We start from the raw sequence: 57,671 nt of genomic DNA, 5'->3' as shown, positions 1-57,671 counted from the left end.
TGAACCTGGTGACCGGAACGAGCAACGCCGCCAACAGCCCTGCCCCTGCGAAGGCGACCAGCAGCACCGCCGCGGCGACCAGCGCCTGGCTTGACGAAGCCGGTTCGTGCACAACGTGTTTGACGACCCCGGCGCAGGTCGCGGCCGCCGCGCCGGACACCAGCGCAACGGCCTGGCGTTTGTCGGCGAAGGCCCGCCCCCGGCTGATGAAGATCACGACGAAGAGCCCGGCGAGCACCGCGGCCGCCGCTGCCCGGTCACGGCCCGGCATCAGTGCTGACCACACCGCGGCGGGCAAGGCAGCCGCGGCGCCGACGCAGATTCCGGTCAGCACATGGTTGGCACGTATCGCCGCGGCGGCGATCTGTGGGCCGCGCGGGGTGGTGTCGGGATTCGCGTCCTCGTCGGTGCCGTCGGTGCCATCGCTGACCGGCGCGACCGCATCGGTCGGAAGCCCGGCGCTCCGTCGGAACAAGTCGCGTCCGGTGATCGAGCCGAAGTAGGGCGGCCGGATCCGGGCAACCCAGAGCGCGATCGTCGGGGCCGCTGTCAGGACGAACAGCAGGGCGACCAGGGTGCACATCCCCAGCCACTGGGTGGGCACCGGCCACCACATGCGCACCGCTGCCACGGTTCCGCCCACCACGCACAGCGTCACCACCGTCGCTGCCACACTGAGGTGGCGTCCCGTTGTCCCGCTGATCCCCCAGGCCAGCACCGCCGCCGTCACCGCGCCGATGAAGACGTGAGCCGATCCCAGGTGTCCCGGTGCGGAGGCGGCCAGTCCCACCGCGAACAGCGGCACAGCCAGCCATCCCAGGACGTCGATCATGTCGGTACGGTGCGGCCACCAACGCCATACCGCGACGGCGCCTCCGGCAGACAGCAACCCGAGGCTACTCGTGAGGATGCCGGGTGCCAGCGTCTCCGATGAGATGCGTTGTCGCACCGTAAGTCCCAGTATCGTCACGGCTACGGCCGCAGTGATCGCCAGGGCGGTGTGGGCCGCGGTCCGCAAGGTGACCGGTTCGAAAAGTTGCTTGCCTGCCCGGGCCAGTCCGGTGGACAGCGACTCGTACTGCGGCTCGAACGACTCGCCGTCGACCGCCGGAACCAGCGCCAGCGTGGCGCCGTCCTCGACGCCGAGCTCGTCGAGGGTCTTGGTCACATCCAGGCGCACCCCGTTGGCTTTGTGCAGTTCGTAACCGGCGCCGGCGTCCAGGCCGCCCAGGCCGCGGCGCTTGAGCTCCTCGTTGAGCAGTTCGACGGCGTTGTCGAGGAATACCTCGATGGGCACGGACGCCGGGTAGACCTGGGAAAGAAGGTGTTCACCCCACACGACGGCGACCGCACACCGGGCGGGAAAGGAGACCTTCGCCATTAACGTGGCCTGTCGGCGTCCGGAATGTACTTGTCGGCCAGCGCGGCGGTGATCTCGAAGAGCCGGAGCCGGGATTGCTTTCTCAGTTCGTGGCGGGTGTCGATGATGCCGCCCTTGGCCAGATACGGGTCATAGGGCATGAATTCGACAGTCGCGCCGGATTGCCGGAAGCGTTCGGTGAGGTATTTGAGCGCATCAGGGTCGTACTTGTTGCGGCTGTCGTTGAGGATGACGGTGCTGCGGGACACCAACTCGTGGAAGCCCATTGAGCGAAGCAGGTCGATCGCGCGGGTGACCGGCAGCGAGGTGTCCGCGGTCAGACCTGAGACGAAGACCAGGGCATCGCAGGCATCGAGCACTGCCTTCATGACCGGGTGCTCCAGGTCGTCGGAAGTGTCCACCACGATCACGGTGTGGGTGCGGCGCAGCCGCGCGAGCACTCCGGTGAACATGGACGGCACCAGGGGCCGCGGCTGGTCGGACGCGCGGTTGCCGGCCAGCACATCGAGCCCGATGCTGTTCTGTCCCAGATGTTCTCGGATGTCGGCGTAGCCCTGGACGTCCGTGTCGTTCAGGACTGCCGAATAGTCGCCGGGTGGGGACTCATCGATGCGGCCGGCCAGCGTACCGAACCCCGGGGCGGCATCAATGGCGACGACGTTGTCCGGACGGCATTCCCGGAACACACCGCCGATGCAGGCGGTCATCGTGGTCTTGCCGACGCCACCTTTCCCCGAGATCACCCCGATCACGTACTGCTTGCGGATATGGCGCCGGATCCGCGACTGCAATTCCCGATAGTGCCGTTCGGCCGGCGACTCTCCGAGATTGATGGTCTGAAAAGAGATCGCGTACACGAATTTGCGCCAGCCCGACCCGGGTGGCACTTTGCGGGGCGCCACCATGTCGGAAATGCGTAAGGTGCCGGAAACGGATTCCTGGTGCTGGTAACGCCCGGATTGTTCGGCGGCGTTCGGGCCGGCGTTCCATGTATTCGTCACAGCGGGATTGCTAACACTTGGGTGATACCTCTCGACTACACGACTTTGCGGTACGAATGCCAGTCCTGATGAGCGGGCAGGCGCCGCATCATGCGATTGATCGCCGCGGCGATATTGCTGCCGGTCCCAGGGGCGATGATCATCCACGTCTTGCCCCCGGATTCGACATCCTCGGCAACCAGCCGTCCCTCGAGGGTGTCGATGATCGTCACCGCACCCGGTGCGATATGGGTGCGTTGGAATCGTCCCGTGTCGACCCCGGACTGCGCGGCGACGATCGACGCCTGCGCCGATCGGCGCGGGTCTGCGGCCACCGTCAGCAGTCGCACCTGATCGGCGTCGAGGCGCTGGCCGGCCAGAAATGTCTGCGGCGCCTCCCGCCCGGCCGCAGCGATCCGCATCGCGCCGGCATCGAGGGTGACGGGCCGCAGCGGCGCGGGGTGGTTTCGGCCGCACAGCCGCTCGATCTGCTCGTTGAGCACGGTGTTCGCCGTTTCCTCGCCGGTGGACGTGCCCGCACCACTGATCCGAATCAGATCCGCGGAGCGCTCCAGGGCGACCCACCACTGCGCGAACCTGGCGAGCAGCACGCGTGCCGGTTCGCTGTCGCCGGGCATGCGGACATCGACGACCAAACTGAGGTCCCGGCGCGACAGGACCGTCAGCCATTCCACCACCGTGGGATCCACGCCGTCGAGCCCGTCGACTACACCGGCATCACGCAATTCACCGGTCACCGGGTGTTGGAGCGCCAACCATTTGGGCTCCACGCTGGGCAGATGCGGGCGTAGACCCAGCTCGGGAGCGACGGTCTCGATTCCCGTGAGTACTTGCAGGGCCCATAGCCCGTCAACGGTGGTGGTTAACACGGTGTCCCTCAATGCGGGCCAGGGGCGCACGCTGTGCATGCGCCCCGTCGGCCCACTCGAAGTGGCTAGCTGAACAAGGTGCCCATCTGGGCGTCGGTCGCCTGCGCCATCTCGTCCACGTTGTGGACGGTGTGGGCATGACGGCTGACGGTCTGAATGAGGTCCTCGAGGCCGTGCAACATCTGCTGCTGGGCGTCGAAGAACGCCGTGGCGCCGTGGCCCTGGAAGAAGTCCCCGAGGGCCTGGGTCATGTGCAGGACGTCGGCGTGGATTTCCATCAGTTGCGCGGCCTGGCTGCCGACCTCGCCGGCGAAGCCGATGACGGCGCCGTGGTTGTAGACGATCTGATCTGTCATGACGATGTGATTCCTTAGGTGTGTGGTCCGGGGATTTTCAGGGTGGACAAAGCTCTAAACCGCTTCGCCTCCCCCGCCGAACACACCGTTCAGGTCGTGCGCGGCATCTGCCTCGTGGTTTTCCATCAATGCCGCGGCCCGGCCCAGGCCGTGCGCCAGCCGCTGACCGCCCGTCATGATCTGCTGCAGATCGTGGTGGATGTGGCCTGCGGTGTTCAGAGATGTGGACCCCGCGTCACCCGCCCACCCGGTCGCGCTGATGATGTTTTCGTGACCGCTGAGGTACTGGTTGGCGATGGCCACCGCCTCCTGCAATCGTGTTTCAATTCGCTGCTGAGTACTGCGCAGCAGTTCCGGAGTGACAACGGTGGCATTTGCCATTATTTACGTCTCCCTCAATTAATTGCGCTCCCCGAGCGTGGGTCTGCGTAAAACTAGACGAGCTTCAGCAGGCTGTCACTTCACCCGATGTCGTTGCTACACAGGCATTAAGCAGGTTGTTTAGTGGACACGACAAACGGCCGCGTGTCAAACGGTATGACACTCGAGTAATGGCAGATACCTATTAGCTGGCGTTATTCCGGAATGAATTCATATTTCAGCGGCACCGTCTGCCAGGCCGTCACTATCGGCATCCATCAGCCGAAGGTTCCACAGCCCGTCGCCGTCGGTGTCGATATATCCAGTGACGCCGTCGGGGCCGGCGCAGAGAACCCTGTCGGCGATCCCGTCAGCGTCGGTGTCGAACAATCGGTCGTCAAGTTGGCCCTGGCCATCGAAATCGACCAACGGGCCTCCGGCATGTTCCGCGCCGTCCAGGCCGAACCACCGCAGCTGCCCGTCGCGGTCGACCGCGACCGCCCACGTCCCGGACCCGTCGTCGACGAAATAGCTTTCCGGGGTGCCGTCGTTGTCGACGTCCAGCACAGCGTGGTCGGCCATCCCATCGCCGTCGAGGTCGGCCAGCGCGTCGTCCCGCAGACCGTCACCGTCCAGATCCAGACCGATCGCGTCGAACCTGCCGTCGCCGTCGAGGTCCAGGTCGGGTGGGCGGGTCCAGATCGATGCCGCGCCGTCGTCTCCCAAGCAGTAATCCATGGAAGTTTCGACGGGAACCTGCGGCCTGGGGTTCCCTGTTCATGCCGTGATAGTCGGCGTCACTAGTCCGATTGGTCAGACTTCCGTTGCGCCCACCACGCCAGCAACTCCGCCGTGGCCTCCTCGTTGGACAGCGGCCCGCGGTCGAGGCGCAGCTCCTTGAGGAACCGCCACGCCTCCCCCACCTGCGGGCCGGCCGGAATGTCGAGCAGCCGCATGATCTCGTTGCCGTCCAGATCCGGACGGACCCGGTTCAGGTCCTCCTGGGCGGCGAGCTCGGCAATGCGTTCCTCGAGGCGGTCATAAGACGCGCGCAGCCGGGCGGCCCGGCGCTTGTTGCGGGTGGTGCAGTCCGCGCGCACCAGCTTGTGCAACTGCGGCAGCAGCGGGCCCGCGTCGGTGACATAGCGGCGCACCGCCGAGTCGGTCCACTTGCCCTCGCCGTAGCCGTGGAACCGCAGGTGCAGGTAGACCAGCTGGGACACGTCGTCGACCATGTGCTTGGAGTACTTCAGCGCCCGCATCCGCTTGCGCACCATCTTGGCGCCGACCACCTCGTGGTGGTGGAAGCTCACCCCGCCGTTGGGTTCGTGGCGCCGGGTGGCGGGCTTGCCGATGTCATGCAGCAGCGCCGCCCAGCGCAGCACCAGATCCGGGCCCTCATCCTCTAGTTCTATGGCCTGGCGCAGCACGGTCAGCGAATGCTGGTAGACGTCCTTGTGCTGGTGATGTTCGTCGATGGCCATCTGCATGCCACCGATCTCGGGCAGCACCACCTCACCCATCCCGGTCTGCACCAGCAGGTCGATGCCGGCCACCGGGTGGGCACCGCACAGCAGCTTGTCCAGCTCGACGGCCACCCGTTCCACGCTGATCCGGCCCAGCTCCGGAGCCATCTGCTCGATCGCCGCCAGCACCCGCGGCGCCACGGTGAACCCGAGCTGGGAGACGAACCGCGCCGCCCGCAGCATCCGCAGCGGGTCGTCGCCGAAGGACACCTCCGGCGGCATCGGGGTGTCCAGCACCTTGGCGCGCAGCGCGACCAGGCCGCCGAGGGGATCAAGGAACTCGCCCAGCCCGTCGGCGGTGATGCGCACCGCCATCGCGTTGACAGTGAAGTCGCGGCGCACCAGGTCGTCTTCCAGCCGATCGCCGAATTGCACTTCGGGATGGCGCGTCACCTGGTCATAGGTATCGGCGCGGAACGTGGTGATCTCCAGTCGGTGCCCGTCTTTGCCGACCCCGACGGTGCCGAACTCGATACCGGTGTCCCACAGCGCGTCGGCGAACGGCCGCACGACCTGCTGAATCTGCTCGGGCCGCGCGCTGGTGGTGAAGTCCAGATCCGGGCTCAGCCGGCCCAGCACGGCGTCGCGCACCGACCCGCCGACCAGGTACAGCTCATGGCCGGCAGCGGCGAATGCCGCGCCCAGTTCGCGCAACTGCGGCGCGTACTGGTGCAGTGCGACCGCGGCGGCGGTCAGCAGTTCGGCATCCGGGACGGGTTCGGCCACGTTCGGTGAGCCTAATAGGGATGCCGTGGTGACTCAGCGCACGTCCTGGCAGTTCGAGTGTGCGTCCACTGCTTTCGGTGTGCGCCTACTGCGCCCGGGAAGCGAAAATCCCGCCGCAGCGGCACACTCGATGGGTGTCGCGCAGAGGCGGGCAAACACCTGAACGCCCGCGCCAGGTACTGCTGTGACGCATGCGCCGCAAGCGACTCGCGTGACCAAAGGTGCCCGCCGACGGCGAGTGCATCAAGAACACCGGCCCTTGCCAGCTAATATCGCTTGGGTGTCGGAGGGCGAACAAGCCAAACCTCGTCGACGCCGCGGTCGGCGTCGTGGTCGTGGCGGCGCCCGTCCGGCTGAGAACAATACGGAAAGCCAGCCGGTCGCCGACACGGTACCCACCCCGGCCGCCGCAGCCAAGCGCCGCCCGAGGCCGCGCCGCGACCCCGACCGGATGCGCACCGTGCACGAAACCTCGGCCGGCGGCCTGGTCATCGACGGCATCGACGGTCCCCGCGAAACACAGGTGGCCGCCCTGATCGGACGCATCGACCGGCGTGGCAGGATGCTGTGGTCGCTGCCCAAGGGCCACATCGAGATGGGTGAGACTGCCGAGCAGACCGCCATCCGTGAGGTCGCCGAGGAGACGGGGATCCGCGGCGGCGTGCTTGCCGCGCTGGGGCGCATCGACTACTGGTTCGTCACCGACGGACGACGGGTGCACAAGACCGTGCACCACTATCTGATGCGGTTCTTGGGTGGGGAGCTGTGCGACGAAGACCTGGAGGTTGCCGAGGTGGCGTGGGTGCCGATCCGGGAACTGCCCTCCCGGCTGGCCTACGCCGACGAACGCCGCCTGGCCGAACGAGCCCACGAGCTGATCGACACGCTGCAGAACGACGGCGAGCACGCGTTACCGCCGCTGCCGCCGAGCGCGCCGCGGCGACGGCCGCAGACCCACTCCCGCACCCGGCACGCCAACGACCCGGAGCCGGGCAAGAAGAACGGTCACGGGCAGGGGCCGTGACGGCGCCGCACTCCCGCTGGGCAAGGTTGGCGCGTCTCGCCGCAGTGATCGGCATCGTGGCCGGTTTCGGGGTCCTGCTCACCGCCCCGCACGCTATCCCGCTGGCCAGAGCGGGCGAGCCCACCGCGACGCCCTTCGTCCAGGTCCGCATCGACCAGGTGTCCCCGGACGTCGTCACCACCACCAGCGACCCCGTCGTCACCGTCAGCGGCATGGTCACCAACATCGGCGACCGCCCGGTCCGCGACGTGATGGTCCGCCTCGAACACGCATCGGCCGTCTCGGCCTCCCCCGGCCTGCGCACCTCACTGGACGGCAGCACCGACGAGTACGAGGCCGCCGCGGACTTCCTCACCGTCTCCCCGGAACTACAGCGCGGCCAGCAGGCCGGTTTCACCCTGTCAGCGCCGCTGCGCTCGCTCACCAAACCGTCGCTGGCCGTCGACAAGCCCGGCATCTTCCCCGTCCTGGTCAACGTCAACGGCACCCCCGACTACGGCGCGCCCGCGCGCCTGGACAACGCGCGCTTCCTGCTGCCCGTGGTGGGCGTCCCCCCGGACAAAGCCGCAGGCGCTGAGGCCGCCCCCGCCGTCGCACCCGAAACCAACAAGCCCGTGTGGATCACCATGCTGTGGCCGCTGGCCGACCGGCCCCGGCTGGCGCCGGGCGTCCCCGGCGGCACCATCCCGGTCCGCCTGGTCGACGACGACCTGGCCAACTCGCTGGCCAACGGCGGTCGCCTGGACACGCTGCTGTCGGCCGCCGAACTCGCCACCAGCCGTGACGTCGACCCCGACGGCGCCGTCGGGCGTGCGCTCTGCCTGGCCGTCGACCCGGACCTGATCGTCACCGTCAACGCGATGACCGCCGGCTACGTCGTCTCCAACTCACCCGACGGGCCCGCCCAGCTCCCCGGCACGCCCACGCACCCGGGCACCGGCCAGGCTGCCGCCGGCACCTGGCTCAACCGGCTGCGCGCGCTGGCCCACCGCACCTGCGTGGCGCCGCTGCCCTACGCCCAGGCCGACCTGGACGCCCTGCAGCGCGTCAACGACCCCGGCCTGAGCTCCACCGCCACCCTCAGCAACGGCGAGATCATCGATCGCATCCTCGACGTGACCTCGGTCCGCGGCACCGCCCTGCTCCCGGACGGCCCACTGACCAGCCGCGCGGTCAGCCTGCTCAACGCCGGTGACAACACGGTCGCCGTCGCCGCGGCCGACCTGTCCGCCCAGGACGCCGCCGACGCCGGCAGCGCCAACGTCACACCGCACCGGCTGTCGCCCCAGGTGGTGACGGCGCCGTTCGACCCCGCCGTGGGGGCGGCGCTGGCCGGAGCGGGTTCCAACCCGACCGTCCCCACCTATCTCGACCCGTCGCTGTCCATCCGGGTCAACCACGACTCGGCCACCGCCCGGCGCCAGGACGCGCTGGGCGCCATGCTGTGGCGCAGCCTCACCCCCGAGGCCGCCCCGCGCACCCAGATCCTGGTGCCCCCGGCGGTGTGGTCGCTGCAAGGCGACGACGCCCAGTTCATCCTGACCGCCCTGGCCACCTCCATCCATTCGGGGCTGGCCGTGCCTCGCCCGCTGCCCGCACTCGTCGCCGACGCGGCCGCCCGCATCGAACCGCCGGTGCCGCCCGGCGCCTACCCCTCCGAGCGGGGCCGGTTCAGCGACGAGATCACCGGCGAGATCACCGGCCAGGTTGGCCGGCTGTTCAAGCTGACCTCGGCGCTGATGACCGACGAGCGCACCGGCCTGACCGGGCCCCAGTACACCGCGCCGCTGCGCGAGGACATGCTGCGCGCGCTGAGCCAGTCGGTGCCGCCGGACACCCGCAACGGCCTCGCCCAACAGCGCCTGACGGTGGTGGGCACCACGATCAACGACTTCTTCGGCTCGGTGACCATCGTCAACCCGGGCGGCTCCTACACCCTGGCCACCGAGCACAGCCCGCTGCCGCTGGCCCTGCACAACGGCCTGGCCGTGCCGATCCGGGTGCGCCTGCAGGTCAAGGCGCCGCCGGGCATGACGGTGACCGACATGGGCGAGATCGAGTTGCCGCCGGGATACCTGCCGCTGCGGGTCCCCATCGAGGTCAACTTCACCCAGCGCGTCGCCATCGACGTCGGGCTGCGCACCCCGGACGGGACCGTCCTGGGCGAACCCGTGCGCCTGTTGGTGCATTCCAACGCCTACGGCAAAGTGCTGTTCGCGATCACGCTCACCGCCGCGGCGGTGCTGGTCATCCTGGCAGGCCGACGACTGTGGCACCGCTTCCGCGGCCAGCCCGACCCCGCCGACCTCGACCGTCCCGACCCGCCCGCGATCGGACACCTGCGGCCCCCGAGTGAGCGGGCCATCGAGCAGCGGGTCCACGAAGAGCACCGCGTATGAACCCCGCACCCCGCGGGGTGCAGCCGGCGCCGCAGCAAGCGACGCCACAACCGCCCCGTCATCAGCTCTCCCAGCCGCGCAGCACCGTTCCGCCGCCCGGCCTGCCGCCGCGCCCCGGCTGGACGCCGCAGCAAAAGCAGCTCGAGGAGCCCAAGCGGCCCCGCCCCGAGCAACTGTCCGACGCCGCGGTGGTGTCGCGGTCCTGGGGCATGGCATTCGCCACCCTGATCAGCAGACTCACCGGGTTCGCCCGGATCGTGCTGCTGGCCGCGATCCTGGGGGCGGCGCTGTCCAGCTCGTTCTCGGTGGCCAACCAGCTGCCGAATCTGGTCGCGGCGCTGGTCCTGGAGGCGACGTTCACCGCGATCTTCGTGCCGGTGCTGGCCCGCGCCGAGCAGGACGACCCCGACGGCGGCGCGGCGTTCGTGCGGCGGCTGGTCACGCTGGCCACCACCCTGCTCATCGTGGCCACCGTGTTGTCCGTGGCCGCGGCGCCGCTGCTGGTGCGGCTGATGCTGGGCCGCAACCCCGAGGTCAACGAGTCGCTGACCACGGCGTTCGCCTACCTGCTGCTGCCGCAGGTGCTGGTCTACGGCCTGTCCTCGGTGTTCATGGCGATCCTGAACACCCGCAACGTGTTCGGGCCGCCGGCCTGGGCGCCCGTCGTCAACAACGTCGTCGCCATCGCCACGCTCGGCGTCTACCTTGCCGTCCCCGGCGAGCTGTCGGTCGACCCCGTCGAGATGGGCAACGCCAAGCTGCTGGTGCTCGGTATCGGCACCACCCTGGGGGTGTTCGCGCAGACCGCGGTGTTGCTGGTGGCCATCGGGCGCCAGCACATCAGCCTGCGCCCACTGTGGGGACTCGACGACCGGCTCAAGCGCTTCGGCACCATGGCCGCGGCCATGGTGCTCTACGTGCTGATCAGCCAGCTCGGCCTGGTGGTCGGCAACCAGATCGCCGCTTCGGCCGCCGCATCGGGACCGGCGATCTACAACTACACCTGGCTGGTGCTGATGCTGCCGTTCGGCATGATCGGCGTCACGATCCTGACGGTGGTGATGCCGCGGCTGAGCCGCAACGCCGCCGCCGACGACATTCCGGCGGTGCTCGCCGATCTGTCGCTGGCCACCCGCCTGACCATGATCACGCTGATCCCGGCGGTCGCGTTCATGACGGTCGGCGGGCCGGCGATGGGCAGTGCGCTGTTCGCCTACGGGCACTTCGGGCAGGTGGACGCCGGGTACCTGGGTGCGGCGATCGCGCTGTCGGCGTTCACCCTGATCCCCTACGCGCTGGTCCTGCTGCAGCTGCGCGTCTTCTACGCCCGCGAACAGCCGTGGACACCGATCGTGATCATCCTGGTGATCACCTCGGTGAAAATCGCCGGCTCGCTGCTGACCCCGCACGTCACCAGCAACAAAGATCTGATCGCCGGCTACCTCGGGACGGCCAACGGCCTGGGCTTCCTGGCGGGTGCCGTCGTCGGCCATATCCTGCTCCGCCGCAGCCTGCGTCCCATGGGCGGAACGCTGATCGACCTCGCGACGGTACGCACGATCCTGGTCGCGATCGCGGCGTCGCTGCTGGCCGGGCTCGTCGCCCACGTCGCCGACCGCCTGCTCGGCCTGCACCGGTTGACCGAGCATGGCGGCATGGGCTCGCTGCTGCGCCTGTTCCTGCTCGGGGTGATCATGGTGCCGATCCTGGCGGGGGTGATGCTCGCCGCAGGCGTCCCCGAAGCCCGGGCGGCCGCCGCGGCCATCGGGCGCCGCGCCCGACGCGGGCAGCCGGCCCCGGCCCGCACAACGGTGTCGTCCGCGGGTCGCCACGTCACGTACCCTGAGCAAAGAAATTCGTCCCTGCCGGGGGGACATGCGGTACGGGAGCCGATCCGGCGCAGACCTCCGGTGGCCAGGGCCGGGCTAGCGAAAGGACCGGAGGTGACCGACCGCACTTCGGATAACGCCGCACCGAGTTCGATGGCCGGCGACGACTTCCAGCCCGACATTCCCAGCCGAGGAGCAGCCCCACGGGATCGGCTTGCCGGCGACGTCGACCCCCGCGGACCGATCCCGTTCGACGCACCCCGCGAACGCGACGCCGAGCCGCCCCCGGACGAACTCAACCTGGTGCCCGGGGCCCGGATCGCCAACGGCCGCTACCGGCTGCTGCTCTCCCACGGCGGCACACCGCCGCTGCACTTCTGGCAGGCGCTGGACACCGCACTCGACCGCCAGGTCGCCCTCACCTTCGTCGACCCCGAAGGATCGCTGCCCGACGACGTGCTGCAGGAGATCCTGTCGCGCACCCTGCGGCTCAGCCGGATCGACAAGCCCGGCATCGCACGGATCCTCGACGTCGTGCACACCGGGTCCGGCGGCCTGGTGGTCTCGGAGTGGATCCGCGGCGGCTCACTGCAGGAGGTGGCCGACACCTCGCCGTCGCCGGTGGGGGCCATCCGCGCGATGCAGTCGCTGGCCGCCGCGGCCGACGCCGCCCACCGCGCCGGTGTCGCGCTGTCCCTCGACCATCCCGGCCGGGTGCGCGTCAGCATCGACGGCGACGTCGTGCTGGCCTACCCGGCGACGATGCCCGACGCCAACCCACAGGACGACATCCGCGGCATCGGCGCCGCGCTGTATGCGCTGCTGGTCAACCGCTGGCCGCTGTCCGAGACCGGGGTGCGCAGCGGCCTGGCTCCGGCCGACCGCGACGCCAACGGTCAGCCCGTCGAGCCGACCGTCGTCGACCGCGACATCCCGTTCCAGATCTCCGCGGTCGCAGTCCGCTCCGTTCAGGAGGACGGCGGAATACGCAGCGCCTCAACGCTTTTGAACCTGCTGCAACAGGCCACCGCGGTGGCCGACCGCACCGAGGTGATCAGTCCGATCGCCGAACCGCCCTCACCGGCCTCGCCCCGACGTGCGGCCGAGCGCGGCGGGGAGGTCTACTCCCGCCGTCGCCGTAACCTGCTGATCGGCCTCGGCGCGGGCGCGGCCGTCCTGCTGGTGGCGCTGCTGGTGCTGGCCTCGGTGGTCAGCAAGATCTTCGGCGACGTCGGCAGCGGCCTCAAGGGCGACCAGCTCGGCCTCAACAACCCCACCTCGTCGGCGGCCACCGAGTCCCCGGGCAGTTCGGCGCCGTCGGGCAGCTTCGTCAAGCCCACCAAAGCCACCGTCTTCTCCCCCGGCGGCGACGCCGACAACCCCGGCGACGCGGGTAACGCGATCGACGGGACCCCGGGCACCGTGTGGCAGACCGACACCTACTCCGACGCGGTGCCGTTCCCCGGCTTCAAGAACGGGGTGGGACTGATGTTGCAGCTGCCCAAGCCGACGGTTGTCGGCGTGGTCGGCATCGACGTCTCGAGCACCGGGACCAAGGTGGAGATCCGGTCGTCGTCCTCGCCGAACCCGTCGAAGCTGGACGACACGACGGTGTTGACCCCGGCCACCGCGCTTAAGCCGGGCCACAACACCATCCAGGTCAAGGCGTCCTCGCCGACCTCGAACCTGCTGGTGTGGATCTCGACCCTGGGCACCACCGACGGCAAGAGCCGCGCCGACGTCTCCGAGATCACCATCCAAGCCGCTTCCTGATCGCAGGTGAAGTGCCCGGTGCCGGCCGATTGGTTACCGTCCGGCGGTGGGCTTGTGGGGAGCGGGACGGCAACGCACTGACACCGAATTGCTCGCAGCACACGTGTCCGGCGACCGCCACGCCTTCGCCGAACTGTTCCGCCGCCATCACCGCCGGCTCTACCGGCTGGCGCGGCTGTCCAGCCCGAGCCGCGAAGACGCCGACGACGCGTTCCAGGACGCGATGCTCAAAGCGCACCGCAGCGCCGCCACATTTCGGGAGGACGCGGCGGTCGGCACCTGGTTGCACCGGATCGTGCTCAATGCCTGCCTGGACCGGCTTCGCCACGCTCAAGCCCGCCCGACCGTCCCGTTTCAGGACGTGCACCCGGTCAGCGACCGCACGTCGCAGGTGGAGACCGCGCTCGTGGTGCAGCGAGCGTTGCTGCGGCTCCCGATCCAGCAACGCGCCGCGGTCATCGCCGTCGACATGCAGGGGTACTCCATCGCCGAGACCGCGCGGCGGCTGGGCGTGCCCGAGGGCACCGTTAAGAGCCGCTGCGCCCGCGGCCGGGCCCGCCTCGCCCACCTGCTGGGATATCTCGACGCCGGCGCCGACGCCCTCGGGGCGAATTAGAGGCTGAGCCGCCGATGGCGGACACTGGGGCGGATGACTGCCGCCGACGACGATCCACCGCTGACGGTCGAGGTCCTCGCCGACCTCCAAGCGGGTCTGCTCGATGACGAGACCGCCACCCGCGTGCGCCGGCGCGTCCGCACCGATCCTCAGGCGGCGGCGACGCTACAGGCGCTGCAGCAGGTGCGCGGCGATGTCGCCGCCGCCGGCGCGGCCCTGGCGCCCGACGCACCGCCGGAGGTCCTCGCGCGCGTCGCCGAGTCGCTGAAGGGTTCGCGCGCCGCGCACGCCGCCCGCCCGCCCCTGCGCCCGGCACGTGTCATCGCCGGCATCGCCGGGGTGTGCGCGGTGCTGGCCGCGGTCGGCATCGGAACCATGTCCCTGCTCAACGAACCGGACTCGATACCCGGCGCGCAGGTCACCGCCGATCACATCACCGTGTCGACGCCGGTTCCGGTGATACCGCTGTCGGACGCCGAGATCCGCGAGCTGACGCATCGACCGCCCGATTTCGGCGCCCTCGCCAACGCTTCGCAGCGGGCGTCCTGCCTCGGCGGCCTGGGCTACCCCGCGACCGAGGAGGTGCTCGGCGCCCAGCCCGTCGAAGTCAACGCCCGCCCAGGGGTGCTGCTGGTGATGACCGGCGACACCTCGGACACCCTGGTGGCCTACGCCGTCGCGCTGAACTGCAGCGCCGCCGACACCGGCTTACTGGCCACGACCGCGATCCCGCGCGCATAACCGCCGCGCCAGTGTCGTGCGTCGCAGGCGGGAACACCCACGCCTACGCTGGCGTTCGTAGGATTGCAGATCACGCTCACTGATCAGCCTTCGTTCCGAAAGGTACGCATGACCGCTTCCTCAGACACCATCCACGACGTCATCGTCATCGGCTCCGGTCCCGCCGGATACACCGCGGCCCTCTACGCTGCCCGCGCCCAGCTCAAGCCGCTGGTCTTCGAGGGCATCTCCTTCGGCGGCGCGCTGATGACGACGACCGAGGTGGAAAACTACCCCGGGTTCCGCGACGGCATCACCGGCCCGGAACTGATGGACCAGATGCGCGAGCAGGCGCTGCGGTTCGGCGCCGACCTGCGCATGGAAGACGTCGAGTCCGTGTCGCTGGACGGGCCGGTCAAGTCCGTGGTGACCGCCGAGGGCGAGACGTTCCGGGCCCGCGCCGTCATCCTGGCCATGGGTGCGGCCGCCCGCTACCTGCAGGTGCCCGGCGAGCAGGAGTTGCTCGGCCGCGGCGTCAGCTCCTGTGCCACCTGTGACGGCTTCTTCTTCCGCGACCAGGACATCGCCGTCATCGGCGGTGGCGACTCCGCCATGGAGGAGGCCACCTTCCTCACCCGGTTCGCCCGCAGCGTCACCCTGGTGCACCGCCGCGAGGAGTTCCGCGCCTCCAAGATCATGCTCGAGCGGGCGCAGTCCAACGAGAAGATCACCATCCTGACCAACAAAGCGGTCCTGGGCGTGGACGGCGATACCTCGGTCACCGGGCTACGCCTGCGCGACACGGTCACCGGCGAGGAATCCACGCTGCCGGTCACCGGCGTGTTCGTCGCGATCGGTCACGAACCGCGCTCCGCTCTGGTCCGCGACGCCATCGAGGTGGACCCGGACGGCTACGTCCTGGTCCAGGGACGCACCACCAGCACATCGCTGGACGGTGTCTTCGCCGCCGGCGACCTGGTCGACCGCACCTACCGGCAGGCCATCACCGCGGCCGGCAGCGGCTGCGCGGCGGCCATCGACGCCGAACGGTGGCTGGCCGACCACGAAGCGACCGGGCCCGCCGACAGTACCGAATTGATTGGAGCACAACGATGAGCGATTCCGGCAAGTCCACGATCGAAGTTTCCGACGCCTCCTTCGGCACCGACGTGTTGGCCAGTAATAAGCCTGTGCTGGTTGACTTTTGGGCTACCTGGTGCGGGCCGTGCAAGATGGTGGCCCCGGTGCTGGAAGAGATCGCCGCCGAACGGTCGGAGGAGCTCACCGTCGCCAAGATCGACGTGGACGCCAACCCCGAGACGGCACGCGATTTTCAGGTCGTGTCGATCCCCACGCTGATCCTGTTCAAGGACGGCGAACCGGTGAAGCGAATCGTCGGCGCCAAGGGTAAGGCGGCGTTGCTGCGCGAGCTGGCCGACGCGGTTCCCAACCTGTCCTGACGGCCCCTGTCGAGCGTTTTTCCTTGCAGAAACAAGCCCGTGACTGGCCTGGGGTTTTCTCGATATCGGCGAGGATCTGCGACAATAGCGATTAACTGCGCCGCTTGTGGCGGCGATGTCAATTAGTCCCGGAGGGCCCTTGGTATGCCGAGTTCGCGCCGCGAAGACGGCGACGCGCTGCGCTGTGGCGACCGTGGTGCCGCTGTCACCGAGATCCGGGCGGCGCTGGCCGCGCTGGGGATGCTGGAAGGCTCCGACGACGAACTGACCACCGGCAGGCACGTCGCGGCCGACGTGTTCGACGGTGAGCTCGACCATGCGGTGCGGGCGTTCCAGCAGCATCGTGGACTGCTGGTGGACGGCATCGTCGGCGAGGCCACCTACCGGGCATTGAAGGAGGCGTCCTATCGCCTCGGCGCGCGCACGCTGTATCACCAGTTCGGCGCACCGCTCTACGGTGACGACGTTGCCACGCTGCAGGCCCGGTTGCAGGACCTCGGTTTCTACACGGGTTTGGTGGACGGGCATTTCGGCTTGCAGACGCACAACGCGCTGATGTCCTATCAACGCGAGTACGGCCTGTCCGCGGACGGCATCTGCGGCCCGGAAACGTTGCGGTCGTTGTACTTTCTGAGCTCCCGGGTCAGCGGTGGTTCGCCGCATGCGATCCGCGAGGAAGAGCTGGTGCGCAGCTCCGGCCCGAAGCTGTCGGGGAAGCGAATCATCATCGATCCGGGCCGCGGCGGAAGCGACCACGGTCTGATCACCCAAGGTTCGGCCGGCCCGATCAGCGAAGCAGACGTGTTGTGGGACTTGGCAAGTCGGCTCGAAGGCCGGATGACCGCGATCGGCATGGAGACCTTCCTGTCCCGGCCCACCAACCGCAGTCCGTCGGACGCCGAGCGCGCCGCCACGGCCAATTCCGTTGGTGCAGACCTGATGATCAGCCTGCGGTGTGAAACTCAGACCAGCCCGTCGGCCAACGGCGTTGCTTCATTTCACTTCGGCAATTCACACGGCTCGGTGTCCACCATCGGCCGCAATCTCGCCGACTTCATCCAGCGGGAAGTAGTGGCCCGCACCGGATTACGTGACTGCCGGGTGCACGGCCGGACGTGGGATCTGCTGCGGTTGACCCGGATGCCGACCGTCCAGGTCGATGTCGGCTACATCACCAACCCGGGTGACCGCGAGATGCTGATCTCGACGCAGAGCCGTGACGCCATCGCCGAAGGTATTCTCGCCGCCGTCAAGCGGTTGTACCTGTTGGGCAAGAACGACCGTCCCACTGGGACATTCACCTTTGCCGAACTGCTGGCCCACGAGTTGTCCGTGGAGCGCGAGCGGGCCAGCCGGCTCAGCGGTTCCTAGTCTCGCAATCGTCGACCTGACGGGCCGCCGGAGTAGTCTCGCCGGCCGTCATCTCGCTGCCGACTGAAGCGGCAGACGCCGCCCCCACCGGTTGTTGCAACTGCGCGGCCTCCAGCAGCCGCTCGAGGGCCGCCTCGACTTCGGCCTTCCACCCCAGCCCCTTGTCCAGCTCGAGGCGCAGTCGCGGGAAGTACGGGTGGGGGGCGACCACCACGAAGCCGGCGTCGATCAGGAAGTCGGCGTCGATGATGCAGTGTTCGACCGAGCAGTCGCCGAGCGCGTCGAACACCGGCCGCACGTCGTCGTCCACCGGCTCCTGCAACTCCGTCGCCGCTGCGGTGCGCCCGAAAGCCTCCAGCGCGCGGACGCCCCGGCGCACCAGCTCCTCGATGACACGCGTGATCAAGTGGTGCGGGAGATCCTCGTCCGCCTGCCCCCGCTCGATACCCATCGACGTCAGAAGCACCGCATCGGCAGAGACCGGCGCGGTGGGAAACCGGGCCGCGCGTGGGACCGCCCGCGGTGGGGCATACAGGACGTAGCCCAGGCAGGGTGGTTCCGCCTGGCTGCGTTCGTCAGGAATCGCAGTCGCAACCTGGCCGCAGGAGCCCCACTCCAGCATGACCATCGACAGCCATGCCTCTTTTTCGAATTCCGGATCGGCGAGGTGCTCGTCCTTGCCGAGCGTCCCCGGGTCGACTTCCCAGAAGACGCAGCGACGCGCATGCTTGGGGAGCTGCTCGAAGGCTTCGAGCCGCAGCGCTGTAATCCGAGCTGACACTAGTCTCCTAGCCTCCGTGCGGTACCCGAGCCCATGGCCTCATTCCTGCGCGGGCGCCGGTCCGCAGTGCGATCCACCCGACTTGTGGCGGATGCGTACCGGCAACCCTTCCAGGATAGGAGAGTCAATCGCCGTCCGGCCAGTGTCGGCGTTCGTCCGCGGCTTCCGCGACCCTGCCGCGGCCCGATCGAGGCTCGAAATCGGTTGATGCACACCATATCTCCGTTGAATGGCGGTGCCCACTGCCGGACGGAAAACGGTTCCGAATCGGCACAGTGTCACAGTGACGTAATTACAGAATATGTCGGGTCATGCCGTTTCACGGCGTCTTCGCGGTCATCAGGTCGATGATTCGCTGGAGGTCGTCCACCGAACCGAACTCGACCACAATTTTGCCTTTTCGTTTGCCGAGGGCCACCGTCACCCGCGTGTCGAAGGCGTTCGACAGCCGCTCAGCAACGTCCTGCAGTCCGGGCATCTGGATCGGCTTGCGTCGCGGTGGGGTGGGCGCCGCTCCGTCCCCCGGTTGGCCAGGGTCACCGCCTCCTCAGTGGCCCGCACCGAAAGACCCTCCGCGATGATGCGGCTCGCCAACTCCTCCTGGGCCTCCGCGCCGGCTTCCAACGACAGCAGGGCCCGGGCGTGGCCGGCCGACAGCACCCCGGCCGCCACCCGGCGCTGCACCGGTATGGGCAGCTTGAGCAACCGGATCATGTTGGTGATGAGCGGACGCGAGCGGCCGATCCGGGCCGCCAGCTCATCGTGGGTAACCCCGAACTCATCGAGCAACTGTTGGTAGGCCGCTGCCTCTTCCAACGGGTTCAGCTGTACCCGGTGGATGTTCTCCAGCAGGGCATCGCGCAGGAGGTTGTCGTCCCCGGTCTCGCGGACAATCGCCGGGATGGTCGACAGGCCGGCCTCCTGGGCGGCCCGCCAACGCCGCTCCCCCATCACGATCTGGTAGTGCGCACCGCTCGTCGATCCCGGCACGGCGCGCACCACGATGGGCTGCAACAGGCCGAACTCACGGATCGAGTGCACCAACTCCGACAGTGCTTCGTCGTCGAACACCTGGCGGGGCTGGCGGGGGTTGGGCTCGATGTCGGAGGGCGCTATCTCCCGGTACACCGCACCCATCGCGGCGGCGTCCGGAAGCGGCCCGCCGATCACGACGTCGGCGGCCGCCGACCCCATCCGCGGCCCGAACGTCGAAGCGTCGCCCTCAACCGGTCCGGTGGGAATCAGCGACGCCAGGCCGCGGCCGAGACCGCCCTTCCTGCGTGACGGATTGCTCATTGCCTTCCTCTCCCGGCAGACGGCCGACCGCGTTGAGCGAGTTCGCGACTGGCGTCGAGATAGCTCATCGCTCCACGCGAGCCGGGATCGTAATCGATGATCGTCATGCTGTAGCCCGGCGCCTCCGATACCTTCACACTGCGCGGGATCACCGTGCGCAAGACCTTGTCCCCGAAGTAGCGGCGGACTTCCTCGGCAACCTGGTCAGCCAGCTTCGTGCGGCCGTCGTACATCGTGAGGATCACCGTGGTGACGTCGAGCTGAGGATTCAGATGCGCCTTCACCATCTCGATATTGCGCATCAGTTGCGAGACTCCCTCCAGGGCGTAGTACTCGCACTGGATGGGGATGAGTACCTCGGGAGCGGCGACCAACGCGTTGATCGTGAGCAGTCCCAGCGAGGGTGGGCAATCGATGAAGACGTAGTCGAAGTCGAAGTCGTCGAGTTCCGCCAGGGCGTTCCGCAACCGGTTCTCCCGGGCCACCATGCTGACCAATTCGATCTCGGCACCCGCCAGATCGATCGTGGCCGGCACGCAGAACAATCGCTCGCTGTGCGGGCTGCGCCGGAGTGCCTCACGCAAGGTGACTTCGCCAATGAGGACTTCGTACGACGACGGGGTCCCCGACTGGCGGTCCGCGATACCCAGGGCGGTGCTTGCGTTGCCCTGCGGGTCGAGATCGATGACGAGAGTCTTGAGTCCCTGGACCGCCAGCGCTGCCGCGAGGTTGACCGCGGTCGTGGTCTTCCCCACCCCGCCCTTCTGGTTCGCGATCGTGAACAGCCGCCGCTGCGGTGGCCGTGGCAACGGATCGTGGGTCGAGTGCAGAACCCGCACCGCGCGTTCGGCCGCGGCGCCGATGGGTGTGTCGAACTCGGTCGATGTTTCACGTGAAACATTCACCGTGGGATTGTGCGCTTCCGCTGACGTAGCCGCCACTCCTGCGGCGCTCACCACTTCGATCCCCGATTCGGGCGCCCACGTTCGGCCACCACCACGGTCGCGGGTTGATCCAAAATATTCACGCCACACTTCACCACCCTGACATTGACGGCGCCTGAAGCCTCCATCACACGCCGGTGCTCGCGCACTTCGTCGGGAGCACGCTCCCCCTTGATCGCGACCATCAGTCCGCCTTGCCTCAACAACGGCATACTCCACTTCGTCAATTTGTCCAGTGCTGCTACCGCCCGGGACACCGCGGCGTCGACGCCACTCAATTGGTCCCGTACCGAACGCTCTTCCGCGCGACCACGCACCACCTCGATCGAGAGCCCGAGCTCGTCCACGACCTCGCGTAGAAAATCACTGCGGCGCAGTAGCGGCTCGAGCAGTACAAGCCGAAGGTCGGGGCGCGCGATCGCCAGCGGGATTCCGGGCAATCCCGCTCCACTGCCGATATCGACGACTCGTGCGCCCGGGTCCAGCAGCTCGCCGACGACAGCTGAATTCAGAGTGTGCCGCTCCCAGATCCGATCGACCTCACGCGGCCCGAGTAGTCCCCGCTCCACGCCGACGCTCGCCAGGATTCTCCCGTACTGTTCGGCGACGCCGAGGCGCTCACCGAAAACCTCCGCGGCCACGGCGTTGGCTGACCCCGGCGTCAGGCGTTCGGCCGGGTCCGGCGAATTGACATGTTTCACGTGAAACATTCCCTCCGCTCTCCCCGTGCCCGACGCGATCCTCGCACTTGCCACCAGGCCGCGTGGAACTACATCCCTGTAACTTCCGCGGTCACAGCCTGGTCACAGATGGTCACAGCTCAGTCACGCAGTACGACGACACGCCGCGACGGCTCCACACCCTCGCTTTCGCTGTGCACACCCGGCACGGCGGCGACCGCGTCGTGCACGATCTTCCGCTCGAACGGCGTCATCGGCGACAGCGCTTCACGCTCCCCCGTCTCCGCAACGCGGCGCGCTACCTTGTCGCCCAGCGCCGCCAATTCCTCACGGCGCCGGCGTCGCCAGCTCGCGATGTCCAGCATCAGGCGACTGCGCACACCGGTCTTCTGGTGCACCGCCAGCCGAGTCAACTCCTGCAACGCGTCCAGCACCTCACCACCGCGACCGACCAACTTGTTCAGGTCGTCACTGCCGTCGATACTCACAACGGCTCGGTTGCCCTCGACGTCCAGGTCGATGTCGCCGTCGAAGTCCAGCAGGTCCAGCAACTCTTCCAGGTAGTCACCGGCGATCTCGCCCTCGGCGACCAACCGATCTTCGAGATCCTCGGATTCCTCCGCGGTGTCCACATCTTCCGCATCCGGCGCAGCTGTCGCCGCATCGGGTTCGAGTTCAGTGGTGTCAGCGTCCGTCATGGCTCTTACTCCCCTCATCCACGGGTTGGTGTTCGCGGCCTCGCGCCGCGTTGTCTTGCTTGGTGTTCTTGGGTTCCGGCCTGACGGCCCGAGCCCGGCAAGTTCAAGCGGCTACTACCGTTTGCGCTTCTTCGGCCGTGCCCCCGGACGCGGGGTACGGCCCGGGCCGCTACTTCGGTTCACCGCATTCGGTTTGGCGGACGGAGCCTGGGGGCTCTTGTCCGTGGGCTTCGCCTCGGCCTGTCCGTCCGTGTCGACTTCTTCGGTCTCCGACGTACCGGCGTCAGCAGATGCGGTCTCGACCGCGGATCCCGTGCTCGTCGCCGATGTCGACTTGGCGCGCTTGGGCTTGACTCCCGGCGCGGGCGCGTTAGCCGCCCGGCGCTCCAGCGCTTCCTGTTTCTTGGCCTCGTCTTCTTTCTCGATCATCCCGAAGACGTAGTGCTGCTGACCGAAGGTCCAGATGTTGTTGGCGAACCAGTACAGGATGATCGCCAGCGGCAGGAACGGACCACCGACAACAACACCCAACGGAAACACGTACAACGCCAGCTTGTTCATCATCGCCGTCTGGGGATTGGCGGCCGCCTCGGGACTCTGCCGGGCCACAGATGCCCGACTGTTGAAGTAGGTCGCCACCCCGGCAAGGATCATCACCGGCACGCCGACCGCGATCACCGCGGGGCGACTGAAATGCTCGAACGCATCCAACCCGCCCTTCTGGGTCATCGATGCACCGATGGGTGCGCCGAACAGGTTGGCCTTCAGGAAGTTCTGAACGTCGAGCGCAGTGAAGACATAGTTGCCGATCATTTTGTTCTGCTCGACCGACATCGACTGCAACCCGATGCCGCCGGTAGTGCGGTTGAAGGAGCGCAGCACGTGGTAGAGCCCGAGAAACACCGGGATCTGGGCCAGCATCGGCAGACAGCCCAGGATGGGGTTGAAGCCATGCTCGCGTTGCAGCTTCTGCATTTCCAGTGCCATACGCTGACGGTCTTTGCCGTACTTCTTCTGCAGAGCCTTGATCTGCGGCTGCAGTTCCTGCATCTGCCGAGTGGTGCGGATCTGGCGGACGAAAGGCTTGTACAGCAGAGCGCGCAGGGTGAAGACGAGGAACATCACCGACAGTGCCCAGGCGAAGAAATTGTCCGGTCCCAGCAGGAACGCGAACGCCTTGTACCAGAGCCACATGATCCATGACACCGGGTAGTAGATGAAGTCCAAGCTGAAGAAATCAAACAACAGATTCACTCTCCCCTTGCTTCGCCGGACGGTCCTCGACCGCCCCGGGCGAGATGTCCATGTCGACCGGGCCCTCGCGGCGTTCCGGAATTGGATCCCATCCTCCCCGATGCCAGGGACCACACTTACCAAGCCTGACAACCGCCAGCCAGCTCCCGCGAATCACTCCGTATTCGGTGAGAGCTTCCACGGCGTACTGGCTACAGGTGGGAATGAACCGACAGGTCGCCGGGCGCAACGGCGACACCATGTGCCGGTAGAGCTGGATGAGATAGATCAACGCCCGCGCGACCGGGGTGCCGACCCTGCCGGCGGAGCGCACTGCGCCCGCAGGGTTGCACACCGAACCGGTCACCGCTCGGTACCCGCCACGTCGAAAGCCCGCCGCAACCCACTGCGCAACTGCTGCTCCAACCACGCCGACGAGACGTGCCGGCTACTGGGCAGCGCGCGAATCACCACCTGGTCTCGCGGATGCAAGCTCGCCAACAACGGCCGGGCCACGTGTCGCAGCCGTCGCGCCACCCGGTGTCGTTCCACCGCGGTCCCGACGCGCTTGGCGATGATCAGACCCACCCGGGGTCCCTCCGCGTCCTCGCGCTGACTCGCCCGACGAACATGCACGATGACATCGGGCTGCACCGTGCGCATCCCGTACTTCACCGTCGCGTCAAACTCGGTCGACCGCCTCATGCGGTTCCGTGCGGAAAGCACCGCTGGGAAACCAGAGTTGCGATCAGGCAGTTAAAGCGCGGCGACCCTTAGCACGCCGGTTGGCCACAATCGCCCGTCCGGCACGCGTGCGCATCCGCAGCCGGAAACCGTGGACGCGGGCCCGACGCCGGTTGTTCGGCTGGAACGTCCTCTTGCCCTTGGCCACCGCGTTCTCCTCGCTGTGTATGGCATAACAGTCCGCCCGCTCATGCTCGGCAACTCGTGGGCGAAGGTGTTCTCGCTTGCTGGCCGGCGCGGTCCCCGAGGTGCTGATTCCGGGTCGCAGCCGTATCGCCGACTTTCGGGCGACTGTTTGAGGGTACTGACGAGGCTTCTCCTGGTCAAACCTCGCCCGCCACAGCAGACTCACCGCCATCGTCCCAGTCCCGCAACCACCGGTCCGGCATCAAGGTCCCGGATAGCAGGATCATGAAGAACGCCAGCAGAATACAAAGAACTGTTGGCAGCGCGAACGAAAACTGTTAGCTTCGGGCGGGGTAGTTTCCAAGCCGGTACGGACTTGGAACTCTGTCGACAATGACACTGAAGCGAGGATGGCGGATCGACTAGCTGATCGGACAATCAGGTGGTTGTCTACAGCACGAAGATCGCAAGCCGTTGCCGGTAGGCTGCGGCTTACTATTGACCTTCCTTTCCACATCTGTGGATAACCATGTGGACAGGTGCGCTGTTGCTACCGAAGTGTTGTACTCCGAGCGTCGGACCAGGGAGATGCGTCGTTGACCGATGACCCCGGTTCCGGATTCGCCCCGGTATGGAACGCGGTCGTCTCCGAGCTCAACGGTGAGGCCGGCAACGGATCCGCCCTCACCACTCCGCTGACCGCCCAGCAAAGGGCCTGGCTCAAACTCGTGCAACCTCTCACCATCGTCGAGGGGTTTGCTCTGCTCTCCGTTCCGAGTGTTTTCGTCCAGAACGAGATCGAACGCCACCTGCGCACCCCGATCACCGACGCACTGAGCCGTCGCCTGGGACAGCAGATCCAACTCGGTGTCCGCATCGCGCCCCCGCCGGCTGACGACGACGGCGTGTTCGCCGCGTCCGACTCCCCGGCCCCGATCGAGGATCCTGCGCCGGCCGAGGCTCCCGTTGCCGACGACGACCACGGCGACACCGTCGTGGGTCCCGGGCAGAACTGGCCGAGTTACTTCGCTGAACGCCCGACTGCCACCGACACCGCGGCCGCCTCGGGCACCAGCCTCAACCGGCGCTATACCTTCGACACCTTTGTCATCGGTTCCTCCAACCGGTTCGCCCACGCGGCCACCTTGGCGATTGCCGAGGCCCCCGCCCGCGCCTACAACCCACTGTTCATCTGGGGCGAGTCGGGTTTGGGGAAAACTCATCTGCTGCACGCCGCCGGCAATTACGCGCAACGCCTGTTTCCCGGGATGCGCGTCAAATACGTTTCCACCGAGGAATTCACCAACGACTTCATCAACTCGCTGCGCGACGACCGCAAGGTGTCGTTCAAGCGCAGCTACCGCGACGTCGACGTGTTGCTCGTCGACGACATTCAGTTCATCGAGGGCAAGGACGGTATTCAGGAAGAGTTCTTCCATACCTTCAACACCCTGCACAACGCCAACAAGCAGATCGTCATCTCCTCCGATCGGCCGCCCAAACAGCTCGCCACCCTCGAGGACCGGCTGCGCACCCGCTTCGAATGGGGACTGATCACCGACGTCCAGCCGCCCGATCTCGAAACCCGCATCGCGATCCTGCGCAAGAAAGCACAAGTCGAACGACTCGCGGTGCCTGACGATGTCCTGGAACTCATCGCCAGCAGCATCGAACGCAACATCCGCGAACTCGAGGGTGCGCTGATCCGGGTCACCGCGTTCGCCTCGCTGAACAAGACCGCGATCGACAAGTCACTGGCCGAGATCGTGTTGCGCGACCTGATCGCCGACGCCAGCGGCATGCAGATCAGCGCGGCCACCATCATGGCGGCCACCGCAGAGTACTTCGACACCACCGTCGAAGAACTGCGCGGCCCAGGCAAGGCCCGCCCGCTCGCGCAGTCTCGCCAGATCGCGATGTATCTGTGCCGCGAGCTCACCGACCTCTCACTGCCCAAAATCGGGCAGGCCTTCGGCCGCGATCACACCACGGTGATGTACGCCGAACGCAAGATCCGCAACGAGATGGCCGAGCGCCGTGAGATCTTCGACAACGTCAAGGAACTCACCACCCGGATCCGGCAGCGCTCCAAGCGCTGAAAAGCCGTTTCAGCGCCCCTCCGCAGCAGACTTTTGCAAAAAACTTCTCTCCCTCATGTCACATGGGCACCAGCTCTGTGGTGTGGGCAGGGCTGTGTACAACCCATCCAAACTGGAGTGCAGCACCCGTAGCGCGGTGCACATTCCCGCTTCGTCCCCAGCCGTGCACCGCGCACCACACAGCTTCCCCCGCAGTCATCCACAACCGGATCTGGTGCGCACGCTGCACCAAGAGCCGGCTGTCCCCAGATTGCACAGCCCTTAATACTGATATTGAAATCTCTTCGTCATTTCTTGTTTGAAGAACACGGCTGGGGACACTCGTCGCCAACCCTGCGCGCAGCCGCCCTGCGCTCGCTTTGTCACCGTGACCGATTAGCTTTCAAGTTGGCCTCAGAAGCTCTACGGTTGTTGTTCGACTGCCGTTGCGGCCGTCGTGGCGAATCACTTCGCCGGCGGCGTTCGTCACGGAGGGTCCCCAACGCCGGCGGGGGAGCTGGGCACGGATTTGGACGTCACGTTAGGTGAAGGGACGCAATGGACGCGGCTACAACACGGGCTGTCACCGACTTGAAATTTCGTTTGGTGCGGGAGTCCTTCGCCGAAGCGGTGTCGTGGGTAGCCAAGAACCTGCCGTCCCGGCCGACCGTGCCGGTGCTCTCCGGAGTGTTGCTGACTGGCACCGACGACGGGCTGACCATCTCCGGGTTCGACTACGAAGTTTCTTCCGAAGTGCAGGTTGCCGCTGAAATCGCTTCGCCGGGAAGTGTTTTGGTGTCCGGACGGTTGTTGTCCGACATCACCAGGGCGCTGCCCAACAAGCCGGTGGATTTCTACGTCGATGGCAACCGCGTCGCGCTGACCTGCGGAAGCGCCCGATTCTCGCTGCCGACGATGGCCGTTGAGGATTACCCGACTCTGCCGACCCTGCCCGACGAGACCGGTACATTGCCCGCCGAGTTGTTCGCCGAGGCGATCGGGCAGGTCGCCATCGCGGCCGGCCGTGACGACACACTGCCCATGCTGACCGGTATCCGCGTCGAGATCTCCGGGGAGACGGTGGTTTTGGCGGCGACCGACAGGTTCCGGCTGGCGGTGCGCGAGCTGACCTGGTCGGTGCTGTCACCTGACATCGAGGCTGCGGTGCTGGTACCGGCCAAGACCCTGGCCGAGGCGGCCAAGGCCGGAGCCGACGGCTCCGAGGTCCGGTTGTCGCTGGGCGCCGGATCCGGAGTGGGCAAGGACGGCCTGTTGGGTATCACCGGCAACGGCAAGCGGAGTACCACCCGGTTGCTCGACGCGGAATTCCCGAAATTCCGCCAGTTGCTGCCGGCGGAGCACACTGCGGTGGCGACGATCAACGTGGCCGAGCTGACCGAGGCGATCAAGCTGGTGGCACTGGTCGCCGACCGGGGCGCTCAGATCCGGATGGAATTCGCCGACGGGATGCTGCGGTTGTCGGCCGGTGCCGACGATGTCGGCCGGGCCGAGGAAGACCTCGCGGTGGACTATGCGGGCGAACCGTTGACGATCGCGTTCAACCCGACCTACCTCACCGACGGCCTGGGCTCGCTGCACTCCGAGCGGGTGTCGTTCGGGTTCACGACCCCGGGCAAGCCGGCGCTGCTGCGGCCCGCATCGGCCGATGACCCGGTGCCGAGTGGCAGCGGTCCGTTCGCGGCGGTGCCGACGGATTACGTGTACCTGCTGATGCCGGTGCGGCTGCCGGGCTGATCGGTCGGGGCGTGTACGTCCGACATTTGGCGTTGCGGGACTTCCGGTCGTGGGCCCACGCGGACCTCGATCTGGATCCCGGGCGCACGGTGTTCGTCGGCCGCAACGGCTTCGGGAAAACCAATCTCCTTGAGGCCCTCTGGTATTCGAGCACCCTGGGTTCGCATCGGGTAGGCACCGACGCGCCGTTGATCCGGGCCGGCGCCGATCGCGCGGTCGTCTCGACCATCGTGGTCAATGAGGGCCGCGAATGTGCCGTCGACCTCGAGATCGCCGCGGGTAGGGCGAATAAGGCGCGGTTGAACCGGTCGCCGGTACGTAGCACGCGGGAGGTGGTCGGGGTGCTGCGGGCGGTGTTGTTCGCTCCGGAGGATCTGTCGCTGGTGCGCGGCGATCCTTCGGATCGCCGCCGGTATCTCGACGACTTGGCGACGGTGCGCCGACCAGTGCTCGCCGGGGTGCGTGCCGATTACGACAAGGTGCTGCGCCAGCGCACCGCCCTGCTGAAATCGTTATCGGGGGCGCGGTTCCGCGGTGATCAGGGTGCACTGGACACCCTCGACGTGTGGGACAGCAGGCTGGCCGAGCACGGCGCCGCCTTGATGGCGGCGCGGATCGATCTGGTGAACCAGCTGGCACCCGAGGTGGAGAAGGCCTACCAACTCCTGGCACCTGAATCACGTTCGGCGGCAATCGGTTACCGGGCCAGTACCGATACGATGGTGCCCTCCGCGGCTGTTGACCAGCAGTCCCTGGAAGCAACACTGCTGGGTGCGCTGGCCGCGCGACGGAGCGCTGAACTGGAACGCGGCGTGTGCCTGGTGGGCCCGCACCGCGACGATCTGGAACTGCGGCTCGGCGACCAACCGGCCAAAGGGTTTGCCAGTCACGGCGAATCGTGGTCGTTCGCGGTGGCGTTGCGGCTGGCGGCCTACGAACTGTTGCGGGCCGACGGCAGCGACCCGGTGTTGTTGCTCGACGACGTCTTTGCCGAGTTGGACACCAAACGTCGCCGCGCACTGGCCACGGTCGCCGAATCCGCTGAGCAGGTGCTGGTTACCGCGGCGGTGTCCGAAGACATTCCCGAGGGGTGGGAAGCCAGGCGGGTACAGGTGGAACTCAACGACAGCGATCTGGGTGCGGTGTCGGAGGTGCGGCAATGACCGAGGAAGACCAGGATCAGGTGAATCAGCGCGGCCTCGATCTGGTGCGCCGAACGCTGGAAGAGGCTCGCGCCGCGGCGCGCGAGCGCGGACAGGACGCGGGCCGCGGCCGGGCCGCGCCGCTCCCCGCCGGCGCGGTGCCGGCGGCCGGCGTAGCTGGTCGGGACCGGGGCCGGATGCGCGTGATCCGCAGCCGCTGGGACGGCTCACCCGCGACCTGGCCAAGCAGCAGGGGTGGACCACTCACGTCGCCGAAGGCACGGTCTTCGGCCATTGGACAGCGGTGGTCGGCGCGCAGATCGCCGAGCATGCCACGCCGTCCGCCCTCAACGACGGGGTGCTCAGCGTCACCGCCGAATCCACCGCCTGGGCGACGCAGTTGCGACTCATGCAGGCACAGCTGCTCGCCAAGATCGCCGCCGCCGTCGGTAACGGTGTGGTGACGTCGCTGAAAATCACCGGCCCGGCCGCGCCGTCGTGGCGCAAGGGGCCTCGTCACATCGCCGGCCGGGGCCCCCGCGACACCTACGGTTAGGCTCGATCCGCCGAGTGAACGGGACGCGAACCACAGCCGTCTCAGAGCCGCCAGAAATTGACGAACCCATATCTGGAACGTCGGGACGCGGCTACAGCGAAGAAATTGAGCGCACGGCGCAATCAGATAGGCGGAAACGCGGCCACAAAATCGGTGCTGACGGTGCTTCACGGTAGAGTAGGCAGTTGCGACCGCTGCGGTGCTTCAACCGCTCGCATGCAACCCCAAGGAGAGCATTCCGACCGTGGCTGCCCCGAAGAAGAAGGCACAAAACGAATACGGCGCATCTGCCATCACCGTCCTCGAAGGATTGGAGGCGGTCCGCAAACGCCCGGGCATGTATATCGGCTCCACCGGGGAGCGTGGTTTACACCACCTCATCTGGGAGGTGGTCGACAACTCGGTCGACGAGGCGATGGCCGGCTACGCCACCAAGGTGGACGTGCGGTTGCTGGATGACGGCAGCGTCGAGGTCGCCGACGACGGCCGCGGGATTCCGGTGGCGATGCACGCCACCGGCGCCCCCACCGTCGACGTGGTCATGACACAGCTGCACGCCGGCGGAAAATTCGGCGGGGAGAACAGTGGTTACACCGTGAGCGGTGGTTTGCACGGCGTGGGTGTGTCCGTCGTCAATGCGCTGTCCACCCGCCTCGAGGTCGACATCAAACGCGACGGGCACGAGTGGTCGCAGTATTACGAACGTGCCGTGCCCGGCACCCTGAAACAGGGCGAGGCCACCAGGAAGACCGGGACCACGATCAGGTTCTGGGCAGACCCCGAGATCTTCGAAACCACCGAATACGACTTCGAGACGGTGGCGCGCCGGCTGCAGGAGATGGCGTTCCTCAACAAGGGCCTGACCATCAACCTCACCGACGAGCGCGTCGAGCAGGACGAGGTCGTCGACGAAGTCGTCAGCGACACCGCCGAGGCGCCGAAATCCGCCGAGGAGAAGGCCGCGGAGTCGAAGGCTCCCCACAAGGTCAAGCAGCGCACCTTCCACTACCCCGGTGGTCTGGTGGACTTCGTCAAGCACATCAACCGCACCAAGAGCCCGATCCAGCAGAGTGTCATCGATTTCGAGGGCAAGGGCACCGGCCACGAAGTCGAGATCGCGATGCAGTGGAACGGCGGCTACTCCGAATCGGTGCACACCTTCGCCAACACGATCAACACCCACGAGGGCGGCACCCACGAAGAGGGCTTCCGCAGTGCGCTGACGTCGGTGGTCAACAAATACGCCAAAGACAAGAAGCTGCTCAAGGAGAAGGACCCGAACCTCACCGGCGACGACATCCGGGAAGGTTTGGCCGCGGTGATCTCGGTGAAAGTCGCCGAGCCGCAGTTCGAGGGTCAGACCAAGACAAAGCTGGGCAACACCGAGGTCAAGTCGTTCGTGCAGAAAGTGTGCAACGAACAACTCACCCACTGGTTCGAAGCCAACCCCTCGGAAGCCAAAACCGTTGTGAACAAAGCGGTGTCGTCCGCGCAGGCGCGGATCGCCGCGCGTAAGGCGCGAGAGTTGGTGCGTCGCAAGAGCGCAACCGATCTGGGTGGTCTGCCCGGCAAGCTCGCCGACTGCCGCTCGACGGACCCCCGCAAGTCCGAACTGTATGTGGTGGAGGGCGACTCGGCCGGCGGCTCGGCCAAGAGTGGCCGGGACTCGATGTTCCAGGCGATCCTGCCGCTGCGCGGCAAGATCATCAACGTGGAGAAGGCGCGCATCGACCGCGTGCTGAAGAACACCGAAGTCCAGGCCATCATCACCGCGCTGGGCACCGGCATCCACGATGAGTTCGACATCACCAAACTCCGGTATCACAAGATCGTTTTGATGGCCGACGCTGACGTTGACGGACAACATATTTCGACGCTGCTGCTGACTCTGTTGTTCCGTTTCATGCGCCCACTGCTCGAGCACGGCCACGTGTTCCTGGCCCAACCGCCGCTGTACAAGCTGAAATGGCAACGCACCGAACCCGAATTCGCCTATTCCGACCGGGAACGCGACGGTCTGTTGGAGGCCGGGCTGAAGTCCGGCAAGAAGATCAACAAAGAAGACGGCATTCAGCGCTACAAGGGTCTGGGAGAGATGGACGCCAAGGAGCTGTGGGAAACCACGATGGACCCGACGGTGCGGGTGCTGCGCCAGGTGACCCTCGACGACGCCGCCGCGGCCGACGAGCTGTTCTCCATCCTGATGGGCGAGGATGTCGAAGCGCGCCGCAGCTTTATCACCCGTAATGCCAAAGACGTTCGCTTCCTGGACGTCTGACCCCAGTCCGCGTTCCCTTTTCTGATGAGAGCAATGAGGAATAAATGACTGACACAACGCTGCCTCCTGGTGACGGACCGGTAGACCGGATCGAACCGGTCGACATTCAGCAGGAGATGCAGCGCAGCTACATCGATTACGCCATGAGCGTGATCGTCGGCCGCGCCCTGCCGGAAGTCCGCGACGGCCTGAAGCCGGTGCACCGCCGGGTGCTGTATGCCATGTACGACAGCGGTTTCCGGCCGGATCGCAGTCACGCCAAGTCGGCACGTTCGGTCGCCGAAACGATGGGTAACTACCACCCGCACGGTGACGCGTCGATCTACGACACCCTGGTGCGCATGGCGCAGCCGTGGTCGCTGCGCTACCCGCTGGTCGACGGCCAGGGGAACTTCGGCTCGCCGGGCAACGACCCACCGGCCGCGATGAGATACACCGAAGCGCGGCTGACCCCGTTGGCGATGGAGATGCTACGTGAAATCGACGAAGAGACAGTCGATTTCATTCCGAACTACGACGGCCGGGTGCAAGAGCCGACCGTCCTGCCCAGCCGGTTCCCCAACCTGCTGGCCAACGGTTCGGGTGGCATCGCCGTCGGTATGGCCACCAACATCCCGCCGCACAACCTGCGCGAGCTGGCCGAGGCGGTGTTCTGGTGCCTGGAGAACTACGACGCCGACGAAGAGGCGACGCTGACCGCCGTCATGGAGCGGGTCAAGGGGCCCGACTTCCCGACCTCCGGTCTGATCGTCGGGTCTCAGGGCATCTCCGATGCCTATAAGACCGGCCGCGGTTCCATCCGCATGCGCGGAGTCGTTGAGGTAGAAGAAGATTCACGCGGCCGTACCTCGCTGGTTATCACCGAGCTGCCGTACCAGGTCAACCACGACAACTTCATCACCTCGATCGCCGAACAGGTCCGCGACGGCCGGCTGGCCGGTATCTCCAACATCGAAGACCAGTCCAGCGACCGCGTCGGGCTGCGCATCGTCGTGGAGATCAAGCGCGACGCCGTGGCCAAGGTGGTGCTCAACAACCTCTACAAGCACACCCAGCTGCAGACCAGCTTCGGCGCGAACATGCTGTCCATCGTCGACGGTGTACCGCGGACCCTGCGCCTGGACCAGATGATTCGCTACTACGTCGAGCATCAACTCGACGTGATCGTACGGCGCACCACCTACCGGTTGCGAAAAGCCAATGAGCGGGCCCACATTCTGCGCGGTCTGGTCAAAGCGCTCGACGCGCTGGACGAAGTGATCGCGTTGATCCGGGCGTCTGAAACCGTCGAGATCGCCCGCCAGGGCTTGATCGAGTTGCTCGACATCGACGAAATCCAGGCCCAGGCCATCCTGGACATGCAGCTGCGGCGCCTGGCCGCCCTGGAGCGTCAGCGCATCGTCGACGACCTGGCCAAGATCGAAGCCGAAATCGCCGATCTGGAAGACATTCTCGCCAAACCGGAGCGTCAGCGCGGCATCGTGCGCGACGAGCTCGGCGAGATCGTGGAGAAGCATGGCGACGACCGTCGCACCCGGATCATCGCCGCCGACGGGGATGTCAGCGACGAGGATCTGATCGCACGCGAGGACGTCGTTGTCACGATCACCGAGACCGGCTACGCCAAGCGCACCAAGACCGATCTGTACCGCAGCCAGAAGCGCGGCGGCAAGGGGGTGCAGGGCGCCGGGCTCAAGCAGGACGACATCGTGCGGCACTTCTTCGTCTGCTCCACCCACGACTGGATCCTGTTCTTCACCACCCAGGGCCGGGTGTACCGGGCCAAGGCCTACGAGCTTCCGGAGGCCTTGCGCACCGCCCGCGGCCAGCACGTGGCCAACCTGCTGGCCTTCCAGCCCGAAGAACGCATCGCCCAGGTCATCCAGATCAAGAGTTACGAGGATGCGCCGTACCTGGTGCTGGCCACCAGGAACGGGTTGGTCAAGAAGTCGAAACTCACCGACTTCGACTCCAACCGGTCGGGCGGAATCGTGGCGGTCAACCTGCGCGACGGCGACGAGCTGGTCGGCGCGGTGTTGTGCTCGGCCGACGAGGACCTGCTGCTGGTGTCGGCCAACGGGCAGTCCATCCGGTTCTCGGCGACCGACGAGGCACTGCGGCCGATGGGCCGCGCGACCTCCGGCGTACAGGGCATGCGGTTCAACACCGACGACCGGCTGCTCTCGCTGAATGTGGTCCGGGAAGGCACGTACCTGCTGGTCGCCACTGCCGGTGGGTACGCCAAGCGCACTGGAATAGAGGAGTACCCGGTGCAGGGGCGCGGCGGCAAGGGCGTGCTGACGATCATGTACGACCGCCGGCGCGGCCGCCTGGTCGGAGCGTTGATCGTGGACGACGAGAGCGAGCTCTACGCCATCACCTCGGTCGGCGGAGTCATCCGGACCACCGCCAAGCAGGTGCGCAAGGCAGGTCGGCAGACCAAGGGTGTGCGCCTGATGAATCTGGGCGAGGGCGACACCCTGTTGGCCATCGCCCGCAACGCCGAGGAGAGCGCCGACGCCGAGGTGGAGGGCGAAGAGGCGGACAGCTGACCGGGCGGGGGGTCGGCACGGCGCGAACCCGGCATAGACTCAGCTACCTGAGCAGACACGTTAGGAGTCGGGGTGAGTTCACCGAACGAGCCGGGCGGCCCCGGTCAGGGCGACAACCCGAACGGGGACGGATCGGGCGAGCGCGCCGGTGCGCACCGCGCGACCACGGGTCCCGGCCGCCTTCCGGAGGGCGCAGACGCGCCGCCGTGGCAGCGGGGTGCCACCCGCGCGGGTTCTCAAACCGGGTCTCGGCCGGCGGCTGACCCACCCACCGACGTCCGGACGCCGACCAGTTCGGAAGCTCGGCTGAACCGTTTCATCTCCGGGACGTCGGGACCGACGCCCGGCCCACAGGCGGAGGTCCCAGCCGTGCGTAGTGAAAACCCACCCGCCGAGGCGTACGCCAGCGAACTGCCGGACCTCTCCGGCCCGATCCCGCGGGCTACCCAACGCAAGCCCGAACGTCCCGCCGACACACCCGCGTCGTCGACGAGTCGCCCGGCCGCCGGGGAAGCGCGGGAAGCGCGCGGGGTAGCGGTCGGCTCCCGGCGCGGCCGCGGGCCGGTGCGGGCCAGCATGCAGATCCGGCGCATCGACCCGTGGAGCACCCTGAAGGTGTCGCTGCTGCTGTCGGTGGCGCTGTTCTTCGTCTGGATGATCGCGGTGGCGTTCCTCTACCTGGTGCTCGGTGGCATGGGCGTGTGGTCGAAACTGAACAGCAATGTCGGCGACCTGCTGAACAACACCAGCGGTAGCAGCGGCGAACTCGTTTCGAGCGGAACCATTTTCGGCGGCGCCGTGCTGATCGGTCTGGTCAACATCGTGCTGATGACCGCGATGGCCACCATCGCCGCCTTTGTCTACAACCTGACTACCGACCTCATCGGTGGGATCGAAGTGACACTGGCAGATCGGGACTAGACGGGATGCGTTTTGGGAGTCAGGCGGCCGGTGCGGTAATCTCGTCGCTCGGCCGTACTGGCAGTACGGGCCTATAGCTCAGGCGGTTAGAGCGCTTCGCTGATAACGAAGAGGTCGGAGGTTCGAGTCCTCCTAGGCCCACGATCATGTGCCCGTCAAGACGTCGTGTGAAATTCGCGCTGCCGCTGGCAGCGGCCGCCGCCGTGGGTGCGGCGGCGGTGGTGCGTTCACGGCGCGACGTCGAGGTCTGGCATGTGGCGCCCGATCAGACCCCTGGCGACCGGCCGGACAACCCAGAGGGGCCTTAGCTCAGTTGGTAGAGCACCGCCTTTGCAAGGCGGGTGTCAGGGGTTCGATTCCCCTAGGCTCCACAAGTTTTCAATTTCTCGTCGAGCATTCAGCCCGCGCTGAGGGCGTACTTCTTCGACTACTGGACGCCCTGAACGCAGTCTCGATGCCGTCAGCGCGGCCTTGACAACGACCGACTACGGCCGCGGCTGCACGTCCACGCTGGGCGGGCGAGGTGAAGGCTCCGGCTTCGACGAGCGCCGCACCACGCTGAAGGCGACCGCGCCGCCGGCCAGGACCACGACGGTCGCTGCACCCGCGATCAGCCACGGCTTCTTGCTGCGGCGCTGATTGCGGCGCGCCTCCTGCAGCAGCTGGGGCAGGCTGGCGGCCACTTCCTGAGCGGCCGCGAGCTCCTGGCCGATCGTCTCCTGGGCGGCCGCGATCTCCCGCGCCAACCGGCCTTCCCGGTAGCGGCGGCGAACTTCCGTCGCGGTGGAGTGCGCCGATTGCACCCCAAGGCCGACCACGCCGCGGGTGACGTCCACGGGTCCCACCGCCGAATAGGTCAGGCCACGGGTCAGTCGCTCGCGTGGTGTCAACGAGGCTTCCGCCTTCTGGCTCATCTGCCGCCTTTCGATGTACTGCTCAAGTCTTACGCAGTCCTACCAGGTGGCGAGGCCCTAGAGCTAGAGGGTGCCGCCGGGTGTGCCGCCGACGGCACCGGCTGCGGGAGGGGCCGCCGGTAGTGGCAGACTGTGATGCCGTGACTAACAGCCCCATTCAGACCGCTACCGCCACGCTGCACACCAACCGCGGAGACATCAAGGTCGCCCTGTTCGGGAACCACGCGCCCAAGACCGTCGCCAACTTCGTCGGCCTGGCGCAGGGCACCAAGGAGTACTCGACCCAGAACGCGTCGGGCGGTCCGTCGGGCCCGTTCTATGACGGCGCGGTTTTCCACCGGGTGATCCGGGGCTTCATGATCCAGGGTGGCGACCCGACCGGCACCGGCCGCGGCGGCCCCGGCTACAAGTTCGCTGACGAGTTCCACCCCGAGCTGCAGTTCGACCGTCCGTACCTGCTCGCGATGGCCAACGCCGGCCCGGGCACCAACGGCTCCCAGTTCTTCATCACCGTCGGCCCCACCCCGCACCTGAACCGGCGCCACACGATCTTCGGTGAGGTCATCGACCCCGACTCGCAGGGCGTCGTCGACGCGATCGCCACCACGCAGACCGACGGCAACGACCGTCCCACCAACCCGGTCGTCATCGAGTCGATCACCATTTCCTGACCGGGGCCGCCCACGGCGGGCGCGCCTGCGACGCGCGCTCGCCGAACTGAATGTCAGCCCGCGTAACCCGCGTCGGTGAGCGCGTCCAGCACCTCAAGCGGGTCGGTGCCCAGGTCCCAGCGGGACAGGATCAGCAGTCCGCCGTCGACGGTCTCGAGCTCGAGTAGGCGGACCCGGCGCCCGTGCCGGCGGAACTCCGAGATGCGAATGATCTTCAGGACATCTCGGCGGAACACCTGCGTGCGGAACCAGCCGCGCACCACCAGACCCTCGGGCGTGATTGCCAGCTTGGGCCGTGCGCGCCACGATGCCGCAGCAAACAGGAGCAGACCCGCCGCGGCAATGCCGGCGATTACCCGGCCCGGCGGGTCTGTGACCAGCGTCACAGTCGCGGTAGCCAGCAGGACGCCGCCGATCGCGCAACCAGCGATTCCCGCCGTCTGCGGCGCCCACTCAGTTTGCTGCATGCCCGACTGAACCCCCCTCACCACGGCAGATCCGGTTATCCACAGACGCTATCAACAGTGGGGATGAATCACACGCGTGTGATTGGGTGACCGGAAGGTTGCTGGCGTGCCGACGGAACAATCACAGAATGAATGCATTACGTCCGCGTCAATCCCTGTCCCGGCCGCTCAGTGCCAGCGCATCGTGAGCAACAACCCGGTGATCATGAAAGCGAAGGCGATCGCGTAGTTCCACGGACCCAGTTCCGCCATCCAGTGCAGCGCCGCGGGGGCCTGCGGACCGTAGGCGGCCAGCTGGAACACCATCAACCAGACCAGGCCGACGAGCATCAGCCCGATGAACAAGGCGACGAACCACACGCTCGACGGCCCGACCTTGACTTTCACCGGGGTCCGGCTGACCGCGGAGACGGTGAAGTCGTTCTTCTTGCGGACCTTCGACTTGGGCATGTGTACCTCTGATACCTCAACAAAGTGCTGGACGGGTGCAACGATTACGGTTGCATGCAGGTAGAGCTCGGATACGAGACTAGCCCACAGGAGACACCATGATCGATCGGCGCCGTTCGCCGTGGCGCTTCGGTGTGCCTCTGGTCTGTCTGCTGGCCGGACTGCTGCTGGCCGCCACCCACGGCGTTTCCGGCGGCGCGGAGATCCGCCGCAGCGATGCGCCCCGCCTGGTCGACCTGGTCCGCGAGACACGTACGTCGGTCAGCCACCTCGATGCCGAGCGGGAGACCCTGACCAGGAAGATCGACGCCGCGCACGGCCGGTCTTCGGACGTCGCACTGAAGGCGATGCTGAAGCGGGCCGCGGAGCTGGCCGCCGACGCGGACATGAACCCGGTGCACGGCCCCGGCCTGGTCGTCGTCCTCAACGATGCCCAGCGCGACGCCAACGGCCGGTTCCCGCGCGACGCCACACCCGACGACCTGGTGGTGCACCAGCAGGACATCGACGGGGTGCTCAACGCGTTGTGGAGTGCGGGGGCCGAGGCGATCCAGATGCAGGACCAGCGGATCATCGCCAGCTCGGTGGTCCGGTGCGTCGGCAATACACTGCTGCTGAATGGGCGCACCTACAGCCCGCCGTATTCCATCACCGCGATCGGCAACGCGACGGCCATGCAGGCGGCCCTGGCCGCCGCTCCCCTGGTGACGCTCTACAAGCAGTACGTGGTCCGCTTCGGCCTGGGCTACCGGGAGGACGTCAAGCCCGACGTCGCCGTGGTCGGCCACGCCGAACCGGTGCGCCTGCACTTCGCGCAGCCGATCGGCCCCATCGGCTACTGACCGCAGCCGTCTACAGCGGGCGGTAACCTGTCACGATGCGGATCCTGGTCGTCGACAACTACGACAGCTTCGTGTTCAACCTGGTGCAGTACCTGGGCCAGCTGGGCGTCGAGGCCGAGGTGTGGCGCAACGACGACGCCAGGCTCGCAGACGCCGACGAGGTGGCCGGCGAATTCGACGGCGTACTGCTCAGCCCCGGCCCCGGCACTCCGGAGCGCGCGGGCGCTTCGGTCGCTCTGGTGCGTGCATGCGCCGCAGCGAACACACCGCTGCTCGGCGTCTGCTTAGGACACCAGGCCATCGGGGTTGCGTTCGGCGCCACCGTCGACCGCGCGCCGGAGTTGCTGCACGGCAAGACGAGCAGCGTGTTCCACGCCAATGCCGGTGTGCTGCAAGGCCTTCCGGATCCGTTCACGGCCACCCGGTACCACTCGCTGACCATCCTGCCCGAGTCGCTGCCGGCTGAGCTGGAGGCCATCGCCCACACCCAGAGCGGGGTGATCATGGCCGTGCGGCACACGTCGTTGCCGATCCACGGCGTCCAGTTCCATCCCGAGTCGATCCTCACCGAGGGCGGGCACCGGATGCTGGCCAACTGGCTCAGCTACTGCGGCTGGGTACGCGACGACACCCTGGTGCGCCGGCTGGAGAACGAGGTGCTCACCGCGATCCGGCCGCACATCCCGACCGATGCAGGCGCTACTGACCGAACTTCAGCGTGATCACGCCGTCCCGGTTCACGCCGCTGCCGGCCGACGGGCTCTGATAGACCACCTTGTTGTGCAGGTTGCCGCCGGCGTCGACGTCGGGACCCTTGTCCAGCACCCCGGTCCAGCCCAGCGCCCGAAGCCGTGGTTCGGCATCGGTCCAGAACATGCCCGACACATCCGGCATGATGAACTGGTTGCCCTTGGAGACCTGCAACTCGATGACCGTGTCGATCGGTTGCGTCTCACCCTTGGCCGGGTTGGTGCCGATCACTTCGCCGGCCGGGCGTGGGCTGTCCACCTGGGTCTGGGTGATCTTGGTGAAGCCGTAGACGCTGAGGTTCTTCTGGGCGACGTCGACGGTCTGTCCCGTGACGTCGGGGATCTGCTTGGTTTCCGGACCTGAGCCCACGATGATCGTGATCACGTTGGTGATCGCCGAGGTCTGATTGGCCGGGGGGTTGGTCCCGACGACCTTGCCCTGCAACTCCGGGGTTGACGGTGAGTTGGCCTGCTTGAACTTGTTGAAGCCGGCCGCGGTGAGCTTCTTGACCGCCTCGGAGTAGGTCAGGGAGGACACGTCGGGCACTTCTCGCTGCTCCGGCCCGGTGGAGACGTTGATGGTGATCTCGTCGCCGGCTCCCACCGAGGAGTTCGCGGCCGGATCGGTGCCGATGACGTGATCCGGCAGGATCTGGGAGTCGGGCTTCTGCTGGGTGCGGGTCTTGAAGCCCTTGTTCTGCAGCGCCACGATCGCATCGGCGGACGTCTGGCCTCGCACGTCGGGAACCTGGACGCTGCGGGTGTTCCCGCCGAAGGTGTTGATCGCGATGGTCACGACGATCGTCAGGACGGCCAGCACGGCGACCACGGCCACCCACCGGCCCACCGAACCGGCGCCGCGGTCGCGGTCGGAGTTGTCGAAGTTCTGCCGGGGCAGCGGGTCGGTGCGCGGACCGGCGTGGCCGGCGCCCGAGGACGACATGAATGCCTTGCGCTCCGCCCCGGTGAGCACCTTGGGCGCTTCGGGGGTTTCGCCGTTGTGCACCCGCACCAGGTCGGCACGCATCTCCGCCGCGGTCTGGTACCGGTTCTCGGGGTTCTTGGCCAGCGCCTTGAGCACCACCGCGTCGAGGTCCGCGGATATCCCTTCGTGGCGCTCCGACGGCGGAATCGGGTCTTCCCGCACATGCTGGTAGGCGACGGACACCGGCGAGTCGCCGGTGAAAGGTGGCTCCCCGGTCAGCATTTCGTAGAGAACACAGCCCAGCGAGTAGACGTCGGAGCGGGCGTCGACGGAATCGCCGCGGGCCTGCTCGGGCGAGAGATACTGCGCGGTGCCGATCACCGCGGCGGTCTGGGTGACGCTGTTGCCGCTGTCGGCGATCGCGCGGGCGATGCCGAAGTCCATGACCTTCACCGCGTTGGTGGAGCTGATCATGATGTTGGCGGGCTTCACATCGCGGTGGATGATGCCGTTCTGGTGGCTGAAGTTCAGCGCCTGGCAGGCGTCGGCGATCACCTCGATGGCCCGCTTGGGTGTCATCGGGCCCTCGGTGTGCACGATGTCGCGCAGCGTGACGCCGTCGACGTACTCCATGACGATGTAGGGCAACGGCCCGGCGGGCGTCTCCGCCTCGCCGGTGTCGTACACCGCGACGATCGCCGGGTGGTTCAGCGCCGCGGCGTTCTGCGCCTCGCGCCGGAAGCGGAGATAGAAGCTGGGGTCGCGGGCCAGGTCAGCGCGCAGCACCTTGACCGCGACGTCGCGGTGTAGCCGCAAGTCACGGGCGAGGTGAACTTCGGACATGCCTCCGAAGCCGAGGATGTCGCCCAGTTCGTAGCGGTCGGACAGATGCCGAGGGGTGGTCATCGAGGTGTCTCATATCGGGCCAGCGAGGCGTGCAGTACAGAATTACCCGTTAATGGACTTTCCGTCCAGTTGAAACCGGAGTTCGGTGCCGGCCCGATCTCTGCACTGCCGGTGTTGGTCACCGTCGGCGGCGGAGACGGTTGATTGTCCCCCTTGGAGTTGATGACGATCAGCACCGCGATGATGATCGCGAGTGCTCCGAGCACACCCGCTGCCCACAGCAGCGCGCGCTGTCCCGACGAGAACGTGCGCCGTGCCGGGGGCCGGTGCCCACCGGCGGCACGGCGTGGCGCCGTGGTGCGGGTGGCGGGTGCGGGCGCGATCCGGGCGGGGGTGGCCGACGGGATGGCCGCGGGGGCTGCCCGCCCCGGCGGCGGTGACTGGCTGGGTCGCGGCGGACGGCGCCCGGCCCGAACCGCGGCCACGGCGTCGGCGAACGGCCCACCGCTGCGGTACCGCTGGCTGGGATTCTTCACCAGCGTGATCTCGATCAGTTCCCGGACATTGGGCGGCAGGTCGGCGGGCAGCGGCGGCGGCGGCTCCTTGATGTGCTTCATCGCCACAGTCAGCGCGCCGTCGCCGGTGAACGGCCGCTTGCCCGAAACCACCTCGTACCCAACAACTCCCAGTGCGTACACGTCGCTGGCGGGAGTGGCGTCGTGGCCGAGGGCCTGCTCGGGGGCGATGTACTGCGCGGTGCCCATCACCATGCCGGTCTGGGTCACCGGTGCCGCGTCGACGGCCTTGGCGATACCGAAGTCGGTGATCTTCACCTGTCCGGTCGGGGTGATCAGGATGTTGCCCGGCTTGACGTCGCGGTGCACCAGGCCGGCGGCGTGTGCGATCTGCAGTGCGCGACCGGTCTGTTCGAGCATGTCCAGCGCGTGCCGCAGCGAAAGGCGGCCCGTGCGCTTGAGCACCGAGTTCAACGGCTCGCCGTTGACCAGCTCCATCACCAGGTAGGCCGTGCGGCCCTCCCCGTCCATCGCGCTTTCGCCATAGTCATGGACCTGCGCGATACCGGGATGGTTGAGCATCGCGGTGGTGCGTGCTTCAGCCCGGAACCGCTCGATGAACTCCGGGTCCTGCGAGAATTCCTGCTTGAGCACCTTGACCGCGACGCGCCGGCCCAGGCGGCTGTCGACCGCCTCCCACACCTGGCCCATGCCACCGGTGGCGATGAGCCGCTGCAGCCGGTACCGGCCGGACAGCGTCACCCCAACTCTCGGACTCATGGTCCCCCTTGCAAAGCAGCCTCGATTACTGCCCTCCCGATGGGCGCGGCGAGCGCTCCCCCGGTCGCGGACAAGCGATCGCCGCCGTTTTCCACCAGCACCGCCACGGCAATCTTCGGGGCCTGCGCAGGTGCGAAGGCGATGTACCACGCGTGCGGTGGAGTATGCCGCGGGTCGGTGCCATGCTCGGCAGTACCCGTCTTGGATGCGATCTGCACGCCGGGGATAGCCCCTTTCTGCTGTGCGACTTTCTCGGCGCCGACCATCAGCTCTGTTAGCTTAGCGGCGACCTGCGGCGACACCGCGCGGCGCTGCTGGTACGGGGCCGTGGTGCTGATATTGGCCAGATCCGGCCCCTTGAGGCTTTCTACCAGGTACGGCTGCATCAGGACGCCACCGTTGGCGATGGTCGCAGCCACCTCCGCATTCTCCAGCGGGGTCAGCGCGACGTCTTTCTGCCCGATGCTGGTCATCCCCAGCGCGGCGCCGTCCGGAATCGCCCCGACGGTGGATTCGGCTACCTGCAGCGGAATCGGATCGGGCGCGCTGTCCAGGCCGAACGCGTGCGCCATGCTGCGCAGCGCGTCGGTTCCGGTGAGCAGGCCGAGCTGCACGAACGCGGTATTGCAGGACTTGGCGAACGCCTCGCTCAACGGCACCGTGTCGCCGGGACCGCACGGGGTGCCGCCGTAGTTCTCCAGGGTCGCCGTGCTGTTGGGCAGCGGAATCCTGGCCGCGGCGGTCAGCTGCTGGGTCTCGGTGGAGCCGGCCTGCAGCGCCGCCGCGGTGGTGATCACCTTGAATGTCGACCCGGGCGGATACGTCTCGGAGATGGCCCGGTTGAGCAGGGGGTTGTCGGGGTTGTCGCGGAGACTCTGCCAGGCCTGAGCCTGCACGTCGGGGTTGTGCGACGCCAGCAGATTGGGGTCGTACGACGGCGATGACACCAGTGCCAGGATCTTGCCGGTGGACGGCTCCAAAGCGACGACGGCGCCCTTGCAGGGCGAGCCCGCGCACCCCTGCTGCATCGCGTCCCACCCGGCCTGCTGGATGCGCGGGCGGATCGTCGTGTCGATGTTGCCCCCGCGCGGGTCGCGGCCGGTGAAGAAGTCCGCCAGCCGCCGGCCGAAGAGCCGCTCGTCGGAGCCGTTGAGCAGCGAATCCTCGGCACGTTCCAGGCCTGCGCTGGAGTAGCGCAACGAGTAGAAACCGGTGACCGGCGCGTATGCCGCCGGATTGGGATACACCCGCAGAAAACGGAAACGGCTGTCCGTGGCCACCGAATACGCGAGCAGCTGACCGCCGGCGATGATCTGTCCGCGCTGGCGCGAGTACTCGTCGAGCAGCACCCGCTGGTTTCGCGGGTCGGCCCGCAGCCCGTCGGCCGTGAAGACCTGCGTCATCGTGGCATTGAGCAGCAGCAACACGATCAACGCCATCACGGTCATCGAGATTCGGCGAAGTGAGGTGTTCATACGCGCTCGATCACCTCGGTACTGGCCGCCGCGATCGGCGCCTTCTTGCGCGGGCGGGTGCGCAGCGGACGGCGGGCGCCGTCGGAGATCCGGGCCAGGATGCCCAGCAGCACGTAGTTGGCCAGCAGCGAGGAACCGCCGTAGGACATCCACGGCGTGGTCAACCCGGTCAGTGGTATCAGCTTGGTGACGCCGCCGACGACGATGAACAGCTGAATCGCCAGCGTCGAGGCCAGACCCGCGGCCAGGAGCTTGCCGAAGCTGTCGCGGGTGGCGATCGCCGTGCGCATGCCTCGGATGATGATGATCGTGTAGAGCATCAGGATGCTGGCCAGTCCGACCAGGCCCAGTTCTTCGCCGAACGCGGCGATGATGAAGTCCGTCGAGGCGGCGGGGACGGTGTCCGGCTGCCCGTTGCCCAGCCCGGTGCCGAAGATGCCGCCGGTGGCGAAGCTGAACAGGGCCTGCACCATCTGATAGCCGGTGCCGTCGGGGTCGGCGAACGGATCCAGCCACGTCTGCACGCGAACGCGCACGTGCGCGAACAGGTGATACGCCACCAGGCTTCCGCCGGCGAACAGCACCAGGCCGAGCATCACCCAGCTGAACCGCTGGGTGGCCAGGTAGACCACCACGAGAAAGGACGCGTACAGCAGCAGCGAGGTGCCGAGGTCCTTTTCGAAGACCATCACGCCCACCGAGATCACCCAGGCAGCCAGCAGCGGAGCAAGGTCCCGCGGCCGCGGCAGGGTCAGCCCCAGCACATGCTTGCCCGCGCTGGTGAACAGGTTGCGCTTGGCCACCAGCACCGCCGAGAAGAAGATCAGCAGCAGGATTTTGGAGAACTCGGCGGGCTGAATCGAGAAGCCCGGCAACCGAATCCAGATTTTGGCACCGTTCTGCTCGGACAACGACGCCGGCAGCAGGGCGGGAATCACCAGAAAAATCAGCCCGGCCAGGCCACAGATATAGCCGTAGCGCGCGAGTTGGCGGTGATCCTTGAGGAACGTCACCACCACGGCAAACGCGGTGACTCCGACCAGCGTCCACAACATCTGCTGGTAGGCGCTGGGATGCCCGTGCCGGCCCACCTGCTTGTCCACCAGGTCCAGACGGTGGATCATCACCAGGCCCAGCCCGTTGAGCAGCGCCACTACCGGCAGCAGCAGCGGATCGGTGTAGGGCGCGAAGCGCCGGATCGCCAGGTGCGCGATGCCGAACAGGGTGAGAAAGCCCAGTCCGTAGGTGGTGAGGTCCCAGTGCAGGCCCCGCTCCAGGTTGGCCTCGACGATGAAGAGCGCGGCGATGGTGATGACCGCCGCGAAACACAACAGCAGCAACTCGGCGTTGCGCCGCGTGGGCAACGGAGGTGTCACCGCAACCGGTGCGGGCAGTTCCGTTGTGGTCATGCCGCGGGTCGGCAATCGGCCTGCTGTGGCGGGTTTTCGCTCGTCGTCGGCGCAGCGCTGCTGGGCGTGGTCGACGACGGCGCCGCAGGCGCTGCCGGGGTGGTGCTGGGGCGGGTCGATGGTGTGGTGGTTGCTGTCGAGTTCGGTGCCGAGGACGGTGTGGCCGACTGCGTGGCAGAGGCCGGGGCGGACGGGTTGAAGCTCGGCTCCGGGGTCCCGCTGCTGTTGGTCGACGGGGCGGACGGCTCTGGTGCCGAGGTCGCACCCTGATGGCATTTCGGCCGCAGTGACTTGGCCAGTTCGTGCAGTTGCTTGCGGGCCCCGTCGAGCGTGTCCGACGGCAGTTGCCCGGCCTGAACCGAGGCCTTGGCCGCACTGTTCAGATACTCGACTTTCATCAGCCGGCAGTTGTTGCGGTCGGGGGGTTCGCTGGGACCGATGTCGGAGATCTCGTCGTTGGAGTTGAGGCAACCCAGCGAATAGACCTCGTTCAGTGACAGACCCAGCAGCGAGCCCTGGATGCCGCGCATGATGGCAACGGTGCCGTTGTAGTCGGCGACGTAGTAGTTGTTCCGGATGACCGCGCGGCTGATGAGCAACCCGGCGATCAGCACCAGGGTCAGCAGCCCGACCACCAACCCGATCCGGCGCCGTGACCAGCGTCGCTTGGGCGGCGGTTCGACCGGCGGCGCGACTCGTTTGGTGACCTCGCCCTTGCGGGGGCCGATCGCCGAAGCGCGCCCGGCCGCGGTGTTCGGCAGGGTCAGCTGGTCGTCGCCGTCGTCGCCCGACACTGCCCCGGCCAGGATCGGCTGCGTCTGGCCGAACTCGTCGTCGACGACGTCGGCCACCACGACCGTGACGTTGTCCGGGCCGCCACCGCGCAGCGCCAGTTCGATCAGCCGGTACGCGCTCTCGGCGACGTCGGGGATTTGCAGGGCCTCGGCGATGGTGTCGTTGCTGACCGGATCGGACAGTCCATCTGAGCACAGCAGGTACCGGTCACCGGCGCGCGCCTCGCGCATCGTCAGGGTGGGCTCGACCTCGTGCCCGGTCAACGCCCGCATGATCAACGAGCGCTGCGGGTGGCTGTGCGCCTCCTCGGCGGTGATGCGCCCCTCGTCGACCAGGGTCTGGACGAAGGTGTCGTCCTTGGTGATCTGGGTGAGCTCGCCGTCGCGGAAGAGGTAGCCGCGCGAGTCGCCGATATGCACCAGCCCGAGCCGGTTGCCCGCGAACAGGATGGCGGTGAGCGTGGTGCCCATGCCCTCCAGATCAGGCTCCATTTCGACCTGCGCTGCGATCGCGGCGTTGCCGGCGCGCACCGCGGTGTCGAGCTTGGCCAGTAGGTCGCCGCCGGGCTCGTCGTCGTCGAGGTGCGCCAAGGCGGCGATCACCAGCTGGGAGGCGACCTCTCCGGCTGCGTGCCCACCCATGCCGTCGGCCAGCGCCAACAAGCGTGCGCCGGCGTAGACGGAGTCTTCGTTATTGGCGCGTACCAGGCCGCGATCGCTGCGGGCGGCATATCGCAGGACCAGGGTCACGGGCGCAACTCCTCAGTGCCGCCGAGGCCGGCACCATCGTCGTAAGCGCGGGTCACGGGCGCAACTCTATTGCGGTCTTGCCGATCCGAACCGGCGTACCTATGGGAACTCGCACAGCAGTTGTCACTTTGGCCCTGTCGAGGTAAGTGCCGTTGGTCGATCCTAGATCTTCCACATACCATTCGGAGCCTCGCTGAGACAGCCTGGCATGCCGAGTAGAGGCGTAATCATCAGTCAATACCAAGGTCGAGTCGTCCGCGCGGCCGATGAGCACCGGTTGGCCGCTCAGCGTGATCCGGGCGCCCTGCAGAGCCCCTTCAGTCACAACCAGATACCGTGCCGTGTCGCGGCGCTGCCGCGAGGGCAGCAGGTTGCCGCGCAGCGTCAGACCACGACGAACCATCACCGCGCCGGTCGGTGCATAGATGTCGGTGCGCAGAATCCGCAGCACCGACCAGATGAACAGCCATAACAGCATCAAAAACCCGGCACGCGTCAGTTGCAGTACCAACCCCTGCATCCGGCGGTCCTTTCCGTCCCGGCACTGCCCACCCCGCGCACCTGATGCCGTGCACCTCAGCAAAGTCACGATACTTCGACAGTGACCGATGCGGGGAGATGCGCGGCAGCTACGAGTCGGTCGGCTCAGTGAATACGGACGATGATCTCGGAATGACCCAGCCGGATCACGTCGCCGTCCGCGAGCTGCCACTCCTGTACCGGGGCGTTGTTCACGGTGGTGCCGTTGGTGGAGTTCAGGTCCGAGAGCAACGCGACCTGACCGTCCCAGCGGATCTCCAGATGCCGGCGTGACACGCCGGTGTCCGGCAGCCGGAACTGGGCGTCCTGGCCGCGCCCGACGATGTTGGAGCCGTCGCGCAGCTGGTAGGTCCGGCCACTGCCGTCGTCGAGCTGCAGGGTGACCTGAGCCCCTGCGGACCCGTAGCCGCCCTGGCCGTAACCGCCGTAGCCGCCCGCTTGGCCGTAGTCCTGCGTCGGCGGCTGACCATACTCAGGAGCCGACTGCTGGCCGTAGTCGCCGTAACCCTGCGACTCTCCGTAGCCCTGTGGCTCCCCGTACCCGCCCTGCGGCGCGTACCCACCGGGTGCCGACGCCTCGGCGTACTGGGTGTAGTCGCCGCTGCCGTAGTCCTGGCGGCCGTAGCCGCCGCCCTGCTGGTAGCCCTGGTCCTGCCCGTAGCCGCCACCCTGTTCGTAGGACGGCCGCTGCGGCTCGGGGGGAGCGGGCGGCGCGCTCGGTGCGCCGTACCCCTCGTCCTGGCGGGCGGGCTCGCGGCCGTAGTCGCCGTAGCCGCCGCCGTAACCCTGCTGACCACCCTGCGGCTGACCGTAACCACCCTGCTGGTAGCCCTGGTCCTGGCCGTACCCGCCCTGGCTTCCGTATCCGCCGGCGGGCGGACCCGCGGGCGCGGCGGGCGGAGGTGCCTCGTAGGTGGGCGCGTAGTTGCTCTGGCCCTGCTCACCGTAGCCACGCTGGTCGCCGTAGCCGCGCTGGTCGTAGCCGCCCTGGTCGCCGTAACCGCGCTGGTCGCCATAGCCGCCCTGCGGCTGACCCTGGGGTTGGCCCTGCGGCTGGCCGTACCCACCCTGGCCCTGACCGTAGCCGCCCTGATCCTGGTAGCCGCCCTGACCGTAGCCACCGTGTTCCTGGCCATAGCCGCCCTGCTGGGGAGGCGGGTAGCCCTGCTGCGGCGGGTATCCGCCGCCCTCTGCCGGGTACGGAGGCTGGCCACCCTCATGCGGGCGCTGGTAGCGGTCGTCGTAGTACTCGTCGGGCCGCCCCTGCCCCTGACCGCCGCGGTAGCCTGGATTGTCAGTCATCGGTCGTACTCCTGGTTCTGCGCCAAACGCATGATTTGATTGTGGCTGGGCGGAATCGGTAGCCGTCGGGCGGGGCTCGACGTCGGGGTTGACAGTCCCGCGGGCGCGGAACTGGCCAGTGTGCAGGTTCGAGGCCTGCTCGAACCGGACGACCACTTCACCATACGTTTGCCACCCCTGTTCCTGGATATAGTCCGCCAAGTACCGAGCAAAAGCGCTCGACGTGAGCTCCGGGTCGCCGCCCAACTTCTCGAAGTCGTGCACACTGAGGGTAATGATGTATTCGTTGGGTGCCAAAAGGCGATTTCCCTGTAGGGAGCGGACGCCGTCGGCAGCCTCGCGGCGCAACAGGGCTTCCACCTCTTGCGGCACGATCGATCCCCCGAACACCCGGGCAAACGCATCACCAACCGTCGACTCGAGTTTGCGCTCGATGCGCTGAACCAGCCCTCGTTGGCTACCCATTTTCGCGCTCGCCTCACTCCTGTGCACGGGAGTCGTCGGCCGAAGGCGATGAACTCGGCCACGTGACTTGTTAACTGACAATCGTATCGGGACAGCGCGACGCGGCGGCACCGTCAGAATCCTGAGAATCACATCGATACTGTTCGGAGACCTTTCGCCGACTGCGTGGGGGTGCCCCCGAGCGCACGGTTGGGGTGCGCAGCCACTACAGTGATATGGTCCTCCGGTTGTTTCGGGCGAGTGGCGGAATGGCAGACGCGCTGGCTTCAGGTGCCAGTGTCCTTCGGGACGTGGGGGTTCAAGTCCCCCTTCGCCCACATAGAGCGGTTCCACGAACTGCGACGACAAAGGTCACGAACCAGAAATGGATCGTGACCTTTGTGTTTGGCATAGCGATTTAATTGGGTACTGCGAGGACGGTCGACCGGGGAGTCAAGCTCCCGGTCCACTCAATGACCGCCGCAGTCGACGAGCTTCGTCAAGCGATTGCCGAGCTACCGGCCTTCCATCCACACGGTGACCCACGGCCGGCCGTCGAAATGGAGCGTCTGCCGAAGATCCACCGCGTCGGACCGCGGCATAAGCTCCATCGGGTGGCGCAGCAACGTCGCGTTTGATAGTTGGTCGAGGCAGCCACCACGGTCGAAGTCTGCTCTGGTGGCGAACGCGGGCCAGGTATCGCATCACACCCGCCATCACCATCGCTAAAATGGCGAATTATTATTCTTGTAGCATTCAATGTCCAGCGGATTCGAACAAAAACGCTGCGCATTGCAGCCGGCCAAGGTCGTGGCAGAAATTAAAACAAACATTATCGCGCCAATTGCCCGCACCCGGTGAGCGCGCATATTTGAAGCTCTCTTCATGTTTTAACTCTCCTTTATGACGAGTCGACACCAGCCAAGGTGATGTTACCCGCCACCAGCAGTTTTGCCGCAGCTGTCACCATCGTTGTGCGAAAAAGAGCCCGAGACGATTCACCTAAAACAGAACCAGAGCTAATACTAGATAAAGCGTTCAAATGAGACGTTCACGCGTCACCGCCATGGGCACAATTCAGGTGCAAAGCCAGCCACGGCGGCGTCAGCAGCCGCGGCATCGAATCCAACAGGAACTTCTGGCCCGGCCAACAGAAAAACCACGGCCGACACCGGTTACGCGGAAAACATGCCGCGACTCATCACGATCGCACGCGCGGACTTTCGCTGAGCAGGATCAGCATCGCTCGTTGTCGTGCTGGGCGGCTCAGCTTCCGCGTCCGCCCGTTGACGTCACATCCGACTCCGGCAGGTACCGGCGCCGTCGGCCGCTTGGCATGAGCGCGGATTGGGGTATGACGGACGGCCGTATCCGCGACGCTCGGCGCCGTCTACGGTCTATCTGACAAAACCGCGCCGACACCGCCGTCGGCGACGATCCGAGGAGCCACAGAGTTGAACATCGATCCCGCGGCCACCGCGTGGTTGCTCGCCAGCACCGCGCTCGTCCTGCTCATGACCCCCGGCCTGGCGATCTTCTACGGCGGCATGATGCGCACCACCGGCGTGCTCAACATGATCATGATGAGCTTCATCTCCATCCCGGTGGTCACGGTGGCGTGGCTGCTGGTGGGCTACAGCCTGGCCTTCTCCGACGGCGGGGCCGGCGGTTTCTCAGGTGGGCTGGCTCACGCCGGCATGAGTGGAATCGGCCCGGAGACCCTGCACGGACAGGTGCCCGAGCTGCTGTACGCCACTTTCCAGCTGACCTTCGCCATCATCACCGCGGCTCTGGTCAGCGGCGCCATCGCCGATCGCGCCAAGTTCGGGGCCTGGATAGTGTTCGTCCTGGTGTGGTCGGTGGCGGTCTACGCGGTGATCGCGCACTGGGTGTGGGCGCCCACCGGCTGGCTGGCCAAAATGGGAGTCCTGGACTACGCGGGTGGATTGGTCGTCGAAATCGTCTCTGGCTCTTCGGCTTTGGCCCTCGCCCTGGTGCTCGGCCCGCGCATCGGCTTCAAAGTGGAGGCGATGCGCCCGCACAACCTGCCGTTCGTCCTGCTCGGGGTGGGCCTGCTGTGGTTCGGCTGGTTCGGGTTCAACGCCGGATCGGCGCTGGCGGCCAACGGGCTGGCGTCCGCGATCTTCCTCAACACCCTGGTGGCTGGCTGCCTGGGCATGCTGGGCTGGCTGACGGTCGAACAGTTCCGCGACGGCAAGCCCACCACGTTCGGTGCCGCCTCGGGTGTGGTGGCCGGTCTGGTGGCGATCACCCCGTCGTGCGGCACAGTGAACACGCTGGGCGCCGCGGTGGTCGGCCTGGTCGCCGGAGTGGTGTGCTCCTACGCGATCCTGGTCAAGTTCAAGCTGAACTACGACGACTCTCTCGACGTGGTGGGTGTGCACTTCGTCGGCGGCGTGGTCGGGGTCTTCCTGATCGGGCTGCTCGCCACCGCGGTGATGACCGGCGGCCCGAAGGGCCTGTTCTACGGCGGCGGATTGGGCCAACTCGGCAAACAGTCCCTGGCCATGGTGGTGGTCGCCCTCTACGCGTTCACGGTGAGCTTCGTGCTGGGCAAGCTGATCGATCGGATCATGGGATTCCGGCTCAGCGCCGCCGACGAGAAGAGCGGGATCGACCTGGCGGAGCACGCCGAAACGGCCTATCCCGAAGGCGTTTACGGCCACCAGGCACCGCGCCGTCCGTCCATCGGCGAACGCGACGACTCCCGCCCGCGGTCGATCGACGACGACGACCTGTCGTAGCACATGTGCTACCTTTGGTTATGACAGTTGTTGGGCTTCGTGAACTGCGTCAGAACGCCTCTGAACTCGTCCGCCGTGTGGAGCAGGGCGAGGAGATCGTCATTACCGTCGCTGGCCGTGCGGGTGCTCGGCTGGTCCCCGCAACCCCCCGAGCCTGGCGTCGGTGGGCGGACGTAGCCGAACTTGTCGCCGGGCCCGCCGACCCCGACTGGGATATGGATCGGAGCACGCTGGCCGGTGAGCTTGAAGACCCTTGGTCGACCAAGTGAGAGGCGTGCTCGACACCAGCGTGGTCATCGCGACAGACGTCCCTCCCCTCGAGGGAGAGTTGGCTATCAGCGCCGTGACGCTGGCCGAATTGCACTTCGGTGTGCTGGTCGCAAAACGAGGCAGCGTTCGGGCCGAGCGACTGCGCCGGCTACTGCTGCTCGAGCGGACCTTCGACGCACTGCCACTCGATGGAACGGTGGCCGCTAGCTACGGCCAAGTCGCCGCGGCTGTCGTCGAGATGGGCCGCCAGCCTATGGCCCGGTCGATGGATCTGCTGATCGCGGCTACAGCACATGCACATGCGGCACGTTTGTACACACGGAATCCGGACGACTTCGCCGGCCTCGGGAACCTGGTCGACGTGGTTGCGGTCTGACTTCCGAATTGCCCTGGCGATAACCTGGCCTCGTGAGCAGCAAGCAAGTGCCGGGGGGCGTCGTGCACGAGATGCCGGCTGATCTGCGTCAGGCGCTGGTCGCGAACTCGACCGCCCTGGAGTTGTGGAAGGACATCACTCCCCTGGCCCGCAACGAGTTCATCTGCTGGGTCGAGGACGCCAAGCAGGCGGCTACCCGCGAGCGCCGCATCCGGCGGACCCAGGAGGAACTCGAGGAGGGCAAGCGCCGGCCCTGCTGCTGGCCGGGGTGCAAACATCGCGAGCGCAACGGCCGATAGCGGTAGGCCCGTTGCTGGACCCGCCCCGAAACGTCTAGTGTTTGGTTAGGCGAACCTAATCTGGCGGTTACCCCTCCCGCCGGATCAGGTCAACGCCCCGCTGAGTCACAGCCCTGACTGCAGCGAAGATGCCGAATCCGGGCACGCCGAGCGCGAGCCGGGCTGCGCAGCATGGGAGGACCGGTTGCTGATGGGTGCGATGCCGAGGGGTTGGCCGGCGGAGAGTGCGCAGTGACGACGCCGATCTGGATCGCCTCACCTCCCGAAGTGCACTCGGCACTGCTGTCCGCCGGGCCCGGGCCGGGCGTTCTGTTGGCGGCAGCGGGTGCCTGGCAGGCACTGGGTGCCGAGTACGCCGAGGCGACCGCGGATCTGTTGAGCGTGCTGGGTGCCGCCCAGAGTTCCTGGCAAGGTCCGAGCGCTGCTCAGTACGTCGCCGCCCACGCGCCGTACCTGGGCTGGCTGACCCAGGCACAGGCGACCAGCCAAGCCGCCGCGGCCCAACACGAAGCGGCGGCCGCGGCCTACACCACGGCCCTGGCGCTGATGCCGACACTGCCCGAGTTGGCCGCCAACCACGTCGTCCACGGGGTGCTGGTGGCGACGAATTTCTTTGGTATCAACACGATTCCGATCACGCTGAACGAGGCCGACTATGCGCGGATGTGGCTGCAGGCCGCGGCCGCGATGGGTGGCTATGAAGCGGCGTCGGCAGCGGCGCTGGCAGCCGTCCCGCCCACCTCGCCGGCGCCGACGGTGGTCAAATCAGACGCAGCCGCCGAACCCAGCCAACTCGCCGCCGCGGCTCCCGCCGCCGATTCCGGAAACCAGCTCAATCTCGCCGACATCATCGCCCAGTTGCTGCAGCAGTACCTCCAGTACGTCCAGCAGCTGTACGAGCCGATCACCAACTTCCTGCAGAACCCGGTGGGCAACACCTTCCAGCTGATCACCGACTTCATGACGAACCCGGCGCAGGCGCTGAGCACCTGGGGACCGTTCCTGTTCGCCGTCATCTACCAGATCGTGACGTGGATAGCGGCGAGTCTCACCTACCCCCAGCTGCTACTGGACCCGCTGCTGTCGATAACCCTGGGGGTGGTGATCGGGGTGGGTTACGAGTACCTCCAGCAGCTTCCCGGCCCGGTGGCCGAAGGTGCGGAAGCACCGGCGGCGGTGGTCAACGCACCGAGTCACTCGTCGAACTGGCCGCTGGCGACCCTGGCGCCGACGATCACCGGCCCGGCCGGCGCTCCGGCGGCTTCGGCCACCGCAAGTGCCGGGTCGGCACCGGCCTCGGCCGCGCCGGCGCCGGCAGCGTCGGCGGTGCCGTATGCCGTCATCGGGCTCGATCCCGGTGAGGGGTTCACGCCGACATTTCGCGAGGGATCCAGCGTAAAGGCGCCGGCGCAAGGTATTCCGGCGGCCGCCGCCGGTGTCGCGGTCCGGGACAAACGCCGGTCCCGACGACGGCGCGCGGCTACCATGCCGGAGCACCAGTACGCCGACGAGGTGCTGGATTACGACCCGGAGCCCGACCCGGTGCCGCCCGACGAGCCGGCGGTGACGGCCTCAGGAAGCCGTGCGGGCGCGATGGGCTTCGGGGGTACCGCGGCCAGGGGCGACGCCGACGCCGCCGGACTCGTGACCTTGCCCGCCGACGAATTCGGCAGTGGCCCAACCGTTCCGATGCTGCCCAACACGTGGGAGTCCGAACAGCGCTAGCCTCAGTTGCTCGGCTGTGTATTGACCCAGCCGACCACTTCGGCGGTCACTGGGTCGGTGATGTCGTTGTATTCGGGATGCTTCTTGAGCACCGTGACCACCATGGAACACACCGGCACGATCCGTTTGCCGTCCGCGCGCGTCGCCTGTAGCGCGTCTTCGAGCAGCAGTGTGGCCAAGCCACGCCCGCCGAATGCCGGGTCGATTTCGGTGTGGTGGAAGACCCGCTGATCGCCCCGGTCGGCGAAATCGGCGAAGCCGACGTCTTGGCCGCCGACGGCGATCGTGTAGCGCCGGTCCTCTCCTCGGATGTCGACCTCTGCACCGGTTTTGTCGGTTGTCATGTGCGCTCCTTCTGATCTGAAAGTGGTCTGGGAACCAGCCGGGTGGTTGGCATCGGCGGGGCGGGCAGGCGGGCGACCGAACCCTGATAGCCCCGGACGGCACCGAAGCGGTCGTCTGAATCGTTATGGGCGTCCTGCCATTGCCGTCGATAGCCGACGATCTCGTCGTGACTTCGTCCGACGAAGTTCCACCACATCACCAACTCTTCGCAGAACGGCGCGCCGCCCAGCACCAGGACCCGGGCGGGGCGCCCAGCGGTGTTGCTTAACCGCAGCACGGAGTGTCCGGTGCCCAGGAACCCCAGATCTGCCACCGACAGTCGAACTCCATCCAGTGCAACCTCTCCGTCGTCGCACAGCACACCGTGCTCGAAGGCCGGGTCGATCCCGAGTTCGAGCTCGGCCCGCGGCTCCAGGTCAAGTTGAGCTCCGAGCAGCGGGGTGAAAGTCGTTACCGGCGAACGGCTCCCGGCCAGCTCACCCAGGAAGACCGAGGCTCGAGCCCCCAAAATCGACACCGGTTCGGGACGGTAGTGGGCGAAGTCTCGAGCCGTGTCGCGCGCTGAATCCGGCAGTGCCACCCACAACTGCGCGCCGTGCAGCACGCTGCCGCCCACGGCCACTTCGGAATGACAGATACCCCTGCCGGCCGTCATCAGGTTGAGTTCGCCCGGCCGCACCATGGCGTGCACGCCCGCGCTGTCGCGGTGCTCCACCTCCCCACTGAACAACCAGCTCACCGTTTGTAGGCCGGTGTGGGGATGCGGTGGAACGTCCATCCGCGCGGCGTCTCCGGTCACCGGCCCGTAGTGATCGACGAAGCACCAGGCGCCGATCATTGAGCGCTGCCGCTGTGGCAGGGTGCGGCGCACCGGCATGGCCCGCGGCCCGCCGAGGGGCACCTCCCGTGGCCGCAGGATCTCCACGGCCGGGGTGTCCACGGCGACCTGCGCAGCGCCACAAGCAACTTCGGCCGGCGCGATCTCCAGGTTGCTCACCCTCGCGACCCTACTCGCCGACTCACCGGCCCGGCGGTTGCAGCGCCTTCATGGCGACTCGCATCACCGGCTCGGGTATCCGGTCCTTAAGCGCCAGCGCCCGGTCGGCGGCACGAGAGCGCAGCGGTGTGCCTCTGCCGAACATCCGGTTGAAAGGGCCCCCGGTCGGTTCGACGGTCACGTGCAGCGGTGGGACGTCGACGGCAGAACCCAGGGCATTGGAGATCACCATCCGCTGAATCTCGCTGGTGCCCTCAAAGATGGTGTACAACTTGGCATCTCGATACCACTTCTCCACCGGGTGATCGGTGATGTAACCCCAGCCACCCATCGTCTGAATCGCGCGCTCGGTGGCCTTGACGGCGACTTCGCTGGCGGCCAGCTTGGACATGGAGCCCTCGCCCCGCTCGAAGGGGACGTTGTTGGCAGCCATCCAGGAGGCGCGCCACGTTAGCAGCCGTGCCGCGTCGATCTGAGTCGCCAAGTCGGCCAACGGAAATGCGATGCCCTGGTTGTTGATGATGGGTCCGCCGAACGCTTCCCGCTCGGTGGCGTAGGCGGTGGCGTATTCCAGTGCGGCGCGCGCGATTCCGATCGCCTGCGCCGCCACCATGGGCCGGGTCTGCTCGAAGGTGCCCAGCGTGGCGGATCCTGACTTCTTCGCGCCGGCCACGACTTCGCGGGCCTTGGCCAGTTTGTGTTCGAGTTTGTCCTGTCCACCGAGCAGATTGCCGCCAGGTACCCGCACACCGTTGAACCGCAACTCAGCGGTATGTGATGCCCGGCAGCCCAACTTGTCCAGCTTGCGGACCAGTTCCAGTCCGGGGGTGCCGCCCGGTACGACGAACAGGGCCTGGCCCCGGTGGCCGAGTTCCTCGTCGACCACCGCGTTCACCACGTGCACGTTGGCGATGCCGCCGTTGCCGATCCACATCTTGTGACCGTCGATGATCCAGTCGTCGCCGTCGCGGCGGGCATGGGTGCGCAGGTTGCGGACATCGCTGCCGCCCTCGGGTTCGGAGATGGCCAGCGCGGCCAGCTTGAGGTCTCCCGGCGTCCCGAAGCATTCCGGAGCCCACTGCAGCATCTGCTCGGGCGAGGCGGCCTGGCCGATCGCCGAGAGTGCCAGCGCCGGCATCACGATGGCCAGGCCGATTCCCGCGCAGCCCCAGAACAGCTCCTCCATGAACATCGGTAGCGAGATGCCGGTCGGGTCGCCAATCAGATCCCGGTAGAACAGCGGGCTGTAGAAACCGCGCTGGGCGGCCTCCTCCAGCACCGGCCACGGAAACTCCTGCCGCTGGTCGAATTCCAGCGCCACCGGCCGGATCACCTCCTCGGCGAACTCGTGGGTTCGCCGGGCCAGATCGTGTTGTGCTGCGGTAGGGGTCACGTCGAAAGTCATGGGGCGCCTCTGGTTCAGTTGCCTCGGCCCGGACGGGGCCACTGTCAAGCGCGGTATACCCCGGGTTTCGGCGCGCTATCCGCGCGACTTCCCCGCAGCGCAGGTCAGGCCGCCGAACGCGGACCCACCTTGGTAGCCGGGAGATGCAGGATCACCGGGCTCAGCGGAAGCTGGTTGGTCTCCAGCGCGCGTTCCCGGCTCGCTAGCAGGGCCGCGTTCTCGGGCAATTCCCGGGCGTTGATCTCTCCGGCGGCGATCCGTCGCAACACCTCGTGGGCGTGCGCGAGTTGCTCGCGCTTGCGATACTGCCCGCCGGGCAACTTGACCCCCGCCCAGACCCCGTACTCCTCCTGGTGCTTGATCGCCCACTCGGCGCAGAGTCGCTGCTGCGCCAGGGGGCACCGCCGCAAGCACTGCACCC

General features: G+C 67.1%; 52 protein-coding genes, 3 tRNA genes and 2 pseudogenes (2 of these 57 running past the window's edge). 27 read left to right on the top strand and 30 right to left on the bottom strand.

Translation table 11 applies throughout. The features are described from left to right. From eccD to ACNQS7_RS20460, 7 genes are all read right to left on the bottom strand, one after another. A protein-coding gene (gene eccD, locus ACNQS7_RS20490; RefSeq protein ID WP_418013998.1) for a type VII secretion integral membrane protein EccD crosses the window boundary here: on the bottom strand, positions 1–1,381 show its 5' portion. The gene continues 110 nt to the left of window position 1, outside the view; the window shows 1,381 of its 1,491 coding nt (coding positions 1–1,381); it begins with the start codon at positions 1,379–1,381; its stop codon lies beyond the left edge, outside the window. Further along, positions 1,381–2,382: a MinD/ParA family protein gene (locus tag ACNQS7_RS20485; protein ID WP_310777495.1), complete on the bottom strand. Its 1,002-nt coding sequence runs from the start codon at positions 2,380–2,382 to the stop codon at positions 1,381–1,383. Before ACNQS7_RS20485 ends, eccD begins: the two co-directional genes overlap by 1 nt. Before the next feature lie 35 nt (positions 2,383–2,417). Next, positions 2,418–3,251 (bottom strand): ESX secretion-associated protein EspG, encoded by an 834-nt coding sequence (locus tag ACNQS7_RS20480; RefSeq protein ID WP_418013997.1) that lies wholly within the window; start codon positions 3,249–3,251, stop codon positions 2,418–2,420. Between the two features lie 65 nt (positions 3,252–3,316). Further along, on the bottom strand, positions 3,317–3,607 hold the full coding sequence (locus ACNQS7_RS20475; RefSeq protein WP_055579951.1) for a WXG100 family type VII secretion target: 291 nt from the start codon (positions 3,605–3,607) through the stop codon (positions 3,317–3,319). A gap of 54 nt (positions 3,608–3,661) precedes the next feature. Next, positions 3,662–3,988 (bottom strand): type VII secretion protein EsxD, encoded by a 327-nt coding sequence (locus ACNQS7_RS20470; protein WP_418013996.1) that lies wholly within the window; start codon positions 3,986–3,988, stop codon positions 3,662–3,664. Between the two features lie 210 nt (positions 3,989–4,198). Continuing rightward, positions 4,199–4,705 (bottom strand): pullulanase, encoded by a 507-nt coding sequence (locus tag ACNQS7_RS20465; RefSeq protein ID WP_418013995.1) that lies wholly within the window; start codon positions 4,703–4,705, stop codon positions 4,199–4,201. Positions 4,706–4,767: 62 nt separating this feature from the next. Continuing rightward, positions 4,768–6,219 carry a CCA tRNA nucleotidyltransferase gene (locus ACNQS7_RS20460; RefSeq protein WP_418013994.1) on the bottom strand — a complete coding sequence of 484 codons (1,452 nt, stop codon included), beginning with the start codon at positions 6,217–6,219 and terminating at the stop codon, positions 4,768–4,770. A 280-nt stretch (positions 6,220–6,499) separates the two neighbouring features. Between ACNQS7_RS20460 and ACNQS7_RS20455 the strand changes: the two genes are divergently transcribed. The 8 genes from ACNQS7_RS20455 to ACNQS7_RS20420 all read left to right on the top strand — a co-directional run bounded on the left by ACNQS7_RS20455 (position 6,500) and on the right by ACNQS7_RS20420 (position 17,411). Continuing rightward, complete coding sequence (locus ACNQS7_RS20455; protein ID WP_418013993.1) at positions 6,500–7,243, top strand: NUDIX hydrolase; 744 nt, start codon at positions 6,500–6,502, stop codon at positions 7,241–7,243. After that, positions 7,240–9,642 (top strand): hypothetical protein, encoded by a 2,403-nt coding sequence (locus ACNQS7_RS20450; RefSeq protein ID WP_418013992.1) that lies wholly within the window; start codon positions 7,240–7,242, stop codon positions 9,640–9,642. Before ACNQS7_RS20455 ends, ACNQS7_RS20450 begins: the two co-directional genes overlap by 4 nt. Further along, complete coding sequence (locus tag ACNQS7_RS20445; RefSeq protein WP_418013991.1) at positions 9,639–13,244, top strand: murein biosynthesis integral membrane protein MurJ; 3,606 nt, start codon at positions 9,639–9,641, stop codon at positions 13,242–13,244. The genes ACNQS7_RS20450 and ACNQS7_RS20445 overlap by 4 nt, the downstream gene beginning before the upstream one ends. 46 nt (positions 13,245–13,290) lie before the next feature. Beyond that, positions 13,291–13,860, top strand: a complete 570-nt coding sequence (sigM, locus tag ACNQS7_RS20440) for an RNA polymerase sigma factor SigM (RefSeq protein ID WP_418013990.1) — start codon at positions 13,291–13,293, stop codon at positions 13,858–13,860. Between the two features lie 33 nt (positions 13,861–13,893). Further along, entirely contained in the window at positions 13,894–14,601 is a 708-nt protein-coding gene (locus tag ACNQS7_RS20435) for a hypothetical protein (RefSeq protein ID WP_418013989.1), read from the top strand. Between the two features lie 108 nt (positions 14,602–14,709). Next, a complete protein-coding gene (gene trxB / locus ACNQS7_RS20430; protein WP_055579942.1) occupies positions 14,710–15,696 on the top strand; it encodes a thioredoxin-disulfide reductase in 987 nt (328 codons plus the stop codon). Then, on the top strand, positions 15,693–16,040 hold the full coding sequence (gene trxA, locus ACNQS7_RS20425) for a thioredoxin (protein ID WP_418013988.1): 348 nt from the start codon (positions 15,693–15,695) through the stop codon (positions 16,038–16,040). The genes trxB and trxA overlap by 4 nt, the downstream gene beginning before the upstream one ends. 144 nt (positions 16,041–16,184) lie before the next feature. Continuing rightward, positions 16,185–17,411: an N-acetylmuramoyl-L-alanine amidase gene (locus ACNQS7_RS20420; protein ID WP_055579940.1), complete on the top strand. Its 1,227-nt coding sequence runs from the start codon at positions 16,185–16,187 to the stop codon at positions 17,409–17,411. On the opposite strand, the gene ACNQS7_RS20415 is transcribed toward ACNQS7_RS20420, so the two are convergent. The 9 genes and pseudogenes from ACNQS7_RS20415 to rpmH all read right to left on the bottom strand — a co-directional run bounded on the left by ACNQS7_RS20415 (position 17,398) and on the right by rpmH (position 23,935). Next, a complete protein-coding gene (locus tag ACNQS7_RS20415; RefSeq protein ID WP_418013987.1) occupies positions 17,398–18,192 on the bottom strand; it encodes an acetyltransferase in 795 nt (264 codons plus the stop codon). The genes ACNQS7_RS20420 and ACNQS7_RS20415 overlap by 14 nt on opposite strands. A gap of 319 nt (positions 18,193–18,511) precedes the next feature. Next, positions 18,512–19,488, bottom strand: a pseudogene (locus ACNQS7_RS20410) (ParB/RepB/Spo0J family partition protein). After that, a complete protein-coding gene (locus tag ACNQS7_RS20405; protein ID WP_418016074.1) occupies positions 19,485–20,453 on the bottom strand; it encodes a ParA family protein in 969 nt (322 codons plus the stop codon). Before ACNQS7_RS20405 ends, ACNQS7_RS20410 begins: the two are co-directional and overlap by 4 nt. Next, positions 20,441–21,142, bottom strand: a complete 702-nt coding sequence (gene rsmG, locus ACNQS7_RS20400) for a 16S rRNA (guanine(527)-N(7))-methyltransferase RsmG (RefSeq protein WP_418013986.1) — start codon at positions 21,140–21,142, stop codon at positions 20,441–20,443. Before rsmG ends, ACNQS7_RS20405 begins: the two co-directional genes overlap by 13 nt. A 110-nt stretch (positions 21,143–21,252) precedes the next feature. Next, entirely contained in the window at positions 21,253–21,810 is a 558-nt protein-coding gene (locus ACNQS7_RS20395) for a protein jag (protein ID WP_418013985.1), read from the bottom strand. Positions 21,811–21,924: 114 nt separating this feature from the next. Then, on the bottom strand, positions 21,925–23,064 hold the full coding sequence (yidC, locus tag ACNQS7_RS20390; RefSeq protein WP_418013984.1) for a membrane protein insertase YidC: 1,140 nt from the start codon (positions 23,062–23,064) through the stop codon (positions 21,925–21,927). Next, positions 23,048–23,398 carry a membrane protein insertion efficiency factor YidD gene (gene yidD, locus ACNQS7_RS20385; RefSeq protein ID WP_418016073.1) on the bottom strand — a complete coding sequence of 117 codons (351 nt, stop codon included), beginning with the start codon at positions 23,396–23,398 and terminating at the stop codon, positions 23,048–23,050. Before yidD ends, yidC begins: the two co-directional genes overlap by 17 nt. Before the next feature lie 8 nt (positions 23,399–23,406). Then, positions 23,407–23,769, bottom strand: coding sequence for a ribonuclease P protein component (gene rnpA / locus ACNQS7_RS20380; RefSeq protein WP_418013983.1), 363 nt, complete (start codon positions 23,767–23,769; stop codon positions 23,407–23,409). A gap of 22 nt (positions 23,770–23,791) precedes the next feature. Next, positions 23,792–23,935, bottom strand: coding sequence for a 50S ribosomal protein L34 (gene rpmH, locus ACNQS7_RS20375; RefSeq protein ID WP_082658794.1), 144 nt, complete (start codon positions 23,933–23,935; stop codon positions 23,792–23,794). A 574-nt stretch (positions 23,936–24,509) separates the two neighbouring features. Between rpmH and dnaA the strand changes: the two genes are divergently transcribed. From dnaA to ACNQS7_RS20325, 10 genes and pseudogenes are all read left to right on the top strand, one after another. Next, positions 24,510–26,012 carry a chromosomal replication initiator protein DnaA gene (gene dnaA, locus ACNQS7_RS20370; RefSeq protein ID WP_418013982.1) on the top strand — a complete coding sequence of 501 codons (1,503 nt, stop codon included), beginning with the start codon at positions 24,510–24,512 and terminating at the stop codon, positions 26,010–26,012. 537 nt (positions 26,013–26,549) lie between these two features. After that, positions 26,550–27,746 carry a DNA polymerase III subunit beta gene (dnaN, locus tag ACNQS7_RS20365; RefSeq protein WP_418013981.1) on the top strand — a complete coding sequence of 399 codons (1,197 nt, stop codon included), beginning with the start codon at positions 26,550–26,552 and terminating at the stop codon, positions 27,744–27,746. Positions 27,747–27,757: 11 nt separating this feature from the next. Continuing rightward, the gene (gene recF / locus ACNQS7_RS20360; RefSeq protein ID WP_418013980.1) at positions 27,758–28,909 is read left to right on the top strand and encodes a DNA replication/repair protein RecF; all 1,152 of its coding nucleotides are present in this window, start codon (positions 27,758–27,760) and stop codon (positions 28,907–28,909) included. Next, a pseudogene (locus ACNQS7_RS20355) lies at positions 28,906–29,444 on the top strand (DUF721 family protein). Before recF ends, ACNQS7_RS20355 begins: the two are co-directional and overlap by 4 nt. A 244-nt stretch (positions 29,445–29,688) precedes the next feature. Next, on the top strand, positions 29,689–31,722 hold the full coding sequence (gene gyrB / locus ACNQS7_RS20350) for a DNA topoisomerase (ATP-hydrolyzing) subunit B (protein ID WP_418013979.1): 2,034 nt from the start codon (positions 29,689–29,691) through the stop codon (positions 31,720–31,722). A gap of 44 nt (positions 31,723–31,766) precedes the next feature. Further along, positions 31,767–34,274: a DNA gyrase subunit A gene (gene gyrA / locus ACNQS7_RS20345; protein WP_418013978.1), complete on the top strand. Its 2,508-nt coding sequence runs from the start codon at positions 31,767–31,769 to the stop codon at positions 34,272–34,274. 72 nt (positions 34,275–34,346) lie between these two features. Next, positions 34,347–35,195 carry a DUF3566 domain-containing protein gene (locus ACNQS7_RS20340; RefSeq protein ID WP_418013977.1) on the top strand — a complete coding sequence of 283 codons (849 nt, stop codon included), beginning with the start codon at positions 34,347–34,349 and terminating at the stop codon, positions 35,193–35,195. Between the two features lie 67 nt (positions 35,196–35,262). After that, a tRNA-Ile gene (locus ACNQS7_RS20335) sits at positions 35,263–35,336 on the top strand. Positions 35,337–35,362: 26 nt separating this feature from the next. Beyond that, complete coding sequence (locus tag ACNQS7_RS20330; RefSeq protein ID WP_310777565.1) at positions 35,363–35,503, top strand: hypothetical protein; 141 nt, start codon at positions 35,363–35,365, stop codon at positions 35,501–35,503. Then, positions 35,494–35,566, top strand: a tRNA-Ala gene (locus ACNQS7_RS20325). The genes ACNQS7_RS20330 and ACNQS7_RS20325 overlap by 10 nt, the downstream gene beginning before the upstream one ends. A 114-nt stretch (positions 35,567–35,680) precedes the next feature. Here the strand turns inward: ACNQS7_RS20325 and cwsA are convergent. Continuing rightward, on the bottom strand, positions 35,681–36,109 hold the full coding sequence (gene cwsA, locus ACNQS7_RS20320; protein ID WP_418013976.1) for a cell wall synthesis protein CwsA: 429 nt from the start codon (positions 36,107–36,109) through the stop codon (positions 35,681–35,683). 122 nt (positions 36,110–36,231) lie between these two features. Between cwsA and ACNQS7_RS20315 the strand changes: the two genes are divergently transcribed. Next, entirely contained in the window at positions 36,232–36,780 is a 549-nt protein-coding gene (locus ACNQS7_RS20315) for a peptidylprolyl isomerase (RefSeq protein WP_055578117.1), read from the top strand. A gap of 53 nt (positions 36,781–36,833) precedes the next feature. Here ACNQS7_RS20315 and ACNQS7_RS20310 read toward each other — a convergent pair whose 3' ends face one another. Both ACNQS7_RS20310 and crgA read right to left on the bottom strand, forming a co-directional pair. Next, a complete protein-coding gene (locus ACNQS7_RS20310) occupies positions 36,834–37,247 on the bottom strand; it encodes a PH domain-containing protein (protein WP_418013975.1) in 414 nt (137 codons plus the stop codon). Between the two features lie 168 nt (positions 37,248–37,415). Beyond that, entirely contained in the window at positions 37,416–37,697 is a 282-nt protein-coding gene (crgA, locus tag ACNQS7_RS20305; protein ID WP_418013974.1) for a cell division protein CrgA, read from the bottom strand. A 98-nt stretch (positions 37,698–37,795) separates the two neighbouring features. Between crgA and ACNQS7_RS20300 the strand changes: the two genes are divergently transcribed. Together ACNQS7_RS20300 and ACNQS7_RS20295 are read left to right on the top strand one after the other, a co-directional pair. Next, complete coding sequence (locus tag ACNQS7_RS20300; RefSeq protein WP_418013973.1) at positions 37,796–38,539, top strand: DUF881 domain-containing protein; 744 nt, start codon at positions 37,796–37,798, stop codon at positions 38,537–38,539. Positions 38,540–38,574: 35 nt separating this feature from the next. After that, positions 38,575–39,261: an aminodeoxychorismate/anthranilate synthase component II gene (locus tag ACNQS7_RS20295; protein ID WP_418013972.1), complete on the top strand. Its 687-nt coding sequence runs from the start codon at positions 38,575–38,577 to the stop codon at positions 39,259–39,261. Here ACNQS7_RS20295 and pknB read toward each other — a convergent pair. The 7 genes from pknB to ACNQS7_RS20260 form a co-directional block, all read right to left on the bottom strand. Further along, complete coding sequence (gene pknB / locus ACNQS7_RS20290) at positions 39,239–41,119, bottom strand: Stk1 family PASTA domain-containing Ser/Thr kinase (RefSeq protein WP_418013971.1); 1,881 nt, start codon at positions 41,117–41,119, stop codon at positions 39,239–39,241. The two genes, ACNQS7_RS20295 and pknB, sit on opposite strands and share 23 nt — an antisense overlap. Further along, positions 41,116–42,354: a serine/threonine-protein kinase gene (locus ACNQS7_RS20285; protein WP_371934984.1), complete on the bottom strand. Its 1,239-nt coding sequence runs from the start codon at positions 42,352–42,354 to the stop codon at positions 41,116–41,118. The genes pknB and ACNQS7_RS20285 overlap by 4 nt, the downstream gene beginning before the upstream one ends. Further along, positions 42,351–43,829, bottom strand: a complete 1,479-nt coding sequence (pbpA, locus tag ACNQS7_RS20280; protein WP_055578123.1) for a D,D-transpeptidase PbpA — start codon at positions 43,827–43,829, stop codon at positions 42,351–42,353. Before pbpA ends, ACNQS7_RS20285 begins: the two co-directional genes overlap by 4 nt. Further along, complete coding sequence (locus tag ACNQS7_RS20275; protein WP_418013970.1) at positions 43,826–45,238, bottom strand: FtsW/RodA/SpoVE family cell cycle protein; 1,413 nt, start codon at positions 45,236–45,238, stop codon at positions 43,826–43,828. Before ACNQS7_RS20275 ends, pbpA begins: the two co-directional genes overlap by 4 nt. After that, positions 45,235–46,782, bottom strand: a complete 1,548-nt coding sequence (locus ACNQS7_RS20270; RefSeq protein ID WP_418013969.1) for a protein phosphatase 2C domain-containing protein — start codon at positions 46,780–46,782, stop codon at positions 45,235–45,237. Before ACNQS7_RS20270 ends, ACNQS7_RS20275 begins: the two co-directional genes overlap by 4 nt. A gap of 52 nt (positions 46,783–46,834) precedes the next feature. Then, entirely contained in the window at positions 46,835–47,302 is a 468-nt protein-coding gene (locus ACNQS7_RS20265) for an FHA domain-containing protein FhaB/FipA (RefSeq protein ID WP_055578126.1), read from the bottom strand. Between the two features lie 125 nt (positions 47,303–47,427). Next, complete coding sequence (locus ACNQS7_RS20260; protein WP_418013968.1) at positions 47,428–49,089, bottom strand: DUF3662 and FHA domain-containing protein; 1,662 nt, start codon at positions 49,087–49,089, stop codon at positions 47,428–47,430. A gap of 234 nt (positions 49,090–49,323) precedes the next feature. Here ACNQS7_RS20260 and ACNQS7_RS20255 point away from each other — a divergent pair. From ACNQS7_RS20255 to ACNQS7_RS20230, 6 genes are all read left to right on the top strand, one after another. After that, a tRNA-Leu gene (locus tag ACNQS7_RS20255) sits at positions 49,324–49,406 on the top strand. Positions 49,407–50,522: 1,116 nt separating this feature from the next. Beyond that, positions 50,523–51,833 carry an ammonium transporter gene (locus ACNQS7_RS20250; RefSeq protein ID WP_418013967.1) on the top strand — a complete coding sequence of 437 codons (1,311 nt, stop codon included), beginning with the start codon at positions 50,523–50,525 and terminating at the stop codon, positions 51,831–51,833. 20 nt (positions 51,834–51,853) lie between these two features. Continuing rightward, positions 51,854–52,102, top strand: coding sequence for a type II toxin-antitoxin system Phd/YefM family antitoxin (locus tag ACNQS7_RS20245; RefSeq protein WP_418013966.1), 249 nt, complete (start codon positions 51,854–51,856; stop codon positions 52,100–52,102). 5 nt (positions 52,103–52,107) lie between these two features. Then, positions 52,108–52,479, top strand: coding sequence for a PIN domain-containing protein (locus ACNQS7_RS20240; RefSeq protein WP_418013965.1), 372 nt, complete (start codon positions 52,108–52,110; stop codon positions 52,477–52,479). A 32-nt stretch (positions 52,480–52,511) separates the two neighbouring features. Beyond that, positions 52,512–52,778, top strand: a complete 267-nt coding sequence (locus tag ACNQS7_RS20235) for a YdeI/OmpD-associated family protein (RefSeq protein WP_055578129.1) — start codon at positions 52,512–52,514, stop codon at positions 52,776–52,778. A 231-nt stretch (positions 52,779–53,009) separates the two neighbouring features. Continuing rightward, entirely contained in the window at positions 53,010–54,503 is a 1,494-nt protein-coding gene (locus ACNQS7_RS20230) for a PPE domain-containing protein (protein WP_418013964.1), read from the top strand. Positions 54,504–54,505: 2 nt separating this feature from the next. Here the strand turns inward: ACNQS7_RS20230 and ACNQS7_RS20225 are convergent, their stop codons facing one another. The 4 genes from ACNQS7_RS20225 to ACNQS7_RS20210 all read right to left on the bottom strand — a co-directional run. Continuing rightward, entirely contained in the window at positions 54,506–54,847 is a 342-nt protein-coding gene (locus ACNQS7_RS20225) for a GNAT family N-acetyltransferase (RefSeq protein ID WP_418013963.1), read from the bottom strand. Continuing rightward, the gene (locus ACNQS7_RS20220; RefSeq protein ID WP_418013962.1) at positions 54,844–55,845 is read right to left on the bottom strand and encodes a pirin family protein; all 1,002 of its coding nucleotides are present in this window, start codon (positions 55,843–55,845) and stop codon (positions 54,844–54,846) included. The genes ACNQS7_RS20225 and ACNQS7_RS20220 overlap by 4 nt, the downstream gene beginning before the upstream one ends. 22 nt (positions 55,846–55,867) lie before the next feature. Then, the gene (locus ACNQS7_RS20215) at positions 55,868–57,250 is read right to left on the bottom strand and encodes an acyl-CoA dehydrogenase family protein (protein WP_418013961.1); all 1,383 of its coding nucleotides are present in this window, start codon (positions 57,248–57,250) and stop codon (positions 55,868–55,870) included. Between the two features lie 104 nt (positions 57,251–57,354). Next, a protein-coding gene (locus tag ACNQS7_RS20210) for a WhiB family transcriptional regulator (RefSeq protein WP_418013960.1) crosses the window boundary here: on the bottom strand, positions 57,355–57,671 show its 3' portion. 112 nt of this gene lie beyond the right edge of the window; the window shows 317 of its 429 coding nt (coding positions 113–429); its start codon lies beyond the right edge, outside the window; its stop codon occupies positions 57,355–57,357.

Origin of the sequence: Mycobacterium sp. 23 (assembly GCF_048287075.1) — a bacterium.
GTDB lineage: Bacteria > Actinomycetota > Actinomycetes > Mycobacteriales > Mycobacteriaceae > Mycobacterium > Mycobacterium gordonae_B.
This window is presented reverse-complemented; position numbering and strand designations above follow the sequence as displayed.

What these genes read in the sequence shown, in the direction of transcription:
- gyrA (WP_418013978.1), top strand. Translation starts at nt 31,767, where the DNA reads ATGACTGACACAACGCTGCCTCCTGGTGACGGACCGGTAGACCGGATC.
- pknB (WP_418013971.1), bottom strand. Translation starts at nt 41,119, where the DNA reads ATGACCACCCCTCGGCATCTGTCCGACCGCTACGAACTGGGCGACATC.
- rsmG (WP_418013986.1), bottom strand. Translation starts at nt 21,142, where the DNA reads ATGTTTCACGTGAAACATGTCAATTCGCCGGACCCGGCCGAACGCCTG.
- cwsA (WP_418013976.1), bottom strand. Translation starts at nt 36,109, where the DNA reads ATGAGCCAGAAGGCGGAAGCCTCGTTGACACCACGCGAGCGACTGACC.
- dnaN (WP_418013981.1), top strand. Translation starts at nt 26,550, where the DNA reads ATGGACGCGGCTACAACACGGGCTGTCACCGACTTGAAATTTCGTTTG.
- ACNQS7_RS20475 (WP_055579951.1), bottom strand. Translation starts at nt 3,607, where the DNA reads ATGACAGATCAGATCGTCTACAACCACGGCGCCGTCATCGGCTTCGCC.
- ACNQS7_RS20310 (WP_418013975.1), bottom strand. Translation starts at nt 37,247, where the DNA reads ATGCAGCAAACTGAGTGGGCGCCGCAGACGGCGGGAATCGCTGGTTGC.
- crgA (WP_418013974.1), bottom strand. Translation starts at nt 37,697, where the DNA reads ATGCCCAAGTCGAAGGTCCGCAAGAAGAACGACTTCACCGTCTCCGCG.
- ACNQS7_RS20295 (WP_418013972.1), top strand. Translation starts at nt 38,575, where the DNA reads ATGCGGATCCTGGTCGTCGACAACTACGACAGCTTCGTGTTCAACCTG.
- ACNQS7_RS20470 (WP_418013996.1), bottom strand. Translation starts at nt 3,988, where the DNA reads ATGGCAAATGCCACCGTTGTCACTCCGGAACTGCTGCGCAGTACTCAG.
- ACNQS7_RS20300 (WP_418013973.1), top strand. Translation starts at nt 37,796, where the DNA reads ATGATCGATCGGCGCCGTTCGCCGTGGCGCTTCGGTGTGCCTCTGGTC.
- ACNQS7_RS20260 (WP_418013968.1), bottom strand. Translation starts at nt 49,089, where the DNA reads ATGGGTAGCCAACGAGGGCTGGTTCAGCGCATCGAGCGCAAACTCGAG.
- ACNQS7_RS20395 (WP_418013985.1), bottom strand. Translation starts at nt 21,810, where the DNA reads ATGACGGACGCTGACACCACTGAACTCGAACCCGATGCGGCGACAGCT.
- ACNQS7_RS20215 (WP_418013961.1), bottom strand. Translation starts at nt 57,250, where the DNA reads ATGACTTTCGACGTGACCCCTACCGCAGCACAACACGATCTGGCCCGG.
- ACNQS7_RS20285 (WP_371934984.1), bottom strand. Translation starts at nt 42,354, where the DNA reads ATGAGTCCGAGAGTTGGGGTGACGCTGTCCGGCCGGTACCGGCTGCAG.
- ACNQS7_RS20225 (WP_418013963.1), bottom strand. Translation starts at nt 54,847, where the DNA reads ATGACAACCGACAAAACCGGTGCAGAGGTCGACATCCGAGGAGAGGAC.
- ACNQS7_RS20465 (WP_418013995.1), bottom strand. Translation starts at nt 4,705, where the DNA reads ATGGATTACTGCTTGGGAGACGACGGCGCGGCATCGATCTGGACCCGC.
- ACNQS7_RS20445 (WP_418013991.1), top strand. Translation starts at nt 9,639, where the DNA reads ATGAACCCCGCACCCCGCGGGGTGCAGCCGGCGCCGCAGCAAGCGACG.
- ACNQS7_RS20420 (WP_055579940.1), top strand. Translation starts at nt 16,185, where the DNA reads ATGCCGAGTTCGCGCCGCGAAGACGGCGACGCGCTGCGCTGTGGCGAC.
- trxB (WP_055579942.1), top strand. Translation starts at nt 14,710, where the DNA reads ATGACCGCTTCCTCAGACACCATCCACGACGTCATCGTCATCGGCTCC.
- ACNQS7_RS20245 (WP_418013966.1), top strand. Translation starts at nt 51,854, where the DNA reads ATGACAGTTGTTGGGCTTCGTGAACTGCGTCAGAACGCCTCTGAACTC.
- ACNQS7_RS20265 (WP_055578126.1), bottom strand. Translation starts at nt 47,302, where the DNA reads ATGCAGGGGTTGGTACTGCAACTGACGCGTGCCGGGTTTTTGATGCTG.
- pbpA (WP_055578123.1), bottom strand. Translation starts at nt 43,829, where the DNA reads ATGAACACCTCACTTCGCCGAATCTCGATGACCGTGATGGCGTTGATC.
- trxA (WP_418013988.1), top strand. Translation starts at nt 15,693, where the DNA reads ATGAGCGATTCCGGCAAGTCCACGATCGAAGTTTCCGACGCCTCCTTC.
- ACNQS7_RS20275 (WP_418013970.1), bottom strand. Translation starts at nt 45,238, where the DNA reads ATGACCACAACGGAACTGCCCGCACCGGTTGCGGTGACACCTCCGTTG.
- ACNQS7_RS20435 (WP_418013989.1), top strand. Translation starts at nt 13,894, where the DNA reads ATGACTGCCGCCGACGACGATCCACCGCTGACGGTCGAGGTCCTCGCC.